Below are 57,671 nucleotides of genomic sequence, written 5' to 3' on the forward strand. Positions count from 1 at the left end.
AAGTTCCATGACAACTCCCATATGCCAACCAATAGATAACGCTGTTGCACCGTCTCCAACTGCTAATTTTTCCTGGATCAACAATAATTCATATAAGCTTAAGTCCTCACCACCAAATGCTTTCGGTAAAGGTAAAGAAACATACCCATCTGCTTTCAAGTCTCGTAAGTTATCTATGGAGAATGTCGCACTTTCCTCTGAATCTTTTACTCTTTCTTTCACTTTTACAGCAAGCTTTGAAGCCCGTTGATATAACTCACTGTGCCGCTCGTTCTTTATAAAAGGTGTAAATAAATCAGCCATTTTCATCCCTCCAATAATAGTTGTTACTTAAATGATACATAAGCTGTACCAGATAATCCACTATCTTATCCGAGTATTTGCACAGGTGTAATCAATTGAAATATAGGTCATTAAGTCTTATCATTACATAATTGGTATAAAATTGATGAACATCTTAAAATTGGAGTAAAAAAGGGGGACTGCTTGATCATGCGATTTATTAGAGAAGGCTTTCTCTTTTTTGTCAGTGGAATTCTCATACTTACACTTGGGATTGCACTTACCATTCAATCCACCTTAGGGGCATCACCATTTGATGCACTTTTAGTAGGGTTACATCGCACATTCGGATTAACGATTGGAAGTTGGGAAATAGTAGTAGGGTTAACCATGGTCCTGTGCAATGCACTTGCAGAAAAAAAGAAACCTGAATACCTTGCATTGCTCACTTCACTCATTACGGGAGCTGGTATAGACTTTTGGCTCTTTCTTATAAGAGGTTGGATTGAACCATCTAGTTGGATCGGTCAGTATATCTGTTTAACTTTAGGGATTCTATTAACTGGAGTCGGTGTTGCTACATACCTGCAATCGAAATTCGCACCTAATCCTTTAGATCGTTCTATGTTAGTCATGTCAAAACTAACTGGTTGGAGTGTAACGTACTCCAGAGCTTGTATCAGCTTAGTATTGGTAGTATTAGCTTTCTTTTTTGACGGTGCGATTGGTATTGGTACTTTAATTAATGCGCTTGTAACAGGAGCACTAATCACATACTTTATACCTTATGTAAAGCGCTTTAGAAACACATTACCTACAATAGTAAAAGGGAATACATAAGATCAATGTACCGGGAAAGTAAAAAGCCTTATGAACCTTCTTTATTTTAAAATAGAAAAAACAATCCTATAAAATAAAATAGCTTAGCCCAGTATTGGTAAGGGCTAAGCATTCTATGTTTACACTTGCTGTGTTAACTAAATTTGATTTCTAATCATCTTATAATAGATTCCCTTTTTAGAGATCAACTGATGATAAATTCCCTCTTCAGCTATTTCTCCTTGTTGGATGACCATAATCGTATCAGCATCATACCTATAAAGAAAACCCGGCCAAAGTAATATTGACCGAGCTCCTTTCACTATTCCTTCAGTTTAAAACGTGCAATTAAGTCATTCAAACTTTCTGTTAAGCCAGCTAACTCTTTAGAGCTTGCAGAGACTTCTTCCATCGATGTTGTTGTTTGTTGTACAGATGCTGATGTTTGCTCAATACCAGCAGCTGACTCTTCCGAAACTGCAGCAATCTCTTCTACTGATTTATTCATTTCCTCACTATTTGATGCAATATCAGAAAGATTAGTAGAAATCGATTTGATTCCTTCACTCATTTCAATTAATGCATTATTAATTCGCTCGAATGTTTCACCAGTAGAGATGACCTGATTCATTCCACCTTCTACTTGTTTATACCCACCAGTTAATGAATCTGTAACACTATTTGTTTCACTCTGGATACTTGTAACGATTTGTGTAATATCAGTTACCGATAGTGATACTTGTTCTGCTAGTTTTCTAACTTCATCAGCTACTACAGCAAAACCTCTTCCATGTTCCCCTGCTCTGGCTGCTTCAATCGCAGCATTTAAAGCAAGTAAATTGGTTTGATCTGCGATATCTTTTATCACACCTACTAGTTTTGTGATTTTTTGTGATTGTTGATCCAACCCTTTTACTTTATCTACAGCTTCTTGCACAATCTGATCAATCATTTTCATTTGACTGATAGATAGATCCATTGCATTTCGCCCTTCTTGTGTTAAACCTAAAACTTCTTGAGATGATTCATATACTACTTCCCCACTAATATTAGCCTGGTTTACCTTTTCAGAGAAAGTAGCCATCGCTGTAGCTAACTCACTTGCATGATTTGCCTGTGTTTCAGCACCAGAGGACAATTCTTGCATCGTAGAAGCAACCTGATAACTTCCTTCTTTCACTTCACTTGCTGCTTGTGTTAAATAATCGCTTTGACCTGAAACAGAATCAGATACATTGCTAATCTTCCCTAAAAGCTCTTGTAAGTTCTCATTCATTTTATTCGTTGCTGCCACTAATACACCAATCTCGTCACTTGACTTACTTTCTAACGGATCGTGGCTTAAATCTCCATTAGCTATTTGTTCCATTCGTTCACTTACTTGTCTAATTGGTTTAGAGATAAGGTTTACCACGAAACCAATTGCAACACTAACAAGTATAACCAACACAGATATAACTACCGTGACGATCATCGAAGCATTTGCAGATGAAACAAGGTCCTTTCCTTTATTTTCCATCGTCGTTTCTTGATCCTCTACAAATGTCATATATGCAGATCGAATTGCTACATATTTTGAGTTAACCGTACCTAAATTAAGGCCAGCCATATTTTCTTTACCATCAGCATAAGCTTGGAACACATCATTACGAATATATTCCTCTAAATCTCTTGTTTGACTTATGATAGCCTCTAATTCAGTAGTATCTTGCATACTATCTAATAATGATTGCTCTAATTCGATACTTTCCTCTGATAGGTTATCAAAACGTTGTACATAGTTAGGCGTTCCATATAAAACGTAGGCTTGCGCTGCACTGATCCGCTCTGTAATATTAATTTGTAGTTTTTCATTTGCAAGTAGTATAGGTAATTCTTCATCCATAATTCTCTCTGTATCACTTTTAACTGCGTTCATTGATAATCCTATTGTAATACCTAGTATAGCTACTAACGCTATTACAATCGAGAATCCAAACATGATACGCGCTCTGATACTTTTGAAAGCAAGAAGGTTTGTAGTTCCTTTCCCATTTTCACTTTTTTCTTTTACCGGTTTTTCTTTCTTTGCCTTATCCTTTAATTCTTTTTTCTTCGGACTTTTATTCTTCTTCTTAAATAATTCAATTCCTTTTATACGTAATTCAGATAAGAACTTTTTCATCCCCACACCTCTTTTTTTTATATATCTTTTGTAATATGAAATAGCAGTGTTGTTGTAACCGCTATCATTATAAGACAAAAAACTATTTGGATTATTTGACTTAGGCTAGTTATTCTAGGAGTTATGTAAGTGGATTAATCTGCGTTTGTAACCGGAACTAAGTCGTTTTTCACAGATAAGAATTATTGAACAGATATAGTTTGAACAAAAAATCAACTTGATTCCAGAGAATGTGCATTACGAGAAGCAAGATTAGAAGAATCTATTACGTAGATTCTTCTAATTAGCTAGTCCATAACACATTTTATGTAGTAATTTAGCTTCTTTAGAAAATCTTTGATAAAGCTTGTTTAATTCTCTCTTCATCAAATGGTTTTACAATAAAATCCTTTGCACCTGCTTGTATAGCTTCTAGAACCATTTGTTGTTGTCCCATTGCTGAGCACATAACAATGGTTGCTCCTGGATCTATACTCTTAATTTGTTTCACGGCTTCTACTCCGTTCATTTCTGGCATGGTGATATCCATGGAAACCAGGTCAGGTTTTAACTCTTTATACTTCTCCACTGCTACTTGGCCATTTTCTGCTTCCCCTACTACTTCATGTCCTTGAGAAGTAAAGATATTTTTAAGTTGCATTCTCATAAATGCTGCATCATCTGTAATTAAAACTCTTGCCATTTTTTTCCCCCACTTTTATCTTTTTACAATTTAATCTTCAATTACTTGCTTTACTTCGTCGATCTCTTTATAATTCAATACATTTTCCAAGTCTAGTAATAGTAATAATCGATTATCTAACTTTGCAACACCATTTAAGTACTTTGAATCAACACCCTGAACCATTTCTGGTGTTTCCTCAATCAAGCTTGTTTCAATATCAATTACATCTGTTGCACTATCAACAATCAATCCAACCTCAATATTATTCATGCTCGCAATTAATACTCTTGTTTGATCTGTTTTTTCCGTTTCTTGCATTCCAAGACGCTGTTTTAAGTCAATAATTGGAGTAACCTGGCCTCTCAAGTTGATAATTCCTTTGATAAAATCAGATGTTTGAGGTACCTTAACAACATCTTGTAACTTCTCTATGGAGCGAATTTGAGTTATATTTGCGCCATATTCTTGATTGTGCAACTTAAAAATAATTATTTTGATAGCGTCTGCCATTACATACAACCTCCTTTATTATCTTTATTTATTGGTTTAAAAGTAAGTTGATTTGCATATCTCCTATAGAAGGATAATTTACATTTACTAATAAAGCTCTTTTAAAACCCGATAGACTCGTACTTCCATTAAGGACAGTTGGGTGTGTGATATCCGTATGTATACCACTTTCAGCTATTTGTGTAGATAAGCTTCCTGCGATCATGTTACCTAACTCTCCTGAAAAAGAATCTAGCATTTCGTCAGACAAAGGCATGCCAAACATCTTTTCTCCTATACTTGCAAACACATTTGACGTAGATTTTACAACTAATTCTCCCTTTAAATCCCCTGTAAATCCTATCATAACCCCAAATTCTACTTTTAAGGGTTTTTCTATTAATTGAGGGCCGCCAATCGTGTTCTCAATAGGTATAACATTATTAATAGATTTAATTGTGCCATTGTAAACTTCTTTAATGATGTGATTAATGTTCGCTTCTTTAGATGTAGTCATACTTTTCCCCCCTCTGCTATCCTTCTTGTAGGTATAGCATCCTATTGCCATTTACATAGACACGAGATAGATATATTTACAGTACTAGATTATAAACGATTAACTAGGACTATCGTATTATTAAATAAAGAATACCTCTTTATTCGACAAAAATCAACGCTCTCTTGTAAATTGACTGACTTTTTTGTGTACGGATTTACTGCTTTATATTACAACTTGAATCTAGCAACTAAATCATTTAAATTCTCTGCTGACTTTGCAAGTTGGTTAGAACTGCTTGCAATTTCGTCCATTGAGCTACTTGTTTGTTGTACAGATGCAGCTGTTTGTTCAATACCTGCAGCAGATTCCTCTGAGACCGATGCAATTTCTTCAATAGACTCATTTATAGCATCACTATTACCTGCAATAGTTGCTAAATTCTCTGATATTTGTCTTACACCAGCCGCCATCTCACTCAAGCTACCATTGATCTCCTCGAAAGTTTCACCTGTTGTTACTACTTGATTCATTCCATTCTCCACTTCTGTGTACCCACCTTGAAGTGAGGCTGTTACAGCTCCCGTTTCCGTTTGGATGTTTTGAACAATTTGCGTAATATCCGTTACAGATATCGATACTTGTTCCGCAAGCTTTCTAACTTCATCAGCTACTACAGCAAAGCCTTTCCCATGTTCACCTGCACGGGCTGCTTCAATAGCTGCATTTAGAGCCAACAAATTGGTTTGTTCGGCAATATCTTTGATTACACTAACTAATTTCGTAACCTCTTGTGACTGTTGATCCAATCCTTTCACTTTGTCTACAGCATCTTTAACAATGCGATCGATGGCACTCATTTGGTCAATAGAAGATTTCATTAGTTGGCTACCATTTTGCGTTAAGGCTAGCACTTGTTTTGATGATTGATGCACCATTTCCCCATTTTCATTTGCATCATAAATTTTATCAATAAAATTAGACATGGATGATTGCAAATCGTTTGTTGTACTTGCTTGTGTTTCAGCTCCAGAAGACAATTGTTGCATGGTAGATGCAATTTGAGTACCGCCTTCTTTCACTTCATTTGAAGCCTGTGTTAACTCTTCACTTTGACCCGATACAGTACCTGACACAACACTAATTTCACTTAATAGGTCACGGATGTTCCTATTCATTTGATTCGTTGCATCCACTAATTGGCCGACTTCATCTTTAGATTTAATCCCCAATGGTTCCCCACTTAAATCACCAGCTGCCATTTGATTCATACGTTCACTAACTCTTTTAATTGGTTTAGAAATAATTACCGAAACGAACAAAGCAATCACTATACTTAAAATTGCCACAACAATGGTTAAAATTGCTCCAACCACAATAGATGTTTGACTTTGTTGGTTCAAGTCGCCAGCCGCTGCTTCTATTTGTTGCTCTCTTTGATTAATTAGTTCTTTGAACCCAACAATCACCTCATCGGCAACTGGCTTAATTACTGTTTCTAAATTTTGCTGCGCGACTTCAATATTTCCTGCGTCATATTCGTTAAAGACAAATTGATATACTGCTTGCTCCCAAGAATCACTTTTTCCTACTAACTCTGTAAATACTTCAGAGTCTGATAATCCCAACGCTTCTTGTTGTAGGACTTCACTTTCCTCTGTTAATTGTTCAAATTGTTGCTTGTACTCTTCATTCCCATTTAAAACATATGCTCTTGTTAAACCAATTCTCTCAGATATATTAAAGGCAAGTGCTTCATCTGCGATAAGTAAGGGAAGTTGAAATTCTGCAATATCCTTTGATTCATTACTAATTTGTGTTGAATTGAAAGTTGTATAACCTCCATATACAATAATTAGCGCCACGATAAAGGAAAAACCAAATAAAATCCTTCCTCGAATGGTCTTAAAATTCAATGCTGATTTGTTACGCAAGTTGACTAGCTTTTTCATTATGCACCTCATAAAATTATGTATTTGCCATAGATGACAGATATTGCTTCGCATCAAAACAATAAAAATACCAGTTATTTGTTATGAATACGTTTACTTATTAGGGGGAATTATTAGCGCTATATTAAGCATTTACTAACAAAAAGATCTCCATATCCCCTAAAGAAGAGAAAGTAATGGGTGTTAGAATCGATCTTTGTGCGTGTGGAATCAAAGTACTTCGTTGTACAACAGGGTGTGAAATATTCGTATTAATCTGCTTAGATGATAGATGAGTTGAAAGGCTTCCAGCTAACATATTTCCCAATTCCCCAGAAAAGGAATCGATCATTTCCTCGCTTAACGCCATTCCAAACATTGCTTCTCCAAGGTCACTAAATAATCTGACGTTAGCTTTAAAAACTAATTCTCCTATTAAATCACCAGTAAAATGAATGGAAACACCAAACGGTATCTCTACGGAACTTTTTATTATACTCGGACTTCCAACAGCATGTTCTACCGGAATTACGGTATGTACCGAATGAATTAAACCATTATAAAACTCCTTTACAACTTGATTAGCTGTTAAAGATTGATTAGTAGTCAAGTTCTGCTTCCCCCTTTACTACTAAATGAGAAAATAAAAAAGACTATTTCTAAAAAGCGAAATAGCCAAAAGCCGATGTATATAGCAGCAATGTTGGCAGCTAGGCAATCATAGTCAATGCGACCTTAGACCCTAAGCTTTGCGTCCTACCTTTTCAGGAAGTTTGCCTTTTTCTCATATAGTGTTATTTATTTAGGTTATTATACCTACATAATACCTATATATGTGACAAGTTTCAACATATTTTTTTCAAACTATATGCAAGATATAGCTTTTATTAATATAAAATAAAAGTGCATGAAAATAGATGATAAGTTCATAATTATCCATTAAGAATATTCGTTATCCTCAATTAACTAGAAAACAACAGCTCCTTCCATAAACTAACTTTTCCAATGATCATCTCCTAAGATCAAATTGTTAAAATCAAAAAAAGTAAAGATTGTCATTTATTAACCTTCCACTTTCACCCATTTTACTGTCGAACGCTTGTTGACATCAACTTCATCTTTGATTATAATTTACGCACACTTAGAATGATAATCATTTTCAATTACATTCTGAGAATACAATAAGTAATGAGGATTACATATGAAACTGTGGATTTTAATTACTACTACTCTCATTCTATCTTTTATATCGTTGTTTATCGGTGCAATCGATATTAAGATTAGTAACTTATTAGATTTAAATTCTGATGAGGCACATATTTTCTTTGTTAGCCGTGTTCCCCGATTGATAGCAATAATCTTGGCAGGAGCTGGAATGAGTATTGCCGGGCTTATCATGCAATCATTAAGTCGTAACAAATTTGTATCTCCAACTACTGCTGGTACCCTTGATGCAGCTAAACTAGGAATTTTAATTTCTATGTTATTTATTACAAACGTTACATACACACAACAAGTACTTTTCAGTTTTGCATTTGCGCTACTTGGTACCTTCGTGTTTATGCAAATACTAGACAAAATCAAATTTAAAGACGCAATTTTTGTACCGTTAATCGGAATAATGTACGGAAACATTTTATCGTCCATTACAACATTCTTTGCCTATGAAGCAGATCTTCTCCAAAATATATCTGCTTGGTTAATGGGAAGTTTCACATTAATTATATCTGGTCGCTATGAATTGTTGTATGTTAGTGTACCTGCTATTATATTAGCGTATTTGTATGCGAATAAATTTACCGTTGCTGGCATGGGTGAAGAGTTCGCGAAAAATTTAGGATTAAGCTATAAACTTGTGTTAAATATCGGACTTATTCTTGTGGCGGTTATTGCTACAACAGTAGTCTTAACTGTTGGAGTCATTCCATTTTTAGGTCTGATTGTCCCGAATATTGTATCGATATATTTAGGAGACAACTTGCGGAAAATTATCCCACATACTATTTTCCTAGGTATCGTTTTCTTGCTAATATGTGACATTATAGGTCGAGTTATTATTCACCCGTATGAAATCCCAGTCAATGTCACCGTGGCAGTAATCGGTAGTGCGATCTTCTTAATTATGTTATTTAGGGGGAGAGCATATGCGAAATAGGACAAAAATGTTCATATTATTTATTTTAGTAGTGATTAGTGTCCTACTATATGGTTTTTATGATATAAAAGGCGGATTTGATTACGCCTTCCCTAGACGTATGATTCGGGTAGCGGCTATGGTTGTTACAGGCATTGCAATTTCTTATGCAACGGTTGTGTTCCAAACGATTACACAAAACCGAATCTTAACCCCTTCTGTAATGGGAATTGGATCTATGTATGAAGTCGTTCAAACTGTTATTTATTTCTTTGCAGGATCTATGTCTATCTGGATTATTAACAAATATTTAAATTTTGGTGTTGCATTAGCAGCGATGGTCATATTTGCTCTTTTACTCTATCGTTTTCTATTCCGCGCGAATAAATATCCGATTTTCCTTTTATTACTTATTGGAATGATTATCGGAACACTTTTAGGAAGCTTAGTAACTTTCTTGCAAGTATTAATTGATCCAGTTGAATATCTCGGACTTCAGTCTATTTTATTTGCTTCCTTCTCGAAAGTGAAGGCTGAGTTGTTGTATATTGCAACCGGAATTGTGGCACTTTCGCTTATTTACGGTTCATTTATAATTAAAAAACTTGATGTCATGTCACTCGGACGTGAAAATGCAATGAATCTAGGTATTAACTATGACCGGATGGTGATGAATATTCTCATTTTATCATCCATATTAATTGCTACTTCTACTGCATTAGTAGGTTCTATTACGTTTTTTGGTTTGATTGTCGCCAATTTATCCTATCAGTTTTTTTCAACATATAGGCACTCTGTGTTAATTATCGGCGCTAGTTTGTTTAGTATCGTTGCATTAGTTGGTGGTCAATTTATTGTAGAGCATATATTAGAGTTACGTACGACCATTAGTGTCATCATTAACTTTGTTGGTGGTATTTACTTCATTTACTTATTACTAAGGGAAAGTAGGTCTGCTGCATGATAGAAATTAAAGGTTTAACAAAAAAATTTAATAAAAAAAATGTCGTTGAGGACGTATCTATTTCTATTCAAAATGGCACCATCACATCGTTCATTGGACCAAATGGTGCCGGTAAATCTACCCTACTATCTATGGTTAGTAGATTATTAGATGCAGATACCGGAGAAGTGCTACTTGATAAAAATAATGTGAAAAAGTGGAAATCTACGGAATTCGCCAAACGTGTTTCCATTCTAAGACAAGCAAACTTTATTAATGTTCGTTTAACTGTCCGTGAATTAGTTTCATTTGGTCGTTATCCTTATTCAAAAGGTCGCTTAAATGATGAAGATCTTAAGTATGTGGATCAAGCATTGGAATATATGAATTTAATCGACATGCAAGATCAATTTCTAGATGAGTTATCCGGCGGACAAAAGCAACGTGCTTTTATTGCAATGGTTATTGCACAAGATACCGATTATGTCTTACTTGACGAGCCTTTAAACAATCTGGATATGAAACATTCTGTTCAAATTATGAAAACATTACGTAGACTTGTGAACGAATTAGGAAAAACGGTTGTGATCGTGTTACACGATATCAATTTTGCATCTGTCTATTCCGATAACATTGTAGCATTAAAAAACGGTAAACTTATCAAAAATGGACCTACAAATGAGATAATAAATTCAGATGCTTTACGTGAAATTTATGATATGGATATTCCAGTTCAAGAACAAAATGGTTGTCGCATTTGTGTGTACTTTAATTCCCATACACCATGATATGGTTAAGTTTTAAAGAGCCCAAAGAAGAAGCGTGTAAAATGCTCCTTCTTTGGGCTCTTTTTATGGGACAAATCATAACCCCAACTAATCATAAAACTCTACTTTTTCTACTTTTTCACAAAAAAATTTAAAAACTGGAAAAAAGTGTTGACGAGAACGATTATCAATTATACAATGATAATTGTTATCAATGATAATGATTATCATTATTAAAATACATACCTAAGGAGAGGGACAATGATGAAAAAATGGCAAATTGCTATTTTACTATTAGTTTTTGCATTAGTGCTTGCTGCATGTGGTGCTGAAGAAGGGGAAGCAGATAAAGCATCTGCTGCAGAAGATCAAACAGCACAAAACGAAACATCTGAAGGAGAAGGTTCTGATTCAGAAGAAGCAGGAGAAGGTGAAAATTCCGCTTATCCAATGACTGTTTCACCTACTGTTACAGAAGTTGCAGGAGAAGATGTCACTTACAACTTTGCAGAAGTAGAATTTGAAGAACAACCAGAAAACATTGTTGTGTTTGATTTCGGATTCTTAGATACACTAGATGCACTAGGTGTTGAAGGAATTGTAGGGGTTGCTAATGGTGGCGGCCTACTACCAGCTCATTTAAAAGATTATGAATCAGACCAATACACTAACATTGGTAGCTTAAAAGAACCATTACTAGAGGATATTGCAGCTTTAGAACCGGACGTAATTTTTATCTCTGGTCGCCAATCAGCATTCTATGATCAACTGAAAGAAATCACTCCAAATGTCGTATTCGTTGGTACTACACAAGATGACTACTGGAATTCGTTCTTAGGATCTGTAGATATTGCAGCTAAAATGTTCGGAAAAGAAACAGAAGCAGAAGAATATCTAGCACAATTTGACACTGCTTTAGAGGAAGTTAAATCATTAGCTGAAGGACATGAAACGAGCTTAGTTACAATGTACAATGAAGGAAGTTTATCAGGCTTTGCAACGAATTCACGTTTCGGTTACCTTTATGATGTATATGGATTTAAACCTGTAACAGAAGATATTGAAGCATCATCTCATGGATCTAGTTTCGGTTTCGAAGCAATATTAGAATTTGACCCGCAAGTACTATTCGTTATCGACCGCACTGCTGCGATCAATGGTGAATCAAATATTGATGCTGATATGGAAAATGAAATTATTAAGAAAACTACTGCTTACAAAAATGATCAAATCGTCTACTTAGATGGAGCACTATGGTATTTAAGTGGTGGGGGTTTACAATCTGAACTTGATAAAATTGAAGAAGTTATCGAAGCATTAAAATAAATATATGATGCTAGGAGCTGCCCTAGAAAGTTAGAAGCACTGACTTTCAGGGCAGTTTTTATATTGCTTTACTACATAGGAAATGTATTCAAAAATTTATATTATATCTATTAATTCTTTCATAACTTGTCCACCCCACCCAACCCCATGTTTTCTATTTAATACCTAAATAGAAATTATGACAAAATTCTCACAATTCATGATATAATCATGTTAACTAACTTTACACAACAGGGGGATTGTTCATGTTTTTATTAAAGACAAAAAGGAATATAAGAGATATTAAGTCAGAAATCCAAGCGGATGATAACTCCAATATCAATGGTCAATTACAAGTTGCTGCCGATCAATTAAAAGGAATTGTAGAACAAATGAAGTTAGCAGCTATTTCACTAAATGAAACTTCTACTTCTAGTAAAGATAGAACAGAAGAGTTAAAGAATCATAGTGAAAAAACAATGGAGAACACCATACAGGTGTCTGATAAAATGAGTGCAATTGAATCATCAGCAGTAAAGATATCGAATGTATCAGAAGAGATTCATGAAAATAGTCAAACTTCTTACCAAGAATTAATAAACTCCTTAGGCTCCTTAGACATGCTTCACGACAAAATGGACACACTTTTAAAAAGCCATTACGTACTTATTAAACAAATGAATCAACTAGAAGCACATTCACAAGAGATAAATAAAGTAATTGATACAATAGGAGCAATATCCCAACGAACCAGTATCTTAGCATTAAATGCTACCATCGAGGCTGCGAGGTCTGGAGAAGAAGGGAAAGGTTTTGCAGTTGTCGCTAATGAAGTAGGGAATCTCGCAAATCAAACCTCCGAAGCAGTAACACAGACAAGAAGCAACCTACAGATGATCCAAGATGAAATTTCACGCACGACGAACATGGTAAATGATGAGACAGTTCAAGTAGAAGACGGTTCTAATCAATTAAAAGATGTTATCAAACTGCTAAATTCCTTTAAATCTAATCTTGAAACCATTACGTCCATGGTTTCAAGTTCAACACAAGCAGTTGGCGAACAAACAAGTAGCGTGCAAGAGATCGCTGCTCTATTAGAAGAAATATCTAACATGTCCGTAAAAAATAAAGATCATGTAGACAGCGTTTCATTGGATATGGATGCACAATTTATGAGCAGTGAAGAAGTATTATCCATTAGTGAATCATTGACAACTACATCAAATGCATTACAAGAAATTATTAAGAGTGATGAAAATATCACTCAAATTAAAGTTGATGATACAGTTGTACAAGCCATTTCTGAAGAAATCACAACATTATTAGCTGAGGAACCTTTATATCAATTAAACCAGGAGCATCACGCATCTGTTCTCCATGCGTTCTTTGAACGACATACCGATATCGAAGCAGTTTGGTCTAATCGGAAGGATGGTACGTTTGTGTATTCTAATCCACCTGCAGGGCTCGTAAATGCAAAAGCTCGTCCATGGTTTATTGAGGCAATGAAAGGAGATGCATACGTATCAGATGTATATATTTCTGCTCTGACAAAAAATATCTGTATCTCTCTTTCTTATCCCATTTTTAAGGAAGAAGATATTGTTGGAATGATTGGGGTCGACTTAGCTATTAGATAAATATGAAATGTTGTAACTACCGTCTGTTTGTTGAACGGTAGTTTTGTTTTGATCCCTTTGGAACGTTTATACTAACGCTTATCAAGCCATCCAGATGCTTTCCAAAACCATTCAGGTTATAATGGAACTTGTGAATTTGATATACAAAGGGAGACTAAAAAATGATCGTTATTATAGATAATTACGATTCCTTTACTTATAACTTAGTACAGTACTTTAAACAATTAACTTCAGATGTACTTGTATTTCGTAATGATGATACATCTGTTGAACAAATAACAGAACTAGAACCAGATCTAATTGTATTATCACCAGGCCCTGGAGACCCAACTGAATCCGGCATTTGTCCTGAGGTTGTTGATTATTTCTACAGAGACACACCGATTTTAGGTGTCTGCCTTGGCTTCCAAGTCATTGTCGATTATTTTGGCGGTAAGGTAGAAAAAGGAAAAAGCCCTATGCATGGAAAAGTAACCTTGATGGACCATGATCAGCAAGGCGTTTTCAAGGAGTTGTCTAGCCCATCGAAGATTACCCGTTATCATTCATTAGTCGCTTCGCCTGCACATATCCCTTCACAACTGAAAGTAAGTGCAACTGCTGCAGACAGTGCAATAATGGGCGTACGCCATGTGGATTTTCCAATTGAGGCAATACAATTTCATCCAGAATCTATCTTGACTGAGAATGGTTTTACTATGATAAAAAATAGTTATGAGTTGGCTATAAAATGGAAACATGATCGAGGTGAAAAAAGTGGAGCAACCTTATCTTCTCTTTGAATTTATGAATAGTACTGGTGTAAAAACTCCATATTTGTTCACTAAACCTGTCCAAATTTTTGAAGTACATCAATTAGTAGATGTAGAAGTTGTATTTTCAAACATAGAACAAGCATTGCAAGATGGTTATTATGTAGCTGGCTTTGTATCCTATGAGGCTGCACCAGCTTTTGACCGTCATTATGATACGCACCCTAAAGGAAATCTTCCTCTCGTTTGGTTTGGGATATTTGAAAAGCCACACAAGTTTAATGAGGTGGATCAAGAAAGAGATTACAAAGTATCGGATTGGAAGTTAACCTCAAATTTCGAGGATTACCAACAAGGTATCCAAAAAATTAAAGATGCGATTGAGGTTGGGAATACGTATCAGGTGAATTATACCGCCCGATTAGAAGCTACATTTCAAGGTGATGATTTCTCTTTTTATCGGCAACTAACAAGAAATCAACAATCTTCTTATAGTGCTTACATAAACATTGGGAGATACCGGATATTATCAGCTTCTCCAGAATTATTCTTTCATGTAGAACATAACCGAATTTCTACTAAACCTATGAAAGGGACTGCAAAACGCGGGAGATTTTTGCAAGAGGATAAAAAATATAAGGATCAATTGAGTCAGTCTGAAAAAGATCAAGCAGAAAACCTAATGATTGTGGATCTCTTAAGGAACGACATCGGACGAATAGCAAAACCAGGTACTGTTAATGTACCAAAATTATTTGAGATAGAGTCTTATCCAACCGTCCATCAAATGACGTCAACAATTACAGCAGAAATCCAAAATAACACCACAGTCCTAGATTGGTTCAAAGCACTGTTTCCATGCGGATCGATTACTGGAGCACCAAAAATAAGAACAATGGAATATATTGCAGAACTAGAACAAACACCAAGAGAGGTTTATTGCGGTGCTATCGGGTTTATTACTCCCGAACGAGAAGCGATTTTCAACGTCCCGATTCGAACCGTTACAATAGACACGTTAACACAAAAAGCAATATATGGTGCTGGCGGTGGTGTGACTTGGGATTCTACCGCATCAGGGGAATATGAAGAGCTATTAACAAAGGCTCAATTACTTACGGAAAAACGGAAGGAATTTCAATTGTTAGAGTCGTTACGACTTGAAAATGGTGAATATCCACTGCGTGATTATCACATGAAGCGCCTGGTAGGATCTTCTTATTATTTTGGTTATGAATTGGCTGTAAAAAATGTTGAATTAAGATTAGATGATCTTGCAAGTCAGTATCCAAAAGGAACATATAAAGCTAGGCTACTTGTTGAAAAGGACGGGAATATGTCAGTAGAAGCTCAACCGGTAAAGGATTTAAAGCAACCAATAAGTTGTACCCTTGCACGCGGACCGGTGGATCTTCAAAATCCGTTTCTATTTCACAAGACTACCTATCGCGACATGTATGAGCAACACAATGATGATCAATATTTTACAACACTATTATGGAATGAACAGCATGAAATAACTGAATTCACAATTGGGAATATTGTATTAGAGTTACATGGAGAATATTTCACTCCTCCAATCGAATCTGGATTACTGTCAGGAACATACAGACAGTATTTATTAGATCATGATGTCATAAAAGAGAAAATAATCAAAAAAGAAGAAGTAAAGCATTACGATCGGATCTGGTTTATTAACAGTGTTAGAGGTTGGGTGGAAGTAAAGCTTGATGTTTAAGACTAGATAATAATCTTGGCGGAACTTCTAGATGTGACACTCCTTTTTGTGACTGATACGATTATAGTTCAACAAAATGGAATATCTCTATTATTTTTGTTAAAATCACTCCTAAGTAATACTCTAAAAGGGGGGGCACTATTGAAAATTGTATCCATTGAACCAACACCAAGTCCTCATTCAATGAAGATTAACTTAAACGAGTTGTTACCAGACAACGAAACAAGGAATTATAAACAAGGTGATGATTTATCCAGTGCACCTATGTATATACAGTCTTTATTCCAGATTTACGGCGTGAAAGGAATATACCAAGTGGTAGACTTTATTGCTTTAGAACGGCATCCGAAAGTGGATTGGGAGGTTATTCTTCCCGAAGTACGGAAAGCGCTTGGTACAGAAGAAGTTAACTTACAGGAAAGCATCCACCAAAGGAAAGTAGAAGCTACTGATGAGGCGTTTGGCGAAGTAAAAGTACGCATACAGATGTTTCGAAATATCCCAATGCAAGTAAAGCTTGATGATGGGAATGAAGAAAAACGTTTTGGTTTACCGGCCATATTCATGGATGCTGCCATGGAGGCATCTGCCGCTTCGCCGAATTTTGTCATGGAAAGAAAATGGGTTGAGCAACGTCCAAGGTATGGTCCTCTAGAAGAAATTGGCAATGATATTGTAGATGAACTATCTGCAAGTTATGACCAAGATCGTTTGAATCAATTAGTAAAAATAGCATTAGACAACGATAGCGAAGCTCCAGAAAATCAAACAACAATGGATGATATTTCGCTTTCCGTATTTCATCATGCAGACTGGAAGGTAAGGTATGCAGCACTTGATCATATGGAACCATCCTTTGACAAGCTACCATTTCTGGCAAAAGCTTTGGAAGATGAAAAAGCGTCGATCCGGCGTTTGGCGACTGCTTACCTTGGAATGATCGAAGGACCCGAAGTGTTACCATACTTATATAAAGCATTAAAAGACAAAGCGGTAACCGTGAGACGGACAGCTGGTGACTGTATTTCTGATTTAGGGTTTAAACAAGCTATGCCAGAAATGATTGCATCTCTCTCCGATTCTAATCGACTTGTACGTTGGCGTGCGGCCATGTTTTTATACGAAATTGGTGATGAAACTGCCATCCCGGCACTAGAAGCAGCAGTAAATGATCCTGAATTTGAAGTTCGCATGCAAGTGAATATGGCTTTAGAACGAATTAAAGGTGGCGAAGCTGGTAAAGGGTCTGTTTGGCATCAGATGACACAGGCAACACGTAAAAATAATAATTAGTATATGAGGAGGACATAACAATGAATCCGTATGAACAATATATGAAGGAAGTCTCAAAACCAATGCGCGACGAACTAACAGGAGCTGGTTTTACTGAATTACTAACCCCTGAAGAGGTAAATGAATTTGTTTCAACGATGGAAGGAACTTCTTTGGTCGTTGTAAACTCTGTCTGCGGCTGTGCTGCTGGATTAGCAAGACCAGCTGCAAGACTTTCCTTAGAACAAGATAAAAAACCAGATCAACTAGTTACAGTATTTGCTGGACAAGATCGCGAGGCAACAGCAAAAATGCGCGAATTCTTTGATGGCATAGAACCTTCTTCCCCATCCATGGCATTAATGAAGAATGGTCAAGTGCTACACTTTATTCCACGTGAAGAAATCGAAGGCCATGAAGTAGAAGAAATCGTAAACAACTTAATTACAGCTTACAACCAATATTGCTAAGTATTAAAATCCCCTTTTCGTTTTATGAAGAGGGGATTTATTTATTATTTTTTCATATTATTTTTTGCCATTTCAATCATTTCTTTTACCATACTTCCACCTAAAGTTCCACCAATTTTCCCAGCGTCCTTTGCTCTAATGTTGCCATTATAATTTTTTGATAAGTCAATTCCCTGCTCTCGTGCAATTTCATATTTCGCATCTTTTTCGTTATTGACCTTTGCAATCTTTGCCTTTAGTTGATCTAATCCCTCTCTTGCTTCAGGCACTAGTATTTTATTTCTTCTACTCATGGTTGATTCACCTCGTTCATTATCGTTGTTATATCTTTTAACAATGCATGCACATCCTCATTACTTAATAACAAAGGTAGTTGATCATTAACGGTAATCGTGCAAGATTCATTTCGTTCTGCATTGTGCGATAAATACGTGAACAAATTATTCAATTGATGTTTCGATAAAATAGACTGTGTACTAATAGACTTTACCTGTGTTAACAAAAATGCATCATGATCCATTTCTCCGGAAAAAACTGCGCCTTCAAACATAAGAATCTTCCTTTTTTATTTAGTATTACTCCAATAAGTTGATTTATTACTTACATACAGTAGTTTTTTTTAGCAATAAAAAAGAACTCCGAGGAGTCCTTTTTTATATTACTTATATAATTGTTTCCGTCTAAATATAAAAATGGCGATGCCTAAGAGGATCATCAATGGAACAATCCAATACAGTGGAGATACAGTCTTTGTTTTACTGTCGGTGATAACTTGTTCTTCACTCGTTTGTTTTTCCAGAACAGGCATTTCTTCTACTTGCTCTTTCTTTAAAGGAAGACTAATATTCAACATATCATCGCTTTGATCAATGGATAAGTGCCCATCCTCTGTCACTTCAAGGATTGGAACATCTCCAACGATCTGCGTATAAAATAACGTGTCCGCCGTAATAAAGGTTTCCCCCTCAGTATTTTTGAACGTTGTACCTTCTTCGATCGACGTCGTTTCAAAATTCTCAAACCCATAGTCTAAAAGTGCCACTGTATCATTATAGGCCTCCAATTGAATCGGGCTATTTAATGTAATAACAATTAGACTAATTTCATCTCGCTCAGCTGTTGTCATTAAAGTGTGCCCGGATTCATCTACGAAACCTGTTTTACCACCTGTAATGCCATCATAAGGAATCTCTCTCATTAACCGATGATGATGAAATATCGTTGTTACCCAAGACTCTCCATCCCACTCAAGTTCTTTTGTAGCAATAATTTTTCGAAAAACATCATTTATCATTGCGTATCTGCTTATATCGGCTAAATCTTTGGCTGTTGTTATATGATTTGGATCGTATAGGCCGTGCGGATTTTCAAAATGTGTGTCCTTAACACCAATTGTATTCTCTAGAAAATCATTGATATTTTCTGCAAATCTTTCCACGCTTCCATCTAGATGTTCAGCAATCGCAACTCCAGCATCATTCCCAGAATTAATGAGAAGTCCCTGAATTAGCTTTTCAAGGGTTACTTTCTCTCCAGGTTCTAGATATACTCTTGTTCCATCGGCATCTCTTGCACGTTGACTAACTGTAACAATGTCATCTAATTGTCCTTTTTCAATCGTATAAATAGCAGTAGCAATTTTTGTTAAACTAGCCGGATATAATGGTACACTCGCACTTTTTTCATAAAGTACCTGCCCAGAATTCGCATCCATCAAAATTGCTGCTTCACTTGTAATTTGATCTGGATAATATTCAAGTTCTGCTTCAGCGTCGACAGTTTGCATAGTAATGCAATTGAAAATAAAGAAGATCCCTAGTATCATGCTTATTTTTCTCATGTTTCCCCACCTAGATGTCTCTATATAATTAAAAACTTATTCTAATTTACCACTATTAACTAATAAAGTACATGGAAAATGTTGAATTTTGTAGGATTATGTCAAATTATTAGTTATTTTTTATAACTATTTATTATTCTCTCCATATAAATACGGGAAACTCATTTTAAGTTTGTCGGTGGATAAAAAAATAAACACTCCTCCATGTGGAAAAGTGTATAGCAACAATTACTGCTCTAATGTATTCTGGATGAATGCATTTAATCGTTCTTGATACTCTTGTGTCGCAACATCATAGGCTTTGGTATGACCTGCTTTTGGTACAATCCACAATTCTTTCGTTCCACTAGCAGCATCATATAATTCATATGCCATCTCAGTAGGTACTAATTCATCAGCATCCCCATGAACCAATAATAATGGTTTTGTGTTTTTCTTTACTTGGTCTATTGCCGATGCTTCTTCAAATGTATAGCCAGCACGAACGTTTGTGATGACACTTGTCACCTGCATAATAGGGAACGATGGTAAGGAATACAAATGTTTGAGTTGGTAACTTAATTCGTCTAAAACACTCGTGTACCCACTATCAGCAATAATTCCCTTTACTTGTTCTGGTAATTCTTCGCCACTTGTCATTAAAACAAGGGAAGCTCCCATGGAATTTCCCTGTAGAAAAATATGATCTGTTTCGTGTTCGGCAATTAGCCAGTCAATCCACTTGGTATAATCAAGTCGATCGTGCCACCCATATCCAATATATTCACCTTCACTTTCTCCATGCCCCCTAGCATCCGGCATAAGAATGTCAAAGCCCTGCTCATAATAATATTGTGCTAAATCTCCCATTTGCTCCTTATGTCCTCTATACCCATGGGCTAGAATAACAGCCTTACCTGTAGAATTTGTATTTTTAAAGAAGTTAGCGTGGAGGTTTAGGTCATCATAAGAAGTAATTGATATCTGTTCAGCACTTTCTTTATTCGTCTCAAACCAGGCTTTTGCTTCATCTAGTAGAGGATTTGGTTGTTCTGCAAAAGCAGTTACTGATTCATCTTCTTTATGCAAGGACACCTCGATGCCACGTTTCACACTTTCACTATAGAAATAATTCCCTCCGATAATAAGTGCAATGAAAAAAACACTTAGAATAACGAGTAAGCTGATCCATAGTTTTCTTTTCATATTGATTTTCCCCTTTTTATTTACTTTGGCCTTTTATTTGATGATGTTTTTTAAAATGGCAAATTTATATAGAGTGCGTCATTAGCCCATCTTCTGACATTTCCAAACCAGGTACTCGAAAAGCAGTCAGAGAAGTGTGCGATCACTGACATGAAAGTCCCTCGAGAGCAGATTGAAGTCAGAGAAGTATGCGGTCACTGACATGAAAGTCCCTTGAGAGCAGATTGAAGTCAGAGAAGTGCGCGATCACTGACATGAAAGTCCCTTGAGAGCAGATTGAAGTCAGAGAAGTGCGCGATCACTGACATGAAAGTCCCTCGAGAGCAGATTGAAGTCAGAGAAGTGCGCGATCACTGACATGAAAGTCCCTTGAGAGCAAATTGAAGTCAGAGAAGTATGCGATCACTGACATGAAAGTTCCTTGAGAGCAGATTGAAGTCAGAGAAGTGCGCGATCACTGACATGAAAGTCCCTTGAGAGCAAATTGAAGTCAGAGAAGTATGCGATCTCCAACAATTAAATGCCTCAAGAGCCGATTGCAGTCAGAGAGATATTCAATTCCCAAAATTTAGCTAGTACACTGTTATATATGTTACTTTTTTGTTACGACGGAGTTTATATCAACTCCGACATTATGATAGACAATAATGTTTTTTAAAAAATACTTTACATTAAATTTACTAGACACCTCATTATACATAATAAACACCCAAAATCACATAATAGAGGGAAACTTCTTTACGGAAGGTGATAAATATAATGGAAGCAAGTTGGCTATCAATTATTCCTTTTTTAATCGTAATACCAGTAGCGATGCTAACGAAACAAGTATTGCCAGGTCTTCTGCTAGGCTTATTAGTTGGTTCCTACCTCATCTCTCCTTCTTTAATCGGAGGGGTACAAGAAATGCTTGGATATGTAGTACAAGCTCTCATTGATGAAAATAATATAAAAATTATTGTATTTTTATATGCTTTTTCTGGTTTAATTGGCATGATTAAAATGACTGGTGGGATCAAAGGCTTTGTAGAAACATCTGCCGATAAGATAGCCACAAAGAAGCAAGCATTGTTTCTTACGTATATTTCTACAATCGGTACTTTCAGTGCACCAACATTCCGATTTGTTACCATTGCACCAATCATGAAAGCATTACTAAAAAAAGTGAAAATGTCGACAAAAGAACTTGGCTTTGTTATAGAAACGACTGCAACACCAATTATAGTGTTAATCCCTGTTGCTACAGCATTTGTAGGATATATGGTATCTGTTATTCAAATATCAACGGAAACAATTGGGAGTAACATTGACCCGTATTCGTTATTTATCCAAAGTATCCCGTTCAACTTTTTTGCCATTGTCATTATCGTACTTGGCGCCTATTTAAGTTTCTTTCACCATTCGCATACGGATGCACCAACCCAAATGGATGACGAGACAGAAGAAAACGATTGGCATGATTGTCATCCAGCGGTACACAAGGATCTTCCATCAAAGCCTTTGAACTTGTTAATTCCGATTATCTTAGTTATTTTTTTCACCCTATTTTTAACATGGTGGGATGGACAAGCAGAAGGTGTTTCATTTTTTGAAGCATTTATCCATGCGGACGTATTAGAGGCAATGGTCGTTGCTTTGATTATTACTGTACTATTATCGATCATTCTTTTCTTTGTCCAACGATTTAAGCTCTCAGACCTTATTTCTAGCTTCATTGTCGGTGGGAATGACTTAATGTCTGTCATCGTTTTACTTTCTATTGTTTGGGGATTATCCTCGGTAACAAGTGATTTAGGTTTTTCCGAATTCATAACCGCACATACAGATTGGATACCTAATTTATTTATTGCACCACTTCTGTTTTTGTTTGGTTCAGTCGTATCTTATTTTATTGGATCCGCGTGGGGGACTTGGGGTATTCTTATGCCATTAGGTGTATCCGTGGCTGCTGCTGCAGATCTTTCATTACCACTCATTATCGGTGCTGTTTTTGCTAGTGGATCGTTTGGGGCGTTCGCTTCTCCATTGAGTGATGACACCAATACAATAGCAAAAATATTGGATTTAAAAGTTATGGATTATGCAAGATTTAAATTAAAGCCCGCTTTAATTGCAGCCTTTATTACAACAGTACTATATACCGGAATTACATTTATATTATAAGCTAAAAGGAGAGTTAGGTCAGTTCACCTTCCTCTCCTCTCTCTTGATTTTTTCACTCTAACTATATCAGTTGGTGCTTGTTTTCGAATCCATTTTATATATTTAGCAATCTTTTCATCATCCTTCAGAAGAGGAATAGTCGAAAGTCTTAGTGCAAGTTCGGTATTTGTGTACAACGCATGAATTTGCTTGTGACATGGGATACAAAGCATGGCTGTTGCTTTAAATGTTCCTCCCTCTTCCTTAGGAGTGAGGTGATGTTTGGTAAGTGCTACATTTTCTCTGTCACACAGTTCACAGACTCCTCGATCTTTTACCATGAACTGTTCAACTCCTTTCAATAAAAAAAGCTTCTCTTTCTTCTTTAAGCATTCCCTATTTCTTTCATTCCATAGACTAGTTTGGAATTTGTCCGGTAAGAAGCGAGTGCGAAGAATATCCTCTTGCTTTGTATAGCTTTCTTTAGATCAAGATGCAAATAAAAATAGAGCCCTTAGGCTCTATCAATATCAATCAATTATTCTTCGTACATGTCCAGTAAACCTTTGGCCCCAGTAACTATCGTTCATGTTTGCAATCGCAACACCAGTTGATGACTGTGAACCAATAAATTGATTTCCACCGACATAAATGCCGACATGACCATTTGTCTTATACGTGTTAAAGAAGACAATGTCGCCCGGTTTCATTTCGCTTACAGATACTTTTTTACCTTGGCCACTTAGACCAGCTGTGCTAGCACTTACATTTACACCTATCTGGGAAAATGCCCAACTTACAAAACCAGAGCAATCAAACCTTCCATGCGCTATGTCATAGGCATTTCTTCCACCTGCAAAGACATACACGGAATTTCCAATATATTTTTTACCTACGTTAATGAGATCGCTAGCACTTCCGCTAGCTACTGAAGTTGAAGGCAAACTGATTCCACCGTTCGTTGTTTCCGACGATGCAGATAGCTGATTAATTTGTGATTCTTGACTTGCACGTTCTGCTTGTTCTAGTTCTGCTTGTTGTATTGCTAAGCTTTGATCTCTAGCTTCTAGCTCTGCTTTTATATCTACATTATCTTTTTCTTTTTCTTCTAAATCCGCTATTAATGTTTGTTGTTGTTCCTTTTGATCTAATATTTGAGCCTGCATACCTTCTAACTCTGCTTTCATATCTTCTAAGTTATGTATTTTAGTCTCAATCGTTTGACTTTTTTCTTCCAGAACTTGTTTATCTGCTTCTTGTTTTTCCATCAAATCATTATCGGCATCCATTAATGTAGTGACTAACGATACACGATCAATAAAGTCACCAAAGCTCTCCGATCCCATAATCACTTCTAAATAACTGATGGATCCGCCTTTATGTTGTAGGGAAACTGCTCTTTCTTTTAAGATGTCATGACGTGCATCTATATCTTCTTGTAGATCAGAAATCTCTTCACGTAAAATCTCTACTTCTTCATTTGCGATATCAATATCATCTGTAGTCTGTTCAATCATTTTTTGATTATCTTTCACTGCCTCATCAATCCGATTGATTTGATCATTCAATTGAATCATTTCTTCACGAACTTGATTGATCTCTTCTTCTGTTTTTTCAATATCTGATTGAATCTCTGAACGCTGCTCTTGGATTTGCGATTTAGTTACTTCAGCATGGACAGTATCTGCAAAAAATGAATACATTAGACCTAATGCCACTGTCGTCATGATTACTATGTTCCTCTTTCCAGCCACTCGCTTCCCCTACTTTCGTTCGAATATGAAAATGTTTATAAGATTTTTTTTATTTCATCGTTAGTAATAGGTAATTTTTACTCCATTGGTAGTATATCACTTATAAATTTCATTCGTGTTATGTAAATATTACAATTCTATTTCAATTGTGATAGGTTAGTAGGTAATTCGAACTGTTTTGATAGATTTTTAATAGAAAAAAACCTTTTGTTACATTGGAATCTGTAACAAAAGGTTTTTCTTAACTATGCTTCTGCAGTGGCTAATTGCTTTATTTTACTTGGTATTGGAAAACCTGGCATCGTTTTTATAAACAATGCACCATCAGTTTCTATTTTCCTTCTACTATATTCAACATCTTGTATGTCTGGTGTATAATGAAAAACAATCTCAGATATTTGGTCCTCTATTAACCCGAACTAATCTATAAATCTCTGAAGAATAGTCACCAGTTTTGGATACTATTTGATCTTTAATAGGAATACCAGCTTGCATTAATTCAGCACCTAAGAATATGCCATCTCTACCTTCTACTTGATATTGATAGGTAGGATGTAGGCCTTTTAACAAGATGCGACCACTACCTACATTTGGTTTAGCTAATACTTGAAAACGCCCTACAATAGCTTCATCCTGATTTTCGGAAACAATCATCCAACTCGTAACATTTCCATCTCCATCAAACGGACTTTCCATTCGGTAAAATACACCATTATGAATTAAATTTCGATTTTCTTTATAGAATACAATTTGACGTTTAGTCATTTCCTTTTCTTCCGTACTCATCTTTGTCACATCTAATTCATAACCAAACTGACCGAAATACGCTACGTCGCCTCTCATTTTCAAACTAGTGGAGCGATGTAGTTGATGGTTAGGTATAGCTGAGACGTGAGCCCCCATCGAACTTACTGGATAAGCATAGGAAGTACCATATTGGATCTTCAAACGCTCCACCGCATCGGTATCATCACTTGTCCACCCCTGTGGTGCATAGTGAAGCAAACCTGGATCAAAACGCCCACCACCACTTGCACAAGACTCAAATAGTACATGTGGAAAAGCAGTAGTTAAACGGTCATACAAATCATAGACGCCTAAAATGTAGCGATGTGGTAATTCTTGTTGCCGATCAGCACCCAAATAGGCTGAGCCAATTTCAGTCATCGGACGATTCATATCCCATTTCACGTAGGATATTGGCGCATCTTCTAAGATTTTTGCCATGCTTTTATAGATGTAATCCACTACTTCTTTTCTGGAAAAATCAAGCACGTATTGGGATCGAACCTCTGATCTTTTTCGGTTTTCCACTTGTATAGCCCAGTCCGGGTGTTTTCTGTATAGCTCACTATTTTTTGAAATCATTTCTGGTTCAAACCAAAGGCCAAATCCTATACCTAAGTCGTTAATTTTTTTGGCCAATCCATCTATTCCGTTCGGCAGCTTTTTCTTATTAACAAACCAATCTCCCAAAGAGGTCGTATCATCTTCTCGCGTGCCAAACCAACCATCATCCAACACGAATAATTCGACGCCAAGCTCTTTTGATTGTTTTGCCATGGTGTAGATCTTTTCTTCATCAAAATCAAAATAAGTTCCTTCCCAATTGTTCATAAGAACTGGTCTAGCCTTATCACGCCATTTCCCTTTTGCTAACCTCTTCCGATACAAGTTATGATAGGTTTGACTCATTCCGTTTAATCCTTGATCGGAATAGACCATAACTACTTCTGGTGTTTGAAAACTTTCGTTAGGGCTTAGCAACCAATTAAAATCAAACGGATTGATGCCTAGTTGGACTCTAGCAACATCATACTGGTCTACTTCGATTTGTGCCAGGAAATTCCCACTATAAACTAGACTAAAACCATATACCTCACCAATATCCTCGGTTGCATCCGGACGCTTTAAAGCAAGAAACGGATTTTGTTGAATACTACTTGCTCCAGTAGTACTAGACACACTTTGTATGCCACTTTCTAGTTTTCTTTCTTTTACATGGCGCTCTCTTGACCACGCCCCAGATAAATGTACCATCTTAAAATTGGAGTCAAATAAATCAACACTTGCACTCATGACTCTCGGTAATTGTACATCCTGTTGTCCATGATTAATAAACTTTGCGCTACGTACGGTTGCATTATAGTTTTCATAAACGGTATAGTACAATATAATTTCTGCGTCGATCAAATCATCATACAAAGAGATCTCTAGCGTATGTGCTTCATTTTCTTGTTCAACATATGTAGCTGGAAGCCCTTCTAATGTTGGTTTTCCTTGATAGATTCGATGTTCCTTATATACAAAATCTGTAATTCTACTTCCGTTCTCCTGTAAGACTTGGTATCCAGGTTGTCGAAAGTCTGTTGTTCCATAGGCTGGAAACTCTTGTTTTATTTTATCTAAGTGAAAGGTTTCCCCTTCTTTTAGTTCGTTCCCTGTCGTTGCTTTGATTGTTGTATCATATAAATGCTCAAAGGATTCACGTTGTTCTAATTTCTTCCCAAAATAAAGATGCCCCAGTTGATTATTGCGAAGAATGGTGAAGATATAACTTGTTTCTTTTGCTTGTAAATGAAACTCTTTGGTCTGCTCATTATAGTATATTGGCATTAGCTATAACTCCTTTTAAGGTAATTCTTACTTTTCGCACAGTTGATAAAAAGCTTTTGAATCTATTTCCAACTATCCTAATACAATTTTATCAAATTTGCTCCATGTTTAGGAATATATTTAGAAAGCGTTTTCGTAATTGTTCCTAACTCTTCTTTTGCCCATAAATCACGAGCATTTTTCTCAGAAGAGATACCTAGTTGATGTAAGCTAATACTTACTTCACAATCTGTTTCAGATGCATTAAATAACGCAACATATATTTCCCCACGGTTATTTTGTGTCATCCAAACAATCTTGTCATGATCGCGTTGGACAAGTTTAGGATTATAACAATCCCGATGCATAGCTAAGACTTCTTTATTTGTTATCAAGGAATTCGTCCAAGCATCATTATCATTTAATTCCCCACCAAACATTAACGGTGATTTAAAAATACTCCATAGTGTCATCATTGTTACTTGTTCGTCTTTTGAAAAACGCGTATATCGATTACTTCCATCACCATCAACAGAGCGGATGCCGATATGACCTAACGGGAGCATATCACAATCCGGCCAATTCCCAGGTTGCACATGTTCACTCCATATCTCACATCTATCAAACATTTGGTAAAGGTGCTCCCACTTATCCCAAAAATCATCGGTCATTCTCCACATATTAGCATGTTGGTTTAACTGCTCCGCATATTCTATTGGGGCAGGTCCTGGTGAAAGACTTAATACGATCTCACGCCCACAATGATCAATTGCATTATGAATTAATTCAATTTCATCTAAATGCGCATCATAAAGACGTGAAGCAGCAATATCATCCACTTTTACAAAATCAACACCCCACGATGCATACAGTTCAAAAAGGGAATTATAGTAGTCCTGCGCACCTTCTTTTGTCGCATCCACACCATACATATCTGTATTCCAAGGACAAATCGAATTTGTATGTGCGATGTCTCTTGCACGTAAGGTTGTTCCATAGATTGCAGTATTGGCATGAACGGCTTGACGTGGAATACCACGCATAATATGAATACCGAATTTAAGACCTAAACCGTGTACATAATCCGCTAGCTTTTTAAATCCCGATGGAAAACGGTTTGATGCGGGTACTAACCGTGAATATTCATCCATTTCTAAATCTGCAAAAGGTCGATAAATGGAGGAATTCGCCTCTGGTTCATACCATTGAATATCAACAACGATATATTCCCATCCAAAGTCTTTTAAGTGCTTTGCCATATAATCCGCATTTGCTTTTACCTCTTCTTCTGTTACAGTTGCACCATAGCAGTCCCAGCTATTCCACCCCATTGGAGGCGCTTGTGCAACTGAAACAGTCTTCCCTTTGTTTGCTTCGATCCCCATTACTAACACTCCTCTATACGATTAATTTGCTTACTAGTTATATTGTAAATCGTATAGTTTACAGGAATCTACAATAATATTTTGCTCGTGATTGTACTTTTTTGCTCCCTCTTAATCAAATTTCACATGATTAACCGTTGTAAGCCCACGTCCAGATTTAAATTCTCCAGGTGGATAGCCTACCCATTGACGAAAAACCTTTATAAAGTAACTTCCATTGGCATAGCCAATATTTCTTGCGATTTGTTCAATAGACAAGTCTGCAAAACGAAGTAACTGTATTGCTTTTTCCATCCTTACTTTTGTCAGATATTGAATTGGAGTATAACCAGTGGCTTTCCGAAATTGACGCGTAAAGTGATACTTTGACAGCCCAATTTCTTCTGAGATCTCTTCTAAACTTTGAATCTGATTATAATTTTGTTCGATGATGTCGGCTGCTTTTTGAATCGTAAGTGGCCATGTACTCACCTTCTTTTTATCTTCATGACAAAATCGATGTAGCTCCATCATAAATTGATAGACGATGGAAGATGCGCGATAGCCGTCATGAATAAGGTCTTTGCTAGCACTATGAAAAACATCCTTGAGAAAAATGATTGGGGAACTGTTCTCTGGTAATTTGGGTACTGGGCCTAATTGATCAATAAGTGATTTCCATGAATCTGTAATATTAGTTGGACGCATTAAGATAAAATAGAATTCCCACTCGTCACTTGAAGCCGGTAAGAAATATCGATGATTGCTTGGAATTTCTACCATAAATGCACGACCAGGTTCAACTTGGTAAGTATGTTCGTTCACTTCAACTTGCCCATAACCAGAGACTGTATATTGGAATAAATAAAGAGGACCATCAATTCGTTCTTGACCATCCCAATAATAATCGTGCGAGGTTACTTTATCAAAACCTACTGCGAAGAGTTGACAAAATGAACGCTGCATCGTATCTAGAAAACGATATCCATATGTATTGTAAGTTGGTTTTTGCGTAGACATTTGGATCCTCCATCTGTTTGTGTGGATATGAGTTAAGCCTTTTTTTACAATAAAGAAATGTAAGTCCTGCTTAATGATTGATAGCATTATAACCCTTTATTTAGATAATTTCGAGGCATTAAGTCCTGATTGACCTAGAAGTACAGAATTACAAAGGTGCTAGCCCCTATATCAAAAAATGCACCATAAAAAAAAGCGGGACAGGGGAGTTCTATCTTCCTGTCCCCTAGTCCCACTTAGATGATTCGTGTGGTGATCATGCCGTTGATTTGGTTAATTTTTTCCTCTAAGCTAGGAATGATGTCTCCATTTACGTCATTCTCAATATCAACCATGGTATAAGCGTATTCTCCACGGCTTCTGTTGACCATGTCAGCGATATTTAAGTTAAAGTCTGAAATAGCTGATGAAATTTGGCCAACCATGTTTGGTACATTTTTATGAAATGCTGCGACACGTTTCTTTCCTGTATAAGGAAGGTTGGCATTTGGGAAATTCACAGAGTTTTTAATATTTCCGGTTTCAAGAAATTGCTTCACTTGTCGAGCCGCCATAATTGCACAATTCTCTTCCGATTCTTTCGTGGAAGCGCCAAGATGCGGAAATGCAACTGCATTTTTCATCTTTAATACGTTTTCCGTCGGGAAGTCGGTAATAAACTTGCCAACTTTTCCACTGTCTAATGCAATCGCGATATCCTCTTCATTGACAAGTCCACCTCTTGAGAAGTTAAACAATTGAACACCAGGTTTCATCAGTTTAAACGTTTCTTCATTAAACATGCCAATCGTGTCATCCGTTAACGGAACATGAACAGTGATATAATCACTCACAGCGTATAATTCTTCTATTGAATTAGCACGTTGTACATTACGTGATAAATTCCAAGCTGTGTCTACAGAGATAAATGGGTCAAAACCAATAACGTCCATCCCTAAGTCCAGTGCATCGTTAGCTACAAGCGCACCAATTGCACCTAAACCAATGACACCAAGCGTTTTTCCTTTAATCTCACTTCCTACGAAGTTTTTCTTTCCTGCTTCTACTAGTTTACCAATTTGATCTCCTTGACCTTCTAACGTTCTTGCCCAGGCTGCACCAGCAAAAAGATTACGAGAAGAAGCCATTAATGAAGTAAGTACAATCTCTTTTACTGCATTGGCATTTGCACCAGGTGTATTAAAAACCACAACACCTTGCTCTGTACATTTTTTAATAGGGATATTGTTCACGCCAGCTCCTGCGCGTGCAATTGCTTTTACATTATCCCCTAATTCCATATCATGCATATTAAAGCTACGCACCACAATAGCATCTGGGTTTTCGCTATTTTCATCAATATTATAGTTTTGTTTAAAAACATCTAAACCACTTGTCGCAATATTATTTAAGGTTTTTATAGTTGGTACTTTCTCAATCAAGGTTGTGCTCATTTTATTTCCTCCTCTTATTTTCATGTTCTACAAACAATCCAGACCGCTCCCCACAGAACTTGCAAAATAGCCGGATTCACACCTCCTAATATACAGAAAGAGGTAAGGGATTATTTCCCTTACCTCTGCCCAGGCGAACGGCTAAGACACTATGAGCTCCCCCGCGGTCGTCCGCGTTTCGCCAGTTACTCATAGTCTAGTCTTTATATTTTTTAATATTTAAAGTTAGGTGTTCAAAAGAACATCCTAACACTAATGAATATGTCTGTTTTTTCTGAATGATGATTACATGGATAATATAACAAATAAATGATAGTTATTCAACACAAATATGAATATTAATCAAAAATGTTTTAGTGATCGTTCGTGTTTTGCGACTCGGAATCGAAAGTCTAATCACTTCTTTGAATTCTACAGACAAAATCTTACCTATTTCCCTACTCACTACACCTCAAGCACATATGGTTCATCACCAAATTGCACTTCATACACTTTTATTAATGCTTACCTTTTTAAAATTTGAAAATGTTACTAAAAAAAATGGGCGCTAGATTCAACTGATGCTATTTTTTATTTAATTTTCATAATGAAAGTAAGCAAAATCAACATGTCCTCCAGATTGTCGTTTCGCATAATTAAATAATCCGATCCGATACCCCATAAAATGATCTAACGTGTATTTCATTTGTAATTCCTTTCCAATCATAGACCATTCAATTCCATCTTCGGAATAATAAAATGTTGCGATATCTATACTATCTTTGAAATTAAAGTTTACCTTTAGGTGAATGTCATTTTTGGCATATGGGATTTTTTCTACTACATCTTCCGTATCATCACCACGATTAACTGTCATGGTCACATGGGCTTTACCATTCTCATCGACTTCTACTCCAACCGTGCCAAATTTATTTTGCAATGCCACTAATCCAGCATGATCACCCGGTTTCATATTGGTAATTTCCATCATTGTAATTCCTGAACAATTTGGTCCTTCTGTTCTTTGTGTTAACGTGTTACGAGCTTGTAAAATACTGTTTGTTAGTTGACTCGTTTCCAATCGCAGATATCCCGGTCGTTTTGTAACAGACCACCGGAGATTGTCTGGATTATGGTTCCACTGCCAATTCCACGCTAATTTATTATCTTCGTAATCAAACGAATCACTCACCACTAATGGTGTATGCTTCGAAGCAGGCAGGTCGATTTCAAATGTTTGAGGGGCTTTCCCATTCATACCGATCATCGGCCAATCTCTTTCCCAGTTTACCGGTAGTAGATATGGTATTCTGCCGACCGCATCATGGTCTTGGAATAACATTGCATACCAGTCACCATGTGGTGTATCTACAATAGCTCCTTGTGCAATTCCCTTGTTTTGATAGTCCATATCATCATCAAAAATCACTTGACGCTCATACTCACCCAAAAGTTGTTTCGAACGATAGGCTATCTGTCGTCTTCGCTGGTTCCCATCTGATGGCCATTCGATAAACAGCAAGTAATAATAACCATTCATTTTATACGCATGACAGCCTTCACAACGCAAGCCGATACCTTCTTTTGGTGTTTCCAGTAATAATTGGTCGATACCACCAGCTTTGATTGCTTTCACATCCGCAGTCAATTCCGTAATACGGATATCGCCACAGCCGTATATAACAAACACACGACCTTCATCAAATAGTAATGCCGGGTCATGATAAATCCCCTCAATCGTTGTACGCTCCCATTTCCCTATCTCTATATCATTTGTTTGGTAGATATAAAATTGTTCCCTATCATTACTTGAAAAACATACATAGAATTTATCATCATGATAACGCAAACTTGTAGCCCATTGACCTTGTCCATAAATATTTTTATTGTCTATAAGATTATGTCCATCGTTGTCCTCCAAAGTATCATACAGATATCCAACAAACTCCCAATCTACTAAATTATCTGACTTCATAATTGGACAGCCTGGCATAGAATGCATACTTGTACTTACCATATAAAATACATTCTCAACTCGTATCACATCAACATCTGGAACATCTGCCCAAAATAATGGATTCGTTACAGTAGTTTTATTCATTCATAAAGTGCTCCTTTCGTGAACATGGGGACGGTTCTTCTGTTTCCATTTTTGGAAACAGGAGAACCGTCCCCTTGCTTACAAGATCTGTCCCCTTGTTTCCACTTTTTTGCTATTGTTTTTCGTTAATGATTCTTAAGCCGTAGACGGCTCCGGCTGCTTTGCCTTCGGTGGAGGCAAATTTGACTTCCACTTTTTCTTTTCCCGCAGTTAGGTTTGTAGGAATTTCATAACAAACATCGAACAACTCTCCTGGTTTATTTAGCTTCAAACGTTGTTGTGCGAGAATTGTACCATCAATTAATAAATCAAAGGTACGCTCATATGTCTTTCCGTCGACATACCAAGTGTCATCGCTACCGTAATACGTGACGAGTAAATACATCGGTTTGTTTGGATCTACTGCCATTGTGTAACTAAAAAATCCATCACCACGACTATCTCGCCATCCCTTACGTACGACATGTAAGTAACCAGAATTAGAATTTTCAGATTGCATGTCATGCTCAACCTCTGGCTGCTGCTCACCTGGAATTACTTCATCAACTGTAATACGACGCATTTTTTCCTTTTCTTGCTTTTCTACATCAACAAAATGGCCGAATGTTTGTTCATCCATCACCTTCCAATAGATCGTATAACGCTCGTGGTGTAAAGCATAGAAAGGAATTAATGTAACCTTTACGTCTCCAGGCTTACCTACCGTTTCCGTTTCAAACATGAGAGCTTTTCCTTCCACTGGATGAATCCACTTATTCACATCTTTTTCATCGGTGACTAGGATCGGGACATCAATAAGCTCATGATTATCTAATGCTTGGTGGTCTGCCAAAATATCTGTTTCAGGAAATTTTTCTTTTCCTAACGCACCTGCAAGCACGATTGGCCCGTATAAAATCGCTTGTTTATTCGGATCATCTTTTGCTGTATAAGTGTGTAGACCCATCGGTAAGTCAACTTCGATTCGGTCGCCGGCTGTCCACGTATTGTTTATGCTCAAATAACCATTCTCAACGTCTGCCACTTCTTTCCTTCCGTTCACTGCTACTGTAACTGAACCTGCCATCCAGTCTGGTACACGAATGTGAATACGTAACGCTTCACCATTTGCTTCTTTAAAAATTAGTGTTGTTTTGTCTGATTCCGGAAATGACGTCTCTTGCACCAATTCTACCTCGTTATCTTCCAAAAACAAATCGGAAGCAATAAATAAGTTTACGTACAGATTGTTATTTTCATAGGAATAAATATTTCTCGTATAGCGAGCAGGGTTTTCCATTCCTGTTCCTGTGCAACACCAAAACGAATCGTCCGGTGAACAATATACTTTAAAGTGACCTGGTTCTGTTGACATGAAGTAAGCCTTCATTCCTGAATCTGGATCTTGCGAAGCTAAAATATGGTTATAAAGCGCACGTTCATAATAATCCATGTAAACTGATTTTTTTGTCCAATTAAATAGATGCTCCGTTAGCTTTAACATATTGTAGGTGTTGCATGACTCATTTGTTTGAACACCTAATACTTCTGTATCAATGGCACCAAAGTGTTCGCGATTACTGTTTCCGCCTATAACATAGGAACGATGCGTGGTCACTTGATGCCAAAAAAACTCCGCCATATCACGATATACCTGTTCACCCGTAATTTCATATAACTTAGCCACTCCGACTACTTTAGGAATTTGGGTGTTCGCATGTTTTCCTTCTAATTCGTCCACCTGTTTAGCTAATGGATCTAGGACAAGCTTTTGACAGAATCGTTTGGCAAGCTCTAAATACTTTTCTTCTTTTGTAATAATGTACATGTCTGCCATAACCTCATTCATAGCCCCATGTTCACAAATCAACATGCGTTGAAACTGCTCATCTGTTAAAGAAGAAAGACCGGCATATGCCCATTCTGACAACTTTGTAACAACTTCAAGTGCTTGATTGTTTCCAGCAAGTTGATATGCGTCAATTAAACCTGCATAAATTTTATGTAGACTATACCATGGAACCCATGAACCACCTAAATTAAAGTTATCTACGTAGAACTCTCCCGTAAATACCTGGTCGAAACAGTCACGTGAAAAACCGCTTACATATCCATGTTCATCAAAACGCTGTATAAGTGCTAATTCGTCTATAGCATAATCTAACTTTTCTCTTAAAGTACCATCGCCAGTTACTTGGTACATGGCTGCTGCCGCTGAAAGCCAATGTCCAATCGAATGCCCTGCAATTTCCATGGACTCCCATCCACCATAACGAGGTTTCCTAGGGTCTTTGGAAATAGCTTCATAGCATGGGGCAACTAAACGATCTACATCCAGATATAAAAGATAGTCCTTTCCTTTTTCCTGCGAATCAAGAAATATCCCTTCTAACAATCTAACTTTTGGTAGCATTAGCATTCTCCTTCTTCCTTATTAGTTCATATTATCTATGGGTAACGATGAAATGTGAATTCACGAATCATCAGAAAACATATCTTTTTTTTGGATTTTCAAATAAAATATAGAGAAGTACATATAAAACAGATAGGAGCCAAATTTTATGCATGAAGTTGTTTTACAAGCATATCATCTACCGCTAGTTAGGGATGCTGGGTTTATGGTCGACACAAAAGGAATTCAAATCCACCCAAACCGAAAAATGGAACATACACATGTGTTTATATATGTACGAAAAGGAGCTATTTTTGTAGTTGAGGATGAAAAAGAATACAAATTATCGGAAGGTACATATCTTTTTCTTAGAAAAAACACTTCGCACTGGGGTAGTAAGCCTTATGCTCCTGATACAGAGTGGTTTTACATTCATTTTTATGACGCACCAAACGAACCAGACAAAAAAAGTATGCAGGAGTATTCTTCCTTTCAGCAAGCATCGATGATTCATGAAGATACGTATAATACGATTTTGACTTTACCTAAGTTTGATAAGCCAACACAACCTGAGTATATAGAGTTGCAATTGCAAAAAATATTAGATCGGTATCATGCGTCTAGTCCAATACGACCATTACAATTATCAACAATGACTTATGAATTATTTCTAGAGTTATATCAAGAGAGAAAGAATAAACATGAAAATAAAAATATAAATCGGATCGTTAATAAGATGATAGAATTATTGAAACAAACCCCTACAGAGCGAATTAACTCTAAAGATATAGCAGTAGAGCTTGGGATGAATTATTCCTATTTATCCCATCTATTTCGTGAGCAGACTGGAAAAAGCGTTACTCAATTTCAAAATGAACTCGTAATAGAAGAAGCGATTCGGCTATTCAAAAACAACACTACCTACAATGTTTCAGAAGTCAGTGAAATATTAGGATTCTCTAACCCATTCTACTTTAGTAGAGTATTCAAAAAAGTAACCGGCATATCTCCATCCGTTTACCTGAACCAAAATTACCGAAGTTAACGTGAACATGGGGACGGTTCTTGTGTGCACGTTTTGTGCACACAAGAATCGTCCCCATGTTTCCATTTATTCATTGACATTAGTAAATAATGGTATTATGATTGGTTCATCAAAATAATTTGATTAAGAGGTGTAACCATTGAAATCATTCACATACCAAGATGTATCCAAGGATCAAGTATTCGAAGCATATGAAGGTAAATTTAAAGCGTTAGCGGATAAGAAAAGACTGCAAATTATGAATACACTTACCGAGAATGGTGAGATGTGTGTTTGCGATTTAGCACCTGTCGTTGATATGCCACAATCCAAATTATCTTATCATTTGAAAATCCTTTTAGATGCGAACATTATAAAAAAAGAAACAAGAGGAACCTGGAGTTATTATCAACTAAATCATGCTGAGATTAATCATCTATTATCAGAAGAACTTTGCTGTTTGTTTAGAAAATAATTTTTTTAGGCAATAAATCAATTTTTTTTGATTAATTAATCAATAAAAATTGATTTAATAAACTGGAGGTGTTTTTATGTGGATCGACCTGTTTAAAAGTTTTCTATCGATCGCTATTGAATTAACTGTTTTGTTTGTGGTCATTTCGTTTGCGATAAGTCTACTGCAAGGCTTTATTCCATACGAAAAGATAGAAAAGAAATTAGCTGGTAGAAACAAAATACTAGCTGCGTTTGCGGCTATCCTATTTGCTTTTATTACTCCATTTTGTTCATGCTCAACCATACCGATCGTCGTTAATATGCTAAAAAAGAAAATGCCGTTCGGGATTGTAATGATCTTTTTATTTTCATCCCCTGTTCTTGATCCAACAATCTTAACAATTATGGGCGTGATCCTTGGGTGGAAAGTAACGATTATTTATACCGTCATAACAATGACTCTTTCTATCATCATAGGCTTCACTCTTGAAAAACTTGGACTAGAGAACTCTGTTAAAAACGTAATTATGACTGGATACGAAGAAACAAATAAAAAATTCAATCTAAAACTAGCATTAAAGGAAACATTTGATTTAATGAAAAGCGTTTATCCCTATTTAATTTTGGGTGCGGCTATTGGTGCAGTCATACATGGTCTCGTACCAACAGAATGGATTTCAACCGTATTCGATCAAGAAAAATGGTGGCTAATTCCTATTGCAGCGATAGTTGGTGTGCCACTTTATATTCGGTTATCTAGCATGATCCCTATTTCACAGATGTTGATCCTAAAAGGAATGGCACTTGGACCTGTGATGGCGATGATGATCAGTTCTGCAGGTGCTAGTTTACCTGAAGTGGTTTTATTAAAATCTATTTTTAAGACAGAGTTAGTTATAACATTTGTTATCTCTGTAATAACGATGTCAACGATTGCCGGGTTTGTTTTTTATCTAATATAAAATTTATAAAAGGAGATGGAACGGATGCTAAACCTATTTAAGAAAGGAAAGAAAAAAGATGACAGTTGTTGTCATGTTCAGATTCAGGAAGTAAAAGAGGACGATAGTAAAGATGAATTAATTCAAAAAGAATGTTGTGATTCCAAACAAAAAGATACTGAAGAATAATATGTAATGAAAAGAGGGAGAAAGTTTGTTAACGGGTTCCTTTACCGATCGCAACTCTATTTCGCATATTAAATTGTAAGTAATGTATAATAAGTTGCACCGTAAAATGCGGTGCTTTTTTCATAAAAGATGGTTCAGTCCATAAATAACAGAGCCAGCTATATTATATTTAATTTTTACTTCTTATCTTCAACTCCCTCAGTTTGTTGAATAAGGATTTCATCACATAAGTCGTCTAATATTGGAAATAATAACATCAATATATTATTAAAGGTGAGATGGATAATGTCCTATCCAAGCAAGAGGAAATTGAAAAGTTACATAAGCAATTAACAGAAATGCGATTGGAAAATTATATTCATCAAGACCTATTTAGCCTCCAATTGTGGCTTTTATTGGGGTGTCTAATTATCCCTTGGTTTATGTGGTGGTTCTTAGTAGATAGGGAAAAATTAAAACAGATATGGCTTTTTGGCTCCTTAATGTCTATCCTTATTTACCTTCTTGATGGTATTGGCACAGAATTAAATTTATGGAGTTACCCATATCAATTACTTAACTTTATTCCAATGTTAAACCCAGTAGACTTATCCGTGCTACCTGTCTTCCATATGCTGATTTATCAATACTTTAGCAAGTGGAAAAATTATATCATCGCAAATATTATAACTGCTATTTTATATGCATATTTAGCCGAACCTTTATTTGTTAAACTGGATATCTATAAGTTAACAAACTGGAAGTATTCATATTCCATTCCAATTTATATTTTAAAGGCAATTTTTATTAAATACATTCTTGAACTTATATTGCGGCAAAAAAGCAAAAGTTAAGTACCTTTGCTTTTTTCATGCCTTGTTATGGAGACTTGTATCTCTGGTTCTAGATAAAATACCTCACTTTAATAACAAATATACATCTTCAAAAAAATGGTTTAACTGCAATATCAAACGGATCAATAAATAGTAATCTAACCTGCCTACCCTCTTTCACCAAACTATTTAAACGTAATTATTTAAATTCCCTACTATTAAAGTAAAATGCTTGTCCTTCTTGCAACTTAGAGATAATATCATTGTCAGAAATAATGTGAGTGCCACTTTTACCACTTTCATAAGTAACGGTAACCCGAAAATGATGGGAATTTGCAACATTTTTGCTAAAAGGGATTACATAAAACTTTTCACCATCTTTTACTTCATACAAATTTGCATCAACTGATTCGTTATCCGTGCTAACTTTAATATTATTGACACTTAAGTCTTTAAGAACTCCAAATATTGTAGGATTGATATTCTGTTCCTCATTTAGTAACTGCAACGATAAATCGAATTCATTGTTCATTGGAACTTCTTGATTAACATGTCCTCCACCGCCCAACCATTTATAGCCGGTAAAGGATTTTTTTATCATGTCTACAGAGTACATATAGTTATTTCCATTATTCGCATCCCCGACTGAATATATCATGATTCCATCTGCAGTTTTAACTTTATCAATTACTTCAATATTTTCCGTTATACCGTCTCTGACTTCACGAATAGTATCAATTGGTTGACCACTATTATAAAACATCAAAGTTAATGTTATTAAAGCCAGTATTACCGCTGAAAAAAAGAGTGTTTTTTTCATGTTGAACCTCCTATCTATGCTACTTTTTTCTTCATTTTCTAGTAAATAAGTTAACTACCTTTTACTCAACTAAGGTTTCCCTTACTTTTTAAACATTCTTTCACAAGGTCGGCTCAAAATAAAGACCTTTGCTTACAGATTATTGTATTCATATTTAAATTAATATTCATAATACCTTTCAAAATACTAAATAGAATAGAGCTTAATGTCTATTAAGTTGCACTGGAATTCACAACAATAATGCAAGCTTACAATGGCTATTGTAGCCTTACAAATTAGTGTGTAATTTTGTATTACAAATTCACCAGGAAAATACAAACAAATAGCTCTTTATCAACAAAAAAATGACTACAAATTGGCATACAATTTAGTAGTCATTTTCGGGGTGCATTTTTAATGTTTGCGCTAGGAAACGAACCCGTTAAAAGTTTGTACCTCTTTTACTATTAACTAATGCTTAATAAGCTAATCAAATTACTCGCCCGTTTCCGCAAAACGTTTAATTCGTTCACCAATCTCATCACGCACACGTTGGAAAACTGCCCACTTTTCTTCCTCTGTTCCTTCTGCTTTTGCAGGATCGTCAAAACCCCAGTGCTCGCGTTTAACACTTGGTGGTGTAACAGGACATTTATCCGCTGCATCTCCGCAAAGTGTAACTGCTAATGTAGCATTATTTAGAATTTCAGGATCAATGATATCAGATGTCTGACCAGAAATATCAATACCTACTTCGTTCATTGCTTTTACTGCGTTTGGGTTTAATCCATGCGCTTCAATGCCAGCACTTTTTACTACCCATTCATCACCTAAGTGTTTTTTTGCCCAACCTTCAGCCATTTGACTTCTGCATGAGTTCCCAGTACATAAGAAATAAATTGTTTTTTTAGACATCGTTATAGTCTCCTTTTATAGTATTAATAATGTTAGATATAATCCCACTAATGTAATAATTAAAATTGGAATCGTTAAGATAATCCCTGTTTTAAAGTATGTTCCCCATGATATTTTTACACCCTTTTGAGATAATACATGAAGCCACAATAATGTTGCGAGTGAACCGATTGGTGTAATTTTAGGGCCTAAGTCCGATCCAATCACATTGGCATAAATTAATGCTTCTCTAATAACTCCAGTTGTATCCGTTTCAGCAATCGCCAGCGCATCAATCATAACCGTTGGCATATTGTTCATGACCGAAGAAAGAATGGCCGCAATAAAACCCATCGACATGGTAGCAACAAACAATCCTTCTTCAGCACTTGCTTGAATAACTTTTGCTAAAACATCTGTTAATCCAGCATTTCTAAGTCCATAGACAACCACATACATTCCGATTGAGAAAAATACAATCGCCCATGGTGCGCCTTTGATAACGACTTTTGTATCAACAGCTTTACTTCCTCTAGCCATTAGTAAAAAGGCAATTGCAATGATCCCTGCAACAATCGATACAGGTACTTGGATAAACTCACTTATAAAGTATCCAATAAGTAGAATAGCTAGCACAAACCAAGATATTCGAAACATCTTATGATCTTTGATCGCTTCAACCGGCTGTTTTAAATGTCCTAAGTCATAGCTTCTTGGGATACTTTTTCTAAAATAGATCAACAATACGATAATCGTCGCAGCTAATGAGAAGAAGTTTGGAATAATCATTCTTGAAGCATATTCCACAAATCCAATATCAAAAAAGTCTGCAGACACAATGTTCACTAGGTTACTAACGATGAATGGAAGTGATGTGGTATCTGCAATAAAGCCACTAGCCATGATAAAAGGAAATACCATTTTTTCATTAAAATTCAAGTTACGAACCATTGCTAATACAATTGGTGTAAGGATAAGTGCAGCCCCGTCATTCGCGAAAAAGGCAGCAACTACAGCTCCTAGTAGACTGACATACACAAACATCTTTATTCCATTACCTTTTGCAGCTCGAGCCATATGTAACGCAGCCCATTCAAAGAATCCAATTTCGTCTAAAATTAATGAGATAATGATGATAGCAATAAATGCGAGCGTGGCATTCCAAACAATCTCCGTAACCGCAATAACGTCATTAAATCCAACTACTCCTACTAATAATGCAAGGATCGCCCCACCACAAGCAGACCATCCAATCGATAATCCTTTTGGTTGCCAAATAACTAATACTAAGGTAACCAAGAAGATTAGCGATGCAAGTATAATCGATGATGACAAGTTTCATTCCCTCCAATTAACAACACGTAATTCTTGTGCCATTCTCCTCTAGTTCTTTTAATTTATGATCTTGGTCCGGTAATTGCTGAAGAATCTGTTGCATAAAGGCATAATAGTCACTAGTCTTATTGATCGAATAGAAAATCCATTGCCCTCTTCTTTCTTCACGAACCAATCCAACATCTCTTAGTTTACGAAGGTGCTGACTGATCGATGGTTGGCTTGTTTTAAATATTTCTACAAATTCACAAACACAGCAATCGTGGTTATCTAGTATTTTGACCATCGTTAAACGTGTCTTATCACCTAATAGTTTTAAGATCATTGCTGCTTTATCCATTTCAATCGTAGTTTGTAGCATAACAAAACACCTCCTTATCTATCCGTATATTACTATATAATAATTTACTTATATGTACAATGAATTAATTGTAAAGAGTTTGTGAAGATGAGGATAATTACTATTTTAAAACATGACTTGTCGGAAAGTTAATCTACTTGGCACATGAAGGAGGTGAGATTCCTGATTTCTGTCCGAGGTTGAGCCTACTTCGGACATGGAGGAGATGAGATTCCTGATTTCTGTCCGAGGTTGGACCTATTTCGGACATGGAGGAGATGAGATTCCTGATTTCTGTCCGAGGTTGGACCTACTTCGGACATGAAGGGGATGATATTCCTGATTACTGTCCGAGGTTGGACCTACTTCGGACATGAAGGAGATGAGCTTCCTGATTTCTGTCCGAGGTCTGACCTACTTCGGACATGAAGGAGATGATATTCCTGATTTCTGTCCGAGGTTGGACCTACTTCGGACATGAAGGGGATGATATTCCTTGGTATAGTCCGAAGTTGAACCTCCCCTGACAATAAGGAAAGTACGAGCTTGTAAAATAGATTTTCACCCTGATGAAGATTACCAAACATCTAGATCTATTTAACAATAAGCACTGGGCAATTTGCTCTTTTGGCTACCTTATGACTGACACTACCCAGAACAAATTCCTGCAATCCATTCAGTCCTCTACTACCAATAATTACGATATCAAAGTTATATTTATTCGCATAGTTAACGATAGAAGGACCTGGTTCGCCATGAAGGATCTTTATCTCATAGTTAACATTTGATTTCTCTGCAAGGTCTTTCGCTATATGTATTTGCTTTACTCTAGAATCATTTACATCTACCGAATTCCAGTTACTTAACACATCGGACTTAGCTTTTGCTGCATCTACAACATAGACGATTTCTAATGTAGATCCCGTCGTACATGAAGCAATATGTATCGCATTTTCTGCTGCTCGCTTTGAGTGTTCAGAGCCATCTGTAGCTAGCAAAATTTTATTATACATTGTTATTTCCTCCTTTTATTTTGCTTATATAAACAAGTTAGAATCTGGATACAAAAAATACAGACTTCCTATTTAGTATCTCCAACAATCTGATACACCTTTCACTTTGTAACCGCTATCATTATATAAAAAGCTTTTACTGCCTTTCCATAAAGTAAGGCAATGATTATCGAGATAGGAAGCTAATTTCATTTTAATTTGAACTATAGATAATTACAACTATATATTTTATTATCAATAAATAAAGTCTCTTATATTGGACTATAAAACAATATAATTTAAACATATTACATTTTTGAATAAATTAATCTTATATTTTGTTAATATAATTATATGAGACTGTACAAAAGGAGGTAATTACATGGGACTAGAATATCATGTAGCAAAACATGGTTCGGATCTTAATGTAGGAACAAAACAGGAGCCTTTCTTAACAATTAATAAGGCAGCGTCTATTGCAGTAGCAGGCGATGCCGTCGTTGTACACGGAGGAGAATATCGTGAATGGGTAAAACCAAAGAACGCAGGACTAAGCAATACTAGAAGGATTACATATCAGGCAGCTCAAGGAGAAAAAGTAGTTATTAAAGGTTCAGAGCGGATTAGTAATTGGGAGCACGTAGAAGAAACGGTATGGAAAGTAGTATTACCAAATGCTTTCTTTGAAGACAACAATCCATACCAAGAAGAAGTGTTTGGAGATTGGCTTTTCAAATCAAAGGTACCAAAACATTTAGGTGACGTATACTTAAATGGGATGTCGTTTTATGAAGCTGAAGCATTTGAACAGTTATTGAACCCCGAAGTGAAAACGGAGGTATTAGACAATTGGACTAGGAAAATAGTGCCTGTACATAACCAAAAGCAAACAAAGTATCTTTGGTTTGCAGAAGTCGATGAGAAAAACACAACCATCTATGCTAATTTTCACGATTCTAATCCAAATGAAGAATTAGTTGAAATCAATGTGAGGAAGTGTTGTTTTTATCCTGAAGAAACTGGTATTGATTATATTACCGTAAAGGGATTTGAAATGGCACAGGCTGCAACGCCATGGACACCACCTACAGCTGACCAACCAGGATTAATAGGTGCACATTGGAGTAAAGGTTGGATCATTGAAGATAACATTATCTATGATTCAAAATGTAGTGGCATTAGCATTGGAAAAGAAGTATCCACAGGACATAACTTCTCTTCGAAGCGACAAGATAAACCGGGTTATCAATATCAAATAGAATCTGTCTTTCTTAGCCTAGAAGCAGGATGGAGTAAAGAAAAAGTTGGTTCACACATCATTCGTAATAACACCATCTATGACTGTGGTCAAAACGCAATTGTTGGCCATTTAGGTTGTATATTTAGCGAAATAACGAACAATCATATATATAATATTGCATTAAAGCGCGAGTTTTATGGACATGAAATCGCAGGAATTAAACTACATGCCGCGATCGATGTACAACTACAGCAAAATCGCATTCATGATTGCTCTTTAGGGATATGGTTAGATTGGCAGACACAAGGTACAAGAATTAGTAAAAACTTACTGTACAGAAATAATCGTGATATGTATATCGAAGTTAGCCATGGACCGTACATCGTTGATAACAACATTCTGGCTTCCGAATATGCGTTAGATAACTATGCACAAGGTGGGGCATACGTTAACAATATAATTGCTGGAAAAATGGTGCATCGTAACATACTAAATAGATCAACACCATATCACGTTCCACATAGCACGAAGATAGCTGGATTCTCAGTTGTGCATGGAGGAGATGATCGCTATTACAATAATATCTTTATCGGTCATGAGTCATTCGAAGTCGTTGTTCCTGGGCGCAATGAATCCATGGAGGGTGTTGGTACTGCCCATTTTAACGGTTATACGACATCACTTGAGGAGTACAAAGAAAAAGTACACCAAAAACCAGGTGACGTTGAAATATACTTAAATGCAGATCAACCTGTTTATATACAAGATAATGTGTATTTGAATGGGGCGGTACCCTTTGAAAGAGAAAATAATAATTTCATAGCAGCGTCATTCAATCCGAAGTTTGAGGTCATTGAAGACGGTGATGAGGTCTACATTTCTTGTAGTCTGCCAGAAGCATTTGATAAAATACTTGGATTAACGCCAACAACAAAAAACTTACCAAGAGTAAGAATTGCTAACGCTGATTTTGAAAATCCAGACGGAACAGAAGTGATAATAGATTCAGATCTGTTAGGAATTCAGAGAGAAGAACATAGTAAAGTCGGTCCCATTTTAGATCTCGGAAAGGGACAAAATCGTGTGAAGGTGTGGGAGTAAAACTTTCATATGTACAAAAATAAGGAAGGCCTTCTAACAAAAGGCCTTCCTTTTTCCTATAACTCTATTTAACAATTAACACAGGACATTCAACCCGCTTGGCAACTTTATGACTAACACTACCAAGAATCATATCCTGTAGTTTATTTAAACCACGACTACCAACAACCACACAATCAAATTTCTCATCATTGGCAAACTTCACGATCTTCGGACCAGCTTCTCCGTGTAGAATATGAACATTATAATCTATTCCAGACTCTTCAAGCAGATCTTTAACTGGTTTAATCTTTCCTTTTCTCTCACGTTCTACCTCATATTTATCAACACTATGAAGAACATCTTCTTTCGATTTTTGACTGTCCACGACATACACTACATCAATTGTTCCTTGAAACATTTGTGCAAGTTTTATCGCATGTTCAGCAGACCTAATTGAGTGTTGCGAGCCATCTGCAGCTAACAAAATTTTATTATACAAATATGCCACCCCTATAATCAATCTTTCTCTATTTAAATTCGATTATTAATGTCCTGAAGCCTTAGATAGACCACCCATACGTTTTTTCAGATCTTTACTTTCTTCATTTAAACCAGTGTACGTTACTTTTATCTGATTTTGCTCGAACTTCATTTCAATTTTGTCCAACGCACCGATCGCAGAATCATCCCACAAATGAGCATTTGTTAGATCTATTTCTACTTCTTTCACTGTATCAGTAAAGTTAAACTTTTCTAGTAAATCATTAACGGAAGCAAAGAAAATTTGACCATGTACTTTATACACTTTTTTCTTACCTTCTAGTGCTACAATTTCATTTACTTTTACTTTAGATATCTTAGCAGCAAAGAAAATGGCACTCAATAACACACCTGTTAAGACACCGATGGAAAGGTCATGGGTCACTACAACTGTAGCCACTGTTACGACCATAACTAGTGCATCAGTTCGTGGGATCTTGTGAATATTTGTTAGTGATGACCAATCAAATGTACCAATCGATACCATAATCATGACACCAGCTAAGGCTGCCATTGGGATTTGTACTACTACGCCGCCCAAAACGATGATGAGGAACATTAAAAACACACCGGCTACTAGCGCTGATAAACGTCCACGTCCACCAGATTTCACATTAATAACAGATTGCCCAATCATTGCACACCCTGCCATTCCGCCAAAGAAACCAGTCACTACGTTCGCAATACCTTGACCACGGCTTTCTTTATTCTTATCACTCTCTGTATCTGTCATATCATCCACTATATTAGCTGTTAAAAGTGATTCTAGTAAACCTACAATCGCTAAAGCTAAAGAGTATGGGAAAATAATCATTAATGTTTCAAAGTTTAATGGAATATCAGGGATCAAAAACACCGGTAATTGCTGTGTAAGATTTCCTAAATCTCCAACTGTTCTAACTCCAATATTAGCAAAAATAGCAATTGCTGTTACGACGATAATTGCTACTAATGTAGATGGTACTGCTTTTGTAAATCTAGGTAATAAATAAATAATAGCTAAAGTTAATCCAACTAATGCATACATCACCCATGTCTCACCAACAAAGTGTTGTAGCTGTGAAGTAAAGATTAGAATAGCCAACGCATTTACGAAACCTACCATTACCGAACGTGGAACAAATTTCATAATGCTAGCTAATTTAAATACACCAAATAATATTTGTATAATACCTGTTAATATAGTTGCTGCGAGTAGATATTGTAGTCCATAATCCGCTATTAAATTGATCATTAAAAGTGCCATTGCACCGGTTGCTGCTGAAATCATACCCGGTCTTCCTCCAACAAATGCAATAACGACTGCTATACAGAACGATGCGTAAAGACCCACCATTGGGTCTACTCCTGCTATAATCGAAAAAGCAATTGCTTCTGGAATTAGCGCGAGCGCAACTACTATTCCTGACAGGATATCTCCTTTTACATTTCCAAACCACTCTTGTTTTAATTGTGTAATATCCATTTTGCACCTCATTTTATTATGTTTTGTTCTTTTGCTCCTCACAAAAGATGGATTCCGTAGACAACAAAATGAATAATATCACATAACCGTACATGCTCAAAACTACAAGAAAACGGAAACATTACAATCATTCTAGCTTATCCTCTATTTTCCTTCAACATAATACCCTATTTCACAAAACGCACAAAAAAGCACATTTCAGTATAACCATTTATAACTGAGTATAATTTGGTTTTATTTTTTTAATAAACAGTCGGTATTATGGTATGATACAAGTATGTTGATTTTTGGGGGCGGCCTTATGGAAAAAGAAATTATGACTGTAGCTCAAGTTGCAGAATATTTACAATTAAGTGAAATGACTACATATAAACTTGTCCAAGAAGGAAAAATACCTGGTTTTAAGATTGGTAGGCATTGGAGAGTAAAAAGAGCGGATTTAGATGAATTTATTGAACGTTTAAAAAATGGGGAAAGAATTTAACTCCTATATTGAATCGTATATGATCATGTAAAAAGGGTGCAAATAATATTTTGCACCCTTTTCATTTAGAAAAGAAGGTCCCAAAATGGGATCCTCCCTCTTAATCTTTCGCCAACTCTATAAAAACGGTCCCAACCTGATCCATTTCATCTTTCGAAATCGTTCTGAAATCCAATAATACCTTTTCATCCTTAATTCTAGCGATGATAGCCGGTTGACCTAGTCTTATTTTTTCTGCTAATTGTTTTGCAGTATAATGTCTGTGAGTTACAGCCACAACGAATGTTGGTATGTGCACATCGGGCATGGTTCCACCACCGATTTGTGACGTTGACTCTACCATCTCTACATCATAAATCTCTTGATAAGGTTCCAGTGTAGTTATGAATTGGCTACACTGTGCTTCAATCTCATCTAATGGCTTAAGGATGTCCCTTAAAGTTGGCAATTCTTGTCTAGCATGACCTGTAATGTAAGCTAACAGTGTTTTCTCTAAAGCAGCAAACGTCATCTTGTCCACGCGTAAAACTCTAGCAAGTTGATGTTTTTTCAACCGATCAATTAAAACCTTTTTCCCAACAATGATACCTGCCTGTGGCCCACCAAGTAACTTATCGCCACTAAAAGAAACAAGATCAACACCAGATTCAATTACTTCCCTCACAACTGGTTCCTCACCAATTCCCGCTTCTCTAAAGTCAAAAATGGAACCACTGCCAAGATCCTCGTAAAAAATAACGCCCTCACTTTTTTGTGTTAGCTCTACAAGAGCCTCCGATTCAACGGTTTGCGTAAATCCTATCGTTTTAAAATTGCTTGTATGTACTTTTAATATCATTCCTGTGTCTTCTGTTATCGCATTTTCGTAATCATACAAGTGTGTTTTATTGGTAGTGCCAACTTCTACTAAATGTGCTCCGCTTTCCTCCATTATGGAAGAAACTCGAAAAGATCCACCTATTTCTACGAGCTGCCCACGCGATACAATGACTTCCTTTTCTTTTGCTAACGCGCGAAGCACAAGGTACACGGCAGCAGCATTGTTATTCACAATCATTGCAGCTTCAGCACCTGTTACTTCCACTAACATTTCTTCTAGAATGTCATGTCTGGATCCACGCTTGCCTTCTTCGACATTGTATTCCAAATTAGAATATTGGCCAGCAACTTTCACAACATGCTCTATTGCTTTTTCACTTAGTCTTGCTCGTCCTAAGTTTGTATGTAATACGGTACCCGTAGCATTAATAACGTTCGTAATGCGGTCCCGTTCCAGTTGTATAAGTTTCTGTTCTGTCTGAGCCCAAATATAATCGGGTAGATTTTGACTAGTTATTTGTTCTTCCATCATTCCATTAACTAATACGTACCTAATATCATTTATTACTTGTTGAATTGCTTTTGTAATTTGTTCAGGCGTCTGTCCTAAACGTGTTCGTAGATCGTCAAACTGCACACTATGTTGAAGTTCATGTATGGGGGGCAGTTCACGTAGTAAATGCTTCATTTTATCTCCACTCCTTTACGGGAAACCACTTTCATTATAATTGGAATTGCGTGGATTACCAAATAGTATGAAATCAACATAAAAGACGATTCGGAAATTCCGAATCGCCATTGTAAAGATCACTTTAACTTTTCCATTTCATCAATGATAAGTTCAACAGTAGGATATTCTCCCGTTTTTAACTTAGAATAAACTAAATTCCCATTTACAGAAATCTCAAATGCTCCACCTGAACTTGGGACTAACTCCATATTGCTAATAGTAGAGCGATAATGTGTAAATAACTGTTCCGCAAAACTTGCGGCCTTTGGTGCGTAGTTTCACTGCATGCAAAATTCAATGGATACCTTAAAGCTCATATTAAATTCCTCCCTAACCTATTGTAAAAATCACTAGTACCTTTATTTTAACCCCAATACCTTTCACTGTCATGTCGTTTGGTTATACCTAGTTCATCTAACAGTTCTAGGATAGGGATTAAATACTTTCGCGATATATTCCAGACTTCTTTTGCATCATTTAAGCTAAAGGAATCCTCCGTATTTTCTTTTAATCGTTTAATCGCATCTTCCAATGCAGTTTTGTGTATAATTAAATCTTCTGTTAAACGATAAGCTTGATTCGTTTGAAGTAAGAAGACTTCTAGTTCATCCCCTTGTTGTGAAGAAATCGTGGAGTTGTTCACATATTCCTCCCACTTTTGAACGGTTAACCCATCGTTGTGAAGATCTTCTATAACCTCTTCCATTCGCTTCTCCCATTTCTTAGGTAAATGGGGTTGAAAATCTGCTTTTGCAATAAATTGATTTACCTTTTTCAACCGCTCTTCTTCTATGAAAGTTTCAATGGTGTATTCCATCATTATTTTCGGATAGCTTCCATCCAGGGACTGAATCATCTCTGCTTTATTCATTCCAAGCCGCATTGGATAGGCCTCGTGGTAAGAAACGATCTGATCTAGGATCGTTTCTCCTAGACGATCCACTAATAATTTTAAAGTGTACTTCCCCTTCGGTAATGGAATGATTGCATCTTCTTTTAAAATCTGTTTTACCTCATCTATATCCAAGGAAGTAGCTTGAACCAATTCATCCACTGATAAAAGGAAGTGATCCTTCAGTGCATCTGTCACCAAGTCTTTCGGAGACCCTTCTTTTTTCTTTTGAAGCATCTCAACTGTTTTCTCTCCAAAACGATACGTGTCACCCTTTGGATCGATAACCCAACCACCACCAATGGTCTCTACCGGTGTTGGACGTCGCAAAATAAAACGATCCCCTCGACGCACTACAATCTCTTTTTCAAGGCGCACCTGACATAAAACTTCCCCTACATTTTCTTGCACGACATTGCGATCAAAAAAGACAAGCTTCCCCATCACCTCTGAAGTACCTACGTGCATTTTCACAGGTGCTCGTTGCTTAACTGGAAATTGGAGGTCATCCACAAATCGTATTGAGACATCAATCGTATCCGTAACTAGGAAATGATCTGAAGATACCAACACATCCCCTCGTTCTATGTCTTCACGGTTAGCTCCACCAAGGTTGATCGCTGTTCGCTGCCCCGCATGGGCGACTTCGACATCTTGATGGTGTACTTGAATATTTCTCGCTCTAACCTTTTTTTCTAAAGGTAAAACAACCAACGAGCTAGCTTTATGTACAGATCCTTCATACACTGTTCCGCGTACAATCGTACCTTGTCCCTGTACGGTAAAAACCTGATCAATCGGCATTCGAAATGAACCATGCCGATCCCTAAAATCCATTTGTTCTAATTTTTCAAAAATCGCTTGCTTTAGCTCTGATAGTCCTTTTCCTGAAACACTGTCCACAAAAAACATCTGTGCCTCATGAAAAGGGCTCGATTCTAGCGTTTCCGTGATATCTAAAGTTACAATATCTAGCATTTCATCGTCCACTTGGTCTATCTTCGTAATAACAATGATTGCCTGTTTTATTCCCAGGAATGATAGGATTTCTAAATGTTCCTTTGTTTGAGGCATAACGCCTTCATCAGCAGCAATCACCATCATGACTAGATCAATTCCTGCTACTCCAGCAATCATCTGCCGGATAAAACGTTCATGACCAGGAACATCTACAATCGATACATGTATATTTTTTTCTGTTTTAATTGGGGCATAGCCTAGTTCGATTGAAATCCCACGTGCTTTTTCTTCCATTAATCGATCGGTATCTATATTGGTTAGTGCTTTTGTTAACGTAGTCTTCCCATGGTCAATATGACCAGCCATGCCGACTGTAAAATACTTTTCTTTCAACTTAGCCACCCATCTCTTTTCCTGCCATTTACTACTTACTTTAATCTCCAAAACTTTGATATTCAAGTAAGAAGAGTTAGTAGTGAGTGATTTCCACTAAAAAAAACTTCTCATCACTTTCTGAGTGAATAACTTGTTCAATAAAAAGGTAATATGTATAATGAATTTTGTTACGTAAAAAGCACTATGGGGTTGGATGGGTGACTGGTGTCCCCCTGGGTCTTCAAAACCCTGAGGGAGGCGCGTGTCGTCTCCGGTGGGTTCGATTCCCACACAGTCCCGCCAAACCTTTATGAGCAAATATAAAACACCCTACAATGATAACAGTGTAAATTCAACTTAAGATTTATACTGTTACTTCCTATGTTTATATTAGATTTTTCCTTCCTTAAAATCACATTTATTTCTTCAAATAATACTCGTATTACTTTTATCGTTATACATCTTCTTATCAACCTTTGAATAGAGTTCATCCACTGTCATATTTTCCAGATATTGCTGATACCCATAACTAAATGTAAGTTGATTGATAAACGTAACATCATGATTCTTTAACAAGTGTTCAACGGAAGAAATATATTGTTCCACTTTTGTATCTGATTTTTCAATCACAACAATAAATTCATCTCCCCCAAGCCTTGAAACTAAGGAATTCGTGTGAAATACCTTTTTTAATACTTGGGCAAATGCTATAAGTACTTGGTCCCCTTTGTCATGTCCATATTGATCGTTAATTTCTTTGAAATTATCTAAATCAATCAGGATGACACCAAACTTTTTATTTACCTCAATGAAGTGTTGTACATATGTTTCATAGCTATGTCGGTTATATATCTTAGTAAGGTAATCTTCTTCAGACGATGAGGTTTCTAAAAATATGTAAGCAACTAATATACCTAATACAATGGATGTCCAGGAAAAATACAACCTTGATTCAAACAACTGGACTACCATACCAATTATGGGGAGCATGAAAAACACTAGAAAGATGCTCAAAGCGTAGAATCTAATTCTTTTTCTATTTAAGATCAAGAGGAGGAACATGTAGACGTATAGACTTGCGAGTACTAAATAATGCAACCCCTTATAATCTCCACTACTAAAACTAACCGTTTCCGGATTTATTTGAAAATATAATGGATAAAAAATATTAATGATAAGGATTATAAAAGTAACTGCACTTGCACCTTGATAAAATCTTTTTTTATAAATTCGTTTTGGATCCTTAAATAAATGATAATCTACATACGATAGCATCAAGCCACCTAATATAGGTCCAATCATAAACAAGATGAAATTAGTAGAATACTCCAGAAAATAGGCTCCAAAGAAAGTCATGCCATCAAATATCCATGTCAATGGTTCCATGATAATCGCTACAGCACTAGCAATCATTATATATTTGAGTATTTGTTTACTGTAACTTTTCACTTTTGATTTTGTTTTTATAATTAGATACAGCACGATCAGTATAACTATTGCAAAAATATTTATTTGAAACTGGACTATATAATGCATATAGTTTCCCCCATTATTCTTATGTATTAAAATAATTATATTCTGCAAACGCATAAGAGTCAAAAGTCCTATTTCATTTGATAGAGATAGCGCTTCTTTTTGCATGGAAAACGCCCGACAATGAAAGACTTAAGTTATTATAACTATTCTACTGTTGTTATTAAACTCACTCTTTCTCCCTAGACTTAAATTCAAGATTTTCAGTTTCTAAATATGCAATTCTTAGTTTGAATGGGATTCGCACGTGGAATCGGTAGTAACATATTATCCACAAACGGCGTAGATTTAAATGTCGTCTATAAAATAGGAGAGGAGATAGAGTATGAAAGCAATATATTTGAATACCTCATTAAAAACGAGTGATGAAGAGTCAAACACAAGCGCCCTGATTGGTAAATCAAGAGATTGGTTGGAAAAAGAAGGAATTGAGACTGAAGAACTTAGAATAACAGATTACCATATTTCATTTGGGATGAAGCCCGATATGGGTGATGGTGACGAATGGCCAATAATCTTAAAAAAAGTATCTGAAGCAGATATTATTGTAATTGGAACCCCTATTTGGATCGGGGAAAAAAGTAGTGTTTCTACCTTAGTGATGGAGCGTTTGTATGCATCTAGTGCAGAAACCAACGAACATGGACAATCGATTTATTATAATAAAGCTGGTGGTGCTATCGTTACTGGCAATGAGGATGGGGCAAAAGAATCTGCAAAATCAATTATTTATGGTTTACAGCATATAGGATTTACCATTCCCCCAAATGTGGATGCATACTGGGTTGGAGAAGCTGGACCAGGACCATCCTTTATTGAGAGTGGACAAGATAATAATTTCACACAACATAACACGAAGACACTTTCCTATAATTTAATCCATTTTGCTAGACTTCTGAAGAAACACCCCATACCAGCACAAGGAAATTTGTTAGGATAATTACGCTATCAGGCATTCTTCCTAAAGTTAGCACACTTTTATCATAAATCCGAATAAAATATTTATTCGGATTTATTACATATATATCCCCTCAATTAACAACAGTTAGCTTTGCAAACTTAAACAATTCCGTCGCTTTCTCACCATCCAGTTTTCAACAAACCCGATTGCTGTGTTAAAATGAACAAACAATCATTTTAGAACGGAGTAGTAATTATGACAACCATTAAAAATCGTGATTTAGCAGTTTTTGCCCTCGGTGGTTTAGATGAGATTGGTAAAAACATGTATGTTGTTGAATATAAAAAAGAAATTATTATCATTGATTCTGGTATAAAGTTCCCAGGGGATGAGTTATTTGGAATTGATTATGTAATCCCTAACTACACTTATTTAATTGAAAATAAGGAAAGAATAAAGGGTCTTTTCATAACCCACGGGCATGAAGACCATATCGGGGGGATCCCGTTTTTATTAAAGGAAATCAACATCCCGATATATGCAGGAAAATTGGCACTTGAACTGATAAAAGAAAAATTGAAAGAACACGGACTCTTTGGGAAAGTGAAGCTTTATGAAATCGAAGAGAACAAAGTCGTCCCTTTTAAAGAGGTAGCGATTGATTTTTTCAAGACGACACACAGTACACCAGATTCCTATGGGATTGTTGTGAAAACGCCCATTGGTAACATTGTACATACTGGAGATTTTAAATTTGATTTGACTCCGATCGGAAATATGGCTAACTTATCTAAAATCGCTGATATCGGAAAAGAAGGCGTGCATTGCTTACTTTCGGATAGTACCAATAGTGAGATTCCAGGATTTTCTATGTCTGAAATGGAAATAAGTAAAAGCATCCATGAATTATTTAATCAGCTTACTGGAAGAATTATCTTTGCAACTTTTGCTTCGAATATGTACCGTTTTAAACAAGCGATTGATGTTGCGGTAATCAATAAAAGAAAAATAGTAGTTCTCGGTCGAAGCCTTGTGCGGGCAGTAAGAATTGGACAAGAGTTAGGCTATATCAAAATCCCAGATGATACATTAATTAATCCATCAGAGATGAGAAATTATCCGGATGATAAAATCCTGATTATTTGTACTGGTAGTCAAGGTGAGCAATTTGCTGCTTTATCAAGAATGGCGGATAAAAGACATCCGCAAGTGTCTATCGGGAAAGATGATACAGTCATTTTCTCTTCTTCCCCAATCCCAGGTAATGCCATTAGTATTAATCGGATTATTGATAAATTAAGCCGAAGTGGAGCTAGAGTGATCCATCATAAATTAAGGAAAATCCATACATCTGGCCATGGTGCCCAAGAAGAGTTAAAACTGATGTTAACATTGCTTAAACCAACATTTTTTGTTCCGATACATGGGGAATACCGTATGTTAAAAAAGCATGTTGATCTAGCGAACGAATGTGGCGTACCATATGACCATTCTTTCATCCTAGACAATGGTCAAATCCTAGAAATGAATCAAGATCATGCCAAGGTTACTGGAAGTGTTCCTGCAAATCCTGTCTATGTGGATGGGCAAGGAATTGGTGATATAGGAACAATTGTACTTAGGGACCGAAAAACACTTTCTGGTTCAGGGATATTACTAACGCTTATCACGATCGATAAAACAACAAAAACGATCGTATCCGGACCCGAAGTGATCACAAGAGGATTTGTTTTTATGAGGGAATCTGGAGAGTTATTAAATAATATAAGTAATTTAGTTGATAAGACAGTCACTAGTTCCCTGCAGGCAGGAGATATGAAATGGTCGAGCCTAAAAAATAGTATTTCAGACGTAATTGGTCCTTATATTTATAAGGAAACAAAAAGAAAACCGATGATTCTTCCTATTATTATGGAGGTAAGGTCTTAGGATTAATAACAAAAGGGACCAATGAAGGTCCCTTTTTACATGCCTATATTTCAAACATCCTTATAACGTTATCAACTGCAGAACATACCCACCTACAACACCTAAAATAACAATCAACCAAGCAGGTACTTTCCAAATGTTCAACAATCCAAATAATAGGACAGCTAAAGCAAAGTCAGTAGTACTGAAAATAGAACTGCTAACCACTGGATCATAAAAGGCAGCTAATAAGATACCTACAACACTCGCATTGACCCCCATTAGAACACCTTGAAAACTTGCTCGTTTACGTAATTCATTTAAAAACGGTAAAGCAGCAATGATGAGTAAAAATGAAGGTAGAAAAATGGCAATGGTTGCTATAATACCCCCAGTAACTCCCTCCATCATCGTTCCAAGGTAACTAGAAAACGTAAATAGTGGTCCAGGTACCGCTTGTGCCATCCCATAACCAGCCAAAAATTCATTTGCTGTCATTAAGCCTGTAGGTACCACTTCGCGTTCAATCATTGGTAATACAACATGTCCACCACCAAATACGAGCGATCCAACTCTAAAAAAGATATCAAAGATATTAAGAAAAGGGTTGTCTGATACTCTATTTAAGATCGGCAATATAATAAGTGCACTGATTAAAATGCCTAAAGAAGTCACGCCAAGTTTTTTTGAGATATTAACAGAGAAAGGTTGAACCTTTGATTCGGCTTTATTCGTAAAAAATTTAAATCCTATTAAACCAGCTGCTACAATAATTAATATTTGCATCCACGCCGATGGGTACAATAACATGATACTAGCAGCCACAATCGCAATCGCTAGACGGGATTTGTCAGGTGTTAATTTTTGCCCTAATCCTATTAATGCATGTAGGACAACAGCCGCGGCAACGATTTTCAAGCTGTGTATAAAACCAGCATCATCTAAAGAAAATGTTTGATACATAAAAGCAAACACGATTAACACAATAATGGATGGTACTGTGAATCCAAACCAGGAGATAAGCCCTCCAAGTAACCCTCCTCGTAACATACCAATCGATATACCTACCTGACTACTAGCAGGACCTGGGAGGAATTGACACACAGCGATAATATCCGCATAGGTTCGATCATCTAACCATTTACGACGGTCAATATATTCATCTTTAAAATAAGCTAGGTGCGCGACAGGTCCTCCAAACGAAGTTAATCCTAATTTTGTAGAAATGAACAATATTTCAATGAGTGTTTGCAATTTATTTTTTTGCTTCGACATAGGTGATCCCCTCCATATTATTTTATTTCTT

51 protein-coding genes, 1 tRNA gene, 1 pseudogene and 2 riboswitches (2 of these 55 cut by a window edge) are annotated in these 57,671 nt (G+C 36.3%); of the genes and pseudogenes, 21 read left to right on the forward strand and 32 right to left on the reverse strand.

Annotated features, from left to right (window positions below; genetic code table 11):
- On the reverse strand, positions 1-303 hold the 5' portion of the coding sequence (locus tag NYQ66_RS09250) for an acyl-CoA dehydrogenase family protein (protein ID WP_259869046.1). The gene continues 858 nt to the left of window position 1, outside the view; only the first 303 of its 1,161 coding nucleotides appear in the window; it begins with the start codon at positions 301-303; its stop codon lies off the left edge, out of view.
- A gap of 189 nt (positions 304-492) precedes the next feature.
- On the opposite strand from NYQ66_RS09250, the gene NYQ66_RS09255 reads away from it, so the two are divergent.
- Positions 493-1,122, forward strand: coding sequence for a YczE/YyaS/YitT family protein (locus tag NYQ66_RS09255; protein ID WP_259869047.1), 630 nt, complete (start codon positions 493-495; stop codon positions 1,120-1,122).
- A 301-nt stretch (positions 1,123-1,423) separates the two neighbouring features.
- On the opposite strand, the gene NYQ66_RS09260 is transcribed toward NYQ66_RS09255, so the two are convergent.
- The 6 genes from NYQ66_RS09260 to NYQ66_RS09285 all read right to left on the reverse strand — a co-directional run bounded on the left by NYQ66_RS09260 (position 1,424) and on the right by NYQ66_RS09285 (position 7,455).
- The gene (locus tag NYQ66_RS09260) at positions 1,424-3,265 is read right to left on the reverse strand and encodes a methyl-accepting chemotaxis protein (RefSeq protein WP_259869048.1); all 1,842 of its coding nucleotides are present in this window, start codon (positions 3,263-3,265) and stop codon (positions 1,424-1,426) included.
- A gap of 325 nt (positions 3,266-3,590) precedes the next feature.
- Positions 3,591-3,947: a response regulator gene (locus NYQ66_RS09265; protein WP_259869049.1), complete on the reverse strand. Its 357-nt coding sequence runs from the start codon at positions 3,945-3,947 to the stop codon at positions 3,591-3,593.
- Positions 3,948-3,977: 30 nt separating this feature from the next.
- The gene (locus tag NYQ66_RS09270; protein ID WP_259869050.1) at positions 3,978-4,439 is read right to left on the reverse strand and encodes a chemotaxis protein CheW; all 462 of its coding nucleotides are present in this window, start codon (positions 4,437-4,439) and stop codon (positions 3,978-3,980) included.
- Positions 4,440-4,467: 28 nt separating this feature from the next.
- Positions 4,468-4,935 (reverse strand): chemotaxis protein CheX, encoded by a 468-nt coding sequence (locus NYQ66_RS09275; RefSeq protein ID WP_259869052.1) that lies wholly within the window; start codon positions 4,933-4,935, stop codon positions 4,468-4,470.
- A 209-nt stretch (positions 4,936-5,144) separates the two neighbouring features.
- Positions 5,145-6,866, reverse strand: coding sequence for a methyl-accepting chemotaxis protein (locus tag NYQ66_RS09280; RefSeq protein ID WP_259869053.1), 1,722 nt, complete (start codon positions 6,864-6,866; stop codon positions 5,145-5,147).
- Positions 6,867-6,990: 124 nt separating this feature from the next.
- On the reverse strand, positions 6,991-7,455 hold the full coding sequence (locus NYQ66_RS09285; protein ID WP_259869054.1) for a chemotaxis protein CheX: 465 nt from the start codon (positions 7,453-7,455) through the stop codon (positions 6,991-6,993).
- Positions 7,456-7,547: 92 nt separating this feature from the next.
- A riboswitch (cyclic di-GMP riboswitch) is annotated at positions 7,548-7,633 on the reverse strand.
- Positions 7,634-8,046: 413 nt separating this feature from the next.
- Here NYQ66_RS09285 and NYQ66_RS09290 point away from each other — a divergent pair.
- From NYQ66_RS09290 to NYQ66_RS09330, 9 genes are all read left to right on the forward strand, one after another.
- Positions 8,047-9,000, forward strand: coding sequence for an ABC transporter permease (locus NYQ66_RS09290; protein ID WP_259869055.1), 954 nt, complete (start codon positions 8,047-8,049; stop codon positions 8,998-9,000).
- Complete coding sequence (locus NYQ66_RS09295; protein ID WP_259869056.1) at positions 8,990-9,943, forward strand: iron chelate uptake ABC transporter family permease subunit; 954 nt, start codon at positions 8,990-8,992, stop codon at positions 9,941-9,943. Before NYQ66_RS09290 ends, NYQ66_RS09295 begins: the two co-directional genes overlap by 11 nt.
- Positions 9,940-10,710: an iron ABC transporter ATP-binding protein gene (locus NYQ66_RS09300; RefSeq protein ID WP_259869057.1), complete on the forward strand. Its 771-nt coding sequence runs from the start codon at positions 9,940-9,942 to the stop codon at positions 10,708-10,710. The genes NYQ66_RS09295 and NYQ66_RS09300 overlap by 4 nt, the downstream gene beginning before the upstream one ends.
- Before the next feature lie 243 nt (positions 10,711-10,953).
- Positions 10,954-12,015, forward strand: a complete 1,062-nt coding sequence (locus NYQ66_RS09305) for a siderophore ABC transporter substrate-binding protein (RefSeq protein WP_259869058.1) — start codon at positions 10,954-10,956, stop codon at positions 12,013-12,015.
- Positions 12,016-12,260: 245 nt separating this feature from the next.
- Positions 12,261-13,637 carry a methyl-accepting chemotaxis protein gene (locus NYQ66_RS09310; protein WP_259869059.1) on the forward strand — a complete coding sequence of 459 codons (1,377 nt, stop codon included), beginning with the start codon at positions 12,261-12,263 and terminating at the stop codon, positions 13,635-13,637.
- A gap of 161 nt (positions 13,638-13,798) precedes the next feature.
- Positions 13,799-14,419, forward strand: coding sequence for an anthranilate synthase component II (locus tag NYQ66_RS09315; RefSeq protein ID WP_259869060.1), 621 nt, complete (start codon positions 13,799-13,801; stop codon positions 14,417-14,419).
- Positions 14,394-16,127 (forward strand): aminodeoxychorismate synthase component I, encoded by a 1,734-nt coding sequence (gene pabB / locus NYQ66_RS09320; RefSeq protein ID WP_259869062.1) that lies wholly within the window; start codon positions 14,394-14,396, stop codon positions 16,125-16,127. The genes NYQ66_RS09315 and pabB overlap by 26 nt, the downstream gene beginning before the upstream one ends.
- 141 nt (positions 16,128-16,268) lie before the next feature.
- Positions 16,269-17,420 carry a conserved virulence factor C family protein gene (locus tag NYQ66_RS09325; protein ID WP_259869063.1) on the forward strand — a complete coding sequence of 384 codons (1,152 nt, stop codon included), beginning with the start codon at positions 16,269-16,271 and terminating at the stop codon, positions 17,418-17,420.
- A 20-nt stretch (positions 17,421-17,440) separates the two neighbouring features.
- Complete coding sequence (locus NYQ66_RS09330) at positions 17,441-17,869, forward strand: BrxA/BrxB family bacilliredoxin (protein ID WP_259869064.1); 429 nt, start codon at positions 17,441-17,443, stop codon at positions 17,867-17,869.
- Between the two features lie 44 nt (positions 17,870-17,913).
- Here the strand turns inward: NYQ66_RS09330 and NYQ66_RS09335 are convergent, their stop codons facing one another.
- The 4 genes from NYQ66_RS09335 to NYQ66_RS09350 form a co-directional block, all read right to left on the reverse strand.
- On the reverse strand, positions 17,914-18,162 hold the full coding sequence (locus NYQ66_RS09335) for an alpha/beta-type small acid-soluble spore protein (protein WP_259869065.1): 249 nt from the start codon (positions 18,160-18,162) through the stop codon (positions 17,914-17,916).
- Positions 18,159-18,419, reverse strand: coding sequence for a hypothetical protein (locus NYQ66_RS09340; protein WP_259869066.1), 261 nt, complete (start codon positions 18,417-18,419; stop codon positions 18,159-18,161). The genes NYQ66_RS09335 and NYQ66_RS09340 overlap by 4 nt, the downstream gene beginning before the upstream one ends.
- A 108-nt stretch (positions 18,420-18,527) precedes the next feature.
- Positions 18,528-19,709: a D-alanyl-D-alanine carboxypeptidase family protein gene (locus NYQ66_RS09345; protein WP_259869067.1), complete on the reverse strand. Its 1,182-nt coding sequence runs from the start codon at positions 19,707-19,709 to the stop codon at positions 18,528-18,530.
- Between the two features lie 228 nt (positions 19,710-19,937).
- The gene (locus tag NYQ66_RS09350; RefSeq protein WP_259869068.1) at positions 19,938-20,894 is read right to left on the reverse strand and encodes an alpha/beta hydrolase; all 957 of its coding nucleotides are present in this window, start codon (positions 20,892-20,894) and stop codon (positions 19,938-19,940) included.
- A gap of 759 nt (positions 20,895-21,653) precedes the next feature.
- Between NYQ66_RS09350 and NYQ66_RS09355 the strand changes: the two genes are divergently transcribed.
- Positions 21,654-23,057 carry a Na+/H+ antiporter NhaC family protein gene (locus NYQ66_RS09355; RefSeq protein WP_259869069.1) on the forward strand — a complete coding sequence of 468 codons (1,404 nt, stop codon included), beginning with the start codon at positions 21,654-21,656 and terminating at the stop codon, positions 23,055-23,057.
- A 23-nt stretch (positions 23,058-23,080) separates the two neighbouring features.
- On the opposite strand, the gene NYQ66_RS09360 is transcribed toward NYQ66_RS09355, so the two are convergent.
- From NYQ66_RS09360 to NYQ66_RS09395, 8 genes are all read right to left on the reverse strand, one after another.
- Complete coding sequence (locus tag NYQ66_RS09360) at positions 23,081-23,377, reverse strand: HNH endonuclease (protein ID WP_259869070.1); 297 nt, start codon at positions 23,375-23,377, stop codon at positions 23,081-23,083.
- A 189-nt stretch (positions 23,378-23,566) separates the two neighbouring features.
- Positions 23,567-24,790, reverse strand: coding sequence for a coiled-coil domain-containing protein (locus NYQ66_RS09365; protein ID WP_259869071.1), 1,224 nt, complete (start codon positions 24,788-24,790; stop codon positions 23,567-23,569).
- A 390-nt stretch (positions 24,791-25,180) separates the two neighbouring features.
- Entirely contained in the window at positions 25,181-27,406 is a 2,226-nt protein-coding gene (locus NYQ66_RS09370) for an alpha-galactosidase (protein WP_259869073.1), read from the reverse strand.
- A gap of 77 nt (positions 27,407-27,483) precedes the next feature.
- Positions 27,484-28,770: a glycoside hydrolase family 27 protein gene (locus tag NYQ66_RS09375; protein WP_259869074.1), complete on the reverse strand. Its 1,287-nt coding sequence runs from the start codon at positions 28,768-28,770 to the stop codon at positions 27,484-27,486.
- 111 nt (positions 28,771-28,881) lie between these two features.
- Positions 28,882-29,769, reverse strand: a complete 888-nt coding sequence (locus NYQ66_RS09380; RefSeq protein WP_259869075.1) for a helix-turn-helix domain-containing protein — start codon at positions 29,767-29,769, stop codon at positions 28,882-28,884.
- Between the two features lie 236 nt (positions 29,770-30,005).
- Complete coding sequence (locus NYQ66_RS09385; protein WP_259869076.1) at positions 30,006-31,202, reverse strand: phosphoglycerate dehydrogenase; 1,197 nt, start codon at positions 31,200-31,202, stop codon at positions 30,006-30,008.
- 120 nt (positions 31,203-31,322) lie between these two features.
- Positions 31,323-31,401, reverse strand: a riboswitch (ZMP/ZTP riboswitch).
- A 375-nt stretch (positions 31,402-31,776) separates the two neighbouring features.
- Complete coding sequence (locus NYQ66_RS09390) at positions 31,777-33,282, reverse strand: glycoside hydrolase family 43 protein (protein ID WP_259869077.1); 1,506 nt, start codon at positions 33,280-33,282, stop codon at positions 31,777-31,779.
- A gap of 112 nt (positions 33,283-33,394) precedes the next feature.
- A complete protein-coding gene (locus NYQ66_RS09395; RefSeq protein ID WP_407652063.1) occupies positions 33,395-35,680 on the reverse strand; it encodes a beta-L-arabinofuranosidase domain-containing protein in 2,286 nt (761 codons plus the stop codon).
- Between the two features lie 142 nt (positions 35,681-35,822).
- On the opposite strand from NYQ66_RS09395, the gene NYQ66_RS09400 reads away from it, so the two are divergent.
- The 5 genes from NYQ66_RS09400 to NYQ66_RS09420 all read left to right on the forward strand — a co-directional run bounded on the left by NYQ66_RS09400 (position 35,823) and on the right by NYQ66_RS09420 (position 39,096).
- Positions 35,823-36,698: an AraC family transcriptional regulator gene (locus tag NYQ66_RS09400; protein WP_259869079.1), complete on the forward strand. Its 876-nt coding sequence runs from the start codon at positions 35,823-35,825 to the stop codon at positions 36,696-36,698.
- Positions 36,699-36,837: 139 nt separating this feature from the next.
- Positions 36,838-37,152, forward strand: a complete 315-nt coding sequence (locus tag NYQ66_RS09405) for an ArsR/SmtB family transcription factor (protein ID WP_259869080.1) — start codon at positions 36,838-36,840, stop codon at positions 37,150-37,152.
- 76 nt (positions 37,153-37,228) lie between these two features.
- Positions 37,229-38,095 (forward strand): permease, encoded by an 867-nt coding sequence (locus NYQ66_RS09410; RefSeq protein WP_259869082.1) that lies wholly within the window; start codon positions 37,229-37,231, stop codon positions 38,093-38,095.
- A gap of 24 nt (positions 38,096-38,119) precedes the next feature.
- Positions 38,120-38,263, forward strand: coding sequence for a hypothetical protein (locus NYQ66_RS09415; protein ID WP_259869083.1), 144 nt, complete (start codon positions 38,120-38,122; stop codon positions 38,261-38,263).
- Between the two features lie 278 nt (positions 38,264-38,541).
- Positions 38,542-39,096, forward strand: a complete 555-nt coding sequence (locus NYQ66_RS09420) for a CBO0543 family protein (protein ID WP_259869084.1) — start codon at positions 38,542-38,544, stop codon at positions 39,094-39,096.
- Positions 39,097-39,274: 178 nt separating this feature from the next.
- On the opposite strand, the gene NYQ66_RS09425 is transcribed toward NYQ66_RS09420, so the two are convergent.
- The 5 genes from NYQ66_RS09425 to NYQ66_RS09445 all read right to left on the reverse strand — a co-directional run bounded on the left by NYQ66_RS09425 (position 39,275) and on the right by NYQ66_RS09445 (position 43,456).
- A complete protein-coding gene (locus NYQ66_RS09425; RefSeq protein WP_259869085.1) occupies positions 39,275-39,895 on the reverse strand; it encodes a hypothetical protein in 621 nt (206 codons plus the stop codon).
- Positions 39,896-40,369: 474 nt separating this feature from the next.
- Positions 40,370-40,789, reverse strand: a complete 420-nt coding sequence (arsC, locus tag NYQ66_RS09430; RefSeq protein WP_259869086.1) for an arsenate reductase (thioredoxin) — start codon at positions 40,787-40,789, stop codon at positions 40,370-40,372.
- 15 nt (positions 40,790-40,804) lie between these two features.
- Positions 40,805-42,103, reverse strand: a complete 1,299-nt coding sequence (locus tag NYQ66_RS09435) for an arsenic transporter (protein WP_272479964.1) — start codon at positions 42,101-42,103, stop codon at positions 40,805-40,807.
- A 16-nt stretch (positions 42,104-42,119) separates the two neighbouring features.
- A complete protein-coding gene (locus NYQ66_RS09440) occupies positions 42,120-42,464 on the reverse strand; it encodes an ArsR/SmtB family transcription factor (RefSeq protein ID WP_259869087.1) in 345 nt (114 codons plus the stop codon).
- Positions 42,465-43,036: 572 nt separating this feature from the next.
- Positions 43,037-43,456, reverse strand: coding sequence for a universal stress protein (locus tag NYQ66_RS09445; protein WP_259869088.1), 420 nt, complete (start codon positions 43,454-43,456; stop codon positions 43,037-43,039).
- A 361-nt stretch (positions 43,457-43,817) separates the two neighbouring features.
- On the opposite strand from NYQ66_RS09445, the gene NYQ66_RS09450 reads away from it, so the two are divergent.
- Entirely contained in the window at positions 43,818-45,776 is a 1,959-nt protein-coding gene (locus tag NYQ66_RS09450; protein WP_259869089.1) for a right-handed parallel beta-helix repeat-containing protein, read from the forward strand.
- A gap of 64 nt (positions 45,777-45,840) precedes the next feature.
- On the opposite strand, the gene NYQ66_RS09455 is transcribed toward NYQ66_RS09450, so the two are convergent.
- Positions 45,841-46,257, reverse strand: a complete 417-nt coding sequence (locus NYQ66_RS09455; RefSeq protein WP_259869090.1) for a universal stress protein — start codon at positions 46,255-46,257, stop codon at positions 45,841-45,843.
- Between the two features lie 45 nt (positions 46,258-46,302).
- Complete coding sequence (locus tag NYQ66_RS09460) at positions 46,303-47,763, reverse strand: SulP family inorganic anion transporter (protein WP_259869092.1); 1,461 nt, start codon at positions 47,761-47,763, stop codon at positions 46,303-46,305.
- A gap of 301 nt (positions 47,764-48,064) precedes the next feature.
- Here NYQ66_RS09460 and NYQ66_RS09465 point away from each other — a divergent pair, with 301 nt between their 5' ends.
- Positions 48,065-48,247 (forward strand): helix-turn-helix domain-containing protein, encoded by a 183-nt coding sequence (locus tag NYQ66_RS09465; protein WP_259869093.1) that lies wholly within the window; start codon positions 48,065-48,067, stop codon positions 48,245-48,247.
- Between the two features lie 100 nt (positions 48,248-48,347).
- Here NYQ66_RS09465 and selA read toward each other — a convergent pair whose 3' ends face one another.
- The 3 genes and pseudogenes from selA to selB form a co-directional block, all read right to left on the reverse strand.
- Positions 48,348-49,754: an L-seryl-tRNA(Sec) selenium transferase gene (gene selA, locus NYQ66_RS09470; protein WP_259869094.1), complete on the reverse strand. Its 1,407-nt coding sequence runs from the start codon at positions 49,752-49,754 to the stop codon at positions 48,348-48,350.
- Positions 49,755-49,873: 119 nt separating this feature from the next.
- Positions 49,874-50,062: pseudogene (locus NYQ66_RS21500) on the reverse strand (Rdx family protein); the annotation flags it as partial.
- Positions 50,063-50,160: 98 nt separating this feature from the next.
- Complete coding sequence (gene selB, locus NYQ66_RS09475; protein WP_311202015.1) at positions 50,161-52,050, reverse strand: selenocysteine-specific translation elongation factor; 1,890 nt, start codon at positions 52,048-52,050, stop codon at positions 50,161-50,163.
- Positions 52,051-52,229: 179 nt separating this feature from the next.
- Between selB and NYQ66_RS09480 the strand changes: the two genes are divergently transcribed.
- Positions 52,230-52,326 (forward strand) — tRNA-Sec (locus NYQ66_RS09480).
- A 123-nt stretch (positions 52,327-52,449) separates the two neighbouring features.
- Here NYQ66_RS09480 and NYQ66_RS09485 read toward each other — a convergent pair.
- The gene (locus tag NYQ66_RS09485) at positions 52,450-53,559 is read right to left on the reverse strand and encodes a GGDEF domain-containing protein (protein WP_259869095.1); all 1,110 of its coding nucleotides are present in this window, start codon (positions 53,557-53,559) and stop codon (positions 52,450-52,452) included.
- A gap of 322 nt (positions 53,560-53,881) precedes the next feature.
- On the opposite strand from NYQ66_RS09485, the gene NYQ66_RS09490 reads away from it, so the two are divergent.
- Positions 53,882-54,496, forward strand: a complete 615-nt coding sequence (locus NYQ66_RS09490; RefSeq protein ID WP_259869096.1) for a flavodoxin family protein — start codon at positions 53,882-53,884, stop codon at positions 54,494-54,496.
- Between the two features lie 216 nt (positions 54,497-54,712).
- Positions 54,713-56,386: a ribonuclease J1 gene (rnjA, locus tag NYQ66_RS09495; protein ID WP_259869097.1), complete on the forward strand. Its 1,674-nt coding sequence runs from the start codon at positions 54,713-54,715 to the stop codon at positions 56,384-56,386.
- A gap of 60 nt (positions 56,387-56,446) precedes the next feature.
- Here rnjA and chrA read toward each other — a convergent pair whose 3' ends face one another.
- Together chrA and NYQ66_RS09505 are read right to left on the reverse strand one after the other, a co-directional pair.
- The gene (gene chrA / locus NYQ66_RS09500) at positions 56,447-57,640 is read right to left on the reverse strand and encodes a chromate efflux transporter (protein ID WP_259869098.1); all 1,194 of its coding nucleotides are present in this window, start codon (positions 57,638-57,640) and stop codon (positions 56,447-56,449) included.
- 17 nt (positions 57,641-57,657) lie between these two features.
- Positions 57,658-57,671, reverse strand: partial view of a PadR family transcriptional regulator gene (locus tag NYQ66_RS09505; RefSeq protein WP_259869099.1) — the end only. It continues 292 nt past the right edge of the window; only the last 14 of its 306 coding nucleotides appear in the window; its start codon lies off the right edge, out of view — the gene reads right to left on this strand; its stop codon occupies positions 57,658-57,660.

This window comes from Aquibacillus koreensis, assembly GCF_025154055.1.
GTDB lineage: Bacteria > Bacillota > Bacilli > Bacillales > Amphibacillaceae > Aquibacillus_C > Aquibacillus_C koreensis.

Excerpts from the sequence above, each read along its gene's own strand:
- NYQ66_RS09440 (WP_259869087.1), bottom strand. The coding sequence starts at position 42,464 with ATGCTACAAACTACGATTGAAATGGATAAAGCAGCAATGATCTTAAAA.
- NYQ66_RS09295 (WP_259869056.1), top strand. The coding sequence starts at position 8,990 with ATGCGAAATAGGACAAAAATGTTCATATTATTTATTTTAGTAGTGATT.
- NYQ66_RS09375 (WP_259869074.1), bottom strand. The coding sequence starts at position 28,770 with ATGGGGATCGAAGCAAACAAAGGGAAGACTGTTTCAGTTGCACAAGCG.
- NYQ66_RS09260 (WP_259869048.1), bottom strand. The coding sequence starts at position 3,265 with ATGAAAAAGTTCTTATCTGAATTACGTATAAAAGGAATTGAATTATTT.
- NYQ66_RS09345 (WP_259869067.1), bottom strand. The coding sequence starts at position 19,709 with ATGAGAAAAATAAGCATGATACTAGGGATCTTCTTTATTTTCAATTGC.
- NYQ66_RS09485 (WP_259869095.1), bottom strand. The coding sequence starts at position 53,559 with ATGCATTATATAGTCCAGTTTCAAATAAATATTTTTGCAATAGTTATA.
- NYQ66_RS09280 (WP_259869053.1), bottom strand. The coding sequence starts at position 6,866 with ATGAAAAAGCTAGTCAACTTGCGTAACAAATCAGCATTGAATTTTAAG.
- NYQ66_RS09300 (WP_259869057.1), top strand. The coding sequence starts at position 9,940 with ATGATAGAAATTAAAGGTTTAACAAAAAAATTTAATAAAAAAAATGTC.
- NYQ66_RS09310 (WP_259869059.1), top strand. The coding sequence starts at position 12,261 with ATGTTTTTATTAAAGACAAAAAGGAATATAAGAGATATTAAGTCAGAA.
- NYQ66_RS09450 (WP_259869089.1), top strand. The coding sequence starts at position 43,818 with ATGGGACTAGAATATCATGTAGCAAAACATGGTTCGGATCTTAATGTA.
- NYQ66_RS09425 (WP_259869085.1), bottom strand. The coding sequence starts at position 39,895 with ATGAAAAAAACACTCTTTTTTTCAGCGGTAATACTGGCTTTAATAACA.
- NYQ66_RS09265 (WP_259869049.1), bottom strand. The coding sequence starts at position 3,947 with ATGGCAAGAGTTTTAATTACAGATGATGCAGCATTTATGAGAATGCAA.
- NYQ66_RS09350 (WP_259869068.1), bottom strand. The coding sequence starts at position 20,894 with ATGAAAAGAAAACTATGGATCAGCTTACTCGTTATTCTAAGTGTTTTT.
- NYQ66_RS09410 (WP_259869082.1), top strand. The coding sequence starts at position 37,229 with ATGTGGATCGACCTGTTTAAAAGTTTTCTATCGATCGCTATTGAATTA.
- NYQ66_RS09290 (WP_259869055.1), top strand. The coding sequence starts at position 8,047 with ATGAAACTGTGGATTTTAATTACTACTACTCTCATTCTATCTTTTATA.
- NYQ66_RS09420 (WP_259869084.1), top strand. The coding sequence starts at position 38,542 with ATGGATAATGTCCTATCCAAGCAAGAGGAAATTGAAAAGTTACATAAG.
- NYQ66_RS09305 (WP_259869058.1), top strand. The coding sequence starts at position 10,954 with ATGAAAAAATGGCAAATTGCTATTTTACTATTAGTTTTTGCATTAGTG.
- NYQ66_RS09445 (WP_259869088.1), bottom strand. The coding sequence starts at position 43,456 with ATGTATAATAAAATTTTGCTAGCTACAGATGGCTCTGAACACTCAAAG.
- NYQ66_RS09275 (WP_259869052.1), bottom strand. The coding sequence starts at position 4,935 with ATGACTACATCTAAAGAAGCGAACATTAATCACATCATTAAAGAAGTT.
- NYQ66_RS09340 (WP_259869066.1), bottom strand. The coding sequence starts at position 18,419 with ATGTTTGAAGGCGCAGTTTTTTCCGGAGAAATGGATCATGATGCATTT.
- NYQ66_RS09370 (WP_259869073.1), bottom strand. The coding sequence starts at position 27,406 with ATGCCAATATACTATAATGAGCAGACCAAAGAGTTTCATTTACAAGCA.
- chrA (WP_259869098.1), bottom strand. The coding sequence starts at position 57,640 with ATGTCGAAGCAAAAAAATAAATTGCAAACACTCATTGAAATATTGTTC.
- NYQ66_RS09315 (WP_259869060.1), top strand. The coding sequence starts at position 13,799 with ATGATCGTTATTATAGATAATTACGATTCCTTTACTTATAACTTAGTA.
- NYQ66_RS09415 (WP_259869083.1), top strand. The coding sequence starts at position 38,120 with ATGCTAAACCTATTTAAGAAAGGAAAGAAAAAAGATGACAGTTGTTGT.
- rnjA (WP_259869097.1), top strand. The coding sequence starts at position 54,713 with ATGACAACCATTAAAAATCGTGATTTAGCAGTTTTTGCCCTCGGTGGT.
- NYQ66_RS09400 (WP_259869079.1), top strand. The coding sequence starts at position 35,823 with ATGCATGAAGTTGTTTTACAAGCATATCATCTACCGCTAGTTAGGGAT.
- selA (WP_259869094.1), bottom strand. The coding sequence starts at position 49,754 with ATGAAGCATTTACTACGTGAACTGCCCCCCATACATGAACTTCAACAT.
- NYQ66_RS09255 (WP_259869047.1), top strand. The coding sequence starts at position 493 with ATGCGATTTATTAGAGAAGGCTTTCTCTTTTTTGTCAGTGGAATTCTC.
- NYQ66_RS09460 (WP_259869092.1), bottom strand. The coding sequence starts at position 47,763 with ATGGATATTACACAATTAAAACAAGAGTGGTTTGGAAATGTAAAAGGA.
- NYQ66_RS09390 (WP_259869077.1), bottom strand. The coding sequence starts at position 33,282 with ATGAATAAAACTACTGTAACGAATCCATTATTTTGGGCAGATGTTCCA.
- NYQ66_RS09380 (WP_259869075.1), bottom strand. The coding sequence starts at position 29,769 with ATGTCTACGCAAAAACCAACTTACAATACATATGGATATCGTTTTCTA.
- NYQ66_RS09395 (WP_407652063.1), bottom strand. The coding sequence starts at position 35,680 with ATGCTAATGCTACCAAAAGTTAGATTGTTAGAAGGGATATTTCTTGAT.
- NYQ66_RS09360 (WP_259869070.1), bottom strand. The coding sequence starts at position 23,377 with ATGGTAAAAGATCGAGGAGTCTGTGAACTGTGTGACAGAGAAAATGTA.
- NYQ66_RS09490 (WP_259869096.1), top strand. The coding sequence starts at position 53,882 with ATGAAAGCAATATATTTGAATACCTCATTAAAAACGAGTGATGAAGAG.
- NYQ66_RS09385 (WP_259869076.1), bottom strand. The coding sequence starts at position 31,202 with ATGAGCACAACCTTGATTGAGAAAGTACCAACTATAAAAACCTTAAAT.
- arsC (WP_259869086.1), bottom strand. The coding sequence starts at position 40,789 with ATGTCTAAAAAAACAATTTATTTCTTATGTACTGGGAACTCATGCAGA.
- NYQ66_RS09270 (WP_259869050.1), bottom strand. The coding sequence starts at position 4,439 with ATGGCAGACGCTATCAAAATAATTATTTTTAAGTTGCACAATCAAGAA.
- NYQ66_RS09335 (WP_259869065.1), bottom strand. The coding sequence starts at position 18,162 with ATGAGTAGAAGAAATAAAATACTAGTGCCTGAAGCAAGAGAGGGATTA.
- NYQ66_RS09330 (WP_259869064.1), top strand. The coding sequence starts at position 17,441 with ATGAATCCGTATGAACAATATATGAAGGAAGTCTCAAAACCAATGCGC.
- NYQ66_RS09355 (WP_259869069.1), top strand. The coding sequence starts at position 21,654 with ATGGAAGCAAGTTGGCTATCAATTATTCCTTTTTTAATCGTAATACCA.
- NYQ66_RS09465 (WP_259869093.1), top strand. The coding sequence starts at position 48,065 with ATGGAAAAAGAAATTATGACTGTAGCTCAAGTTGCAGAATATTTACAA.